The organism is Bacillus sp. SIMBA_005, assembly GCF_046535585.1.
Lineage (GTDB): Bacteria > Bacillota > Bacilli > Bacillales > Bacillaceae > Bacillus > Bacillus pumilus.
Window position 1 is genome coordinate 288,357 of record NZ_JAWRWI010000003.1, and the last position, 57,671, is coordinate 346,027.

A 57,671-nucleotide genomic window follows, 5' to 3' on the forward strand; every position below is an offset into this window, starting at 1 on the left:
GTGTCGCTTTATTTTTAGCCGTGCTAGGAGTGGTTTCAAAGGGCTTACAGATTGACCCAGCGAATCCGCCTGCTTCTGTATTCCAGTTAGCGTCTGGAAATGTTGGCTATAAAATGTTCGGGATCATTATGTGGGCAGCGGCGATTACGTCCGTTATTGGAGCAGCATATACATCCGTTTCCTTCTTTAAAACCTTCTCACCAAAAATTGAGCAAAATCAACGTGGCATTATCATCGGCTTTATTGCCCTCTCGACCATTTGTTTTATTACGATCGGAAGACCTGTGAACATATTGATATTAGTTGGGGCGATCAATGCATTGATCTTACCGCTCGCGCTTGGCACCTTGCTGGTAGCGGCTTATAAGAAAGACATTGTCGGGGATTATCGACATCCATTCTTTTTGACAGTATCAGGCGCATTTGTCGTTGTCATCATGGCAATGATGGGCGGATATACCATCATCAATGAAATTCCAAAACTATGGAGCTGAATCGAATGAATATCTATCAAACATATGAGCCTTCACAGATTAGAGAGTTGATTCGTAAAAAAGAAATCACAGGACCGACGGCAGGCCTGGCAGAGGGATATGCTCAAGCCAATTTAATGATCGTCAAAAAGGAACTTGCTTTTGATTTTCTGTTGTTTTGTCAACGCAATTCGGCTGCATGCCCCTTGCTGGATGTACTGGAGCCAGGTGATCCAGTGCCGAGAAGGTCAGCACCCCAAGCGGATATTCGTACGGACTTTCCTAAATACCGTATTTACAGAAAAGGGATTCTTCAAGAAGAGGTGTCAGATATCTCTACTTATTGGGAAGATGATATGGTTGCCTTTCTCATCGGCTGCAGTTTTACGTTTGAGCATGCGCTCATGCTGAATGATATCCCTGTTCGCCATATTGAAAACGGTCATAACGTTCCGATGTATCAAACGAATATCGCTTGTGAAAGGGCGGGGGTATTTCATGGCCCAATGGTCGTCAGCATGAGACCCATTCCGGCGCATCAGATCACAAGAAGTGTACAAGTGACGTCTAGATTCCCATCAGTTCATGGCGGTCCCATCCATATAGGTGACCCAGCGATGATTGGAATTGCTCATGTGGATCAGCCGGACTTTGGAGAACCATCCGTCATCAAAGAAGGAGAGGTCCCGGTGTTTTGGGCATGTGGTGTGACGCCGCAAGCCATTGTCATGCATACAAAACCAGAGATTGCGATTACCCATGCACCTGGGCATATGTTCATCACAGATCAACGAGATCAACAGCTCGGTGTGCTTTAGAAAGAGAGGGGTCCTCAAGTGGCATTTTCAACGATAAAAGATTCTTTCACCTTCCACCCGCTAGGAGATGCAGCAATCGTGATTCAAGCAGGAACAGACATATGTGAAGAAATTCATGAACGTGTTGTGCAGTTGTTTTCATGTATTGAACAGCATCCATTTGACGGATATGTGGAAGCTGTTCAAGCCTTTACAAACGTGACTGTTTTTTACGAGCCGTATACCGTTTATCAATCGGCGCATCTTCAGCAACTAGACTTATCCCCCTATGAATGGGTGAAAAGCTATATTGAAACACTCCTTGAAGAGAAATGGCAGGAGGGGAATCAGATTCAGCGCCGCACCATCGACATACCGGTCTGCTATGGGGGAGAGCTTGGCCCTGATTTAGAAGAAGTCGCCCGGATCAATCGTTTAACACCAGAGGAAGTCGTGCGTATTCACACTGGCGGAACGTATCTTGTCTATATGATTGGATTTGCACCAGGATTTCCGTTTTTAGGCGGGCTGTCTGAAAGGATCGCAGCCCCGCGAAGGGAAACACCGAGAATGTCCATTCCAAAAGGATCTGTCGGCATTGCGGGAAAGCAGACCGGCGTATACCCGATTTCCACACCTGGCGGCTGGCAGCTCATCGGACAAACCCCGCTGCCACTCTTTCGTCCAGACGAAAAAGTCCCAAGTCTATTAAGAGCAGGAGACGAGGTTAGATTTGTCCAAATGTCTGAAAAGGAATTTTTCAGCATGAAGGAGGCAGAACGTTGAGTATCCATGTCATCAAGTCAGGAATGTTCACAACCATTCAAGATAAAGGACGGAAAGGCTATCAAAAGTATGGCGTCTTAACGAGCGGCGGCATGGACACGCTCTCACTTAGAATTGCCAACATTCTCACAGGCAACGAGGAAAACGAAGCCGTACTGGAAATCACATTAATGGGGCCGGGCCCTGTGCTGACGTGTCAAAAGGATGAGCTTATTGCAGTGACTGGCGCTGATGTGGAGATCGATATTGATGGAGAGCCAGCCCCTTTATGGAAACCACTCTTTGTTCGATCAGGAAGCACGATCACCTTTGGTCCTTGCAAGAGGGGGTGCCGCTCTTACATTGCTGTGGCAGGTGGATTCGATGTGGAGCCGGTCATGGAGAGCAAAAGCACCTATGTGAGAGCAGGAATCGGTGGACTGAACGGACGTCCGCTTGAAAAAGGAGACGTCCTGTCCGTTGGAAAGCCTTCAATCGTAGCGGATCGATTGTCTGATAGACTCAAAAGCAATCTAAAACAGGCGGCGTACAGCGCACCCGATTGGACTGTAAGTCATACGCATTTTTTACCGCTGCGGAAATCGCCCGTGATTCGGGTGCTGTCAGGGAGACACCTTTCTTTTTTTCAAGAATCATCTCAAAGCACCTTTTTTGAGCAGCCTTATCAAATCACGCCTCAATCAGATCGTATGGGCTGTCGTTTGAAGGGGGAGCCGGTTCATTTAAAAGAAAAGCTTGAATTGATTTCAGAGGCGGTTGCCTTTGGTTCTATTCAAATTCCTCCTGACGGTCAGCCGATTATTCTGCTGGCAGATCGGCAAACAACAGGCGGATACCCGCGGATTGGAGAAGTTGCGACGGTCGACCTGCCACTCATTGCTCAAGCGATGCCTGGGGCGAATTTGTATTTTAAGCGAATCGACCATCAGGATGCAGAGCAGGCGCTATTTAAGCAAGAAGCAGAACTGAAGGAGCTGGCTGCCAGAATCAAGCTGGAAGCCTTCGTTTAGAAAAGAGGATGCACATGCAAAACACAAATAAAACCGTCGTGAAATCAATGGAGATTTTGCGGCTGTTTATCACACGTGACCAATTAACATTGAATGAAATGATCGAGCTCTCCGGCATGCCGAAAACGTCTGTGCACCGCATGGCGAGCTCGTTAACCGATATGGGGTTATTAGAAAAGCAAGATTCAGGCGTTTATCGGTTAGGTCTGATGTTTCTAGAATACGGTCAGCTTGTGGCGGACCGCCTTGATATTCGGAGAATTGCAAGACCATTTATGGAAGGCTTGCGGGATGAAGTGGGAGAAGCTGTACAACTCATCGTTCGTGAAGGAGACGAAGCCATTTACGTTGATAAAATTGAAGGGACGCAGCCTGTTCGTCTCTACACCGCCGTCGGCAGGCGCTCTCCTTTATATGCGGGTGCTTGTGCAAGAAGTATTCTCTCCTTTTTGCCAGAGAACGAGAGACTTGCCTATATCGATTCGATTGAGCTAGGAAAAATCGGAATCGGGACCATTACAGATAAAGAGGTTCTTCGAAACATCCTGGAAGAATCAAATGAGCGGGGCTATACGTTAAGTTATTCGGAGCTTGAAAACTATACAGCTGCGGTTGGAGCTCCTATATTCAATCACCTTGGAGAAGTCACAGCAGGTATTAGCATTGCAGGGTTTGAAGCAGGTTATCAAAAGGAACGTCTTCCATACTTAATTGAACAAGTCAAAAAAGCCGCGAGCGGTATCTCCAGAGAATTAGGCTTTCATCTAGATAAATAAAAAGCCAATGACCGTTAAGATCATTGGCTTTTCGCGTTCAGTTAATTAGAAAGTTTTTCCTAAAGCTTTTGCACGTTCGATCGCATCTGCTTTAATTTGCTCTGCTTTCGCAGGTTCAGCATTGTGACCTTCAACGATAAGACCTTCGAAAGAAGGAATGCCGAAGAAGCTCGCAATTGTACCAAGGTAACGGTGGCCTGCTTCAAGTTCAGCAGCAGGACCTTCAGAGTAGTATCCGCCACGTGCTTGGATGTGTAGAGCTTTTTTGTCTGTTAATAATCCAACAGGACCTTGCTCAGTGTATTTGAATGTTTTACCAGCTACAGCAACAGAGTCGATGTATGCTTTAAGAACTGGTGGGAATGAGAAGTTCCAAAGTGGTGAAACAAATACATATTTGTCAGCAGAAACGAATTGATCGCTTAATTCGTTTAGGCGAGCAACTTTTGCTTGCTCTTCAGCTGAAAGTGTATCGAAGCCAGCACCTGATTGCAGCTTGCCCCAGCCAGCGAATACATCTGCATCAATGTGAGGGATGTTTTCTTTGTACAAGTCGATATGTACAACCTCGTCACTTGGGTTTGCTTCCTTATAAGATTCGATAAATGCTTTAGCAGTAGCCATACTGTAAGAAACTGTTTCATCATGCGGATGTGCAGTGATGTATAAAACTTTTGCCATGTTCATTCAATCCTTTCTGTTTCAGTGATTTTTTTAGCGTATCCCAAAGATACACTGAATATGTGGCATCTTTAATCATATTGGAATGCTATGAAAAAGATGTAACAAGCACAGTTACATAAAAACTGATATTTTTATTGTAATCACAATGTAGTTTGAAGTCAAGGTATAAAGTCTCGAAATCAAGATAAAAAGTTTGTAAATTTTTCTGGAACGCATGCAGGTGCAAACTTCATGATCTAAACCTATTCTTATTGAACAAAAAATCAGCCGATCTCGCAAGTGAAGAGTTTGTAAAGACGTCTCATGAAAAAAAGATGAATGTCTCTAAGTCATCTGCTACAAGCATCTGTTCTCCGATTTCGTATATATAAGAGAAGGCAGGAGAGAGTGAGGGATAAGAGTGGGACGATCCTATGTTGCGATTGGAGATTCCTTAACAGTTGGAGTGGGGGCACGTTTATTTGGCGGAGGCTTCGCAGAGCGGTATCAGTGGATGCTTGAAAAAAAGACACATACACCAGTCGAGCTGTCTGTATTTGCAAAGTCAGGGTTAACGACGGATCAGATTTTACAGCTGTTCAAACGATCTGATGTGAGACGTGCTATTGCAGCAGCTGACATCATCACTATCACAGGTTGTGGGAATGACCTTGTTCAAGCGATTCAGCAGTATGAAAAGGGTGAAGATGAAAAGAAACTGCTGCAAGCGACATTGCATTGCCAAGTAAATTTCAACAAAATGATTCAAGAAATCGCTCAGATCAAAAGGGGACAGAAGCAGGCCTATTGCATATATCTCATGAATTTATATAATCCTTTTCCGCAAATACCAATAGCCGGGCGGTGGCTTCAGCAATACAATCATCAGCTTCGCTCGCTTGCTGCAAATCCACATGTAGAGGTCGTGGATGTGTACCGGGCGTTTGAAGGACATGAACATGAGTACTTATCGATTGATCAATTTCATCCAAATCATAAAGGATATGAAGCAATGGCAAAAACATTGTTTCAACAATCCTGCAAACAGCTGTAATCCATTGGGATTGCAGTTTTTTTCATCCTTTTAAATGAAGGAGTGTTTCGATATGATAAAAGAAACGAAGGTGAAAGAGGTGTTCAGGCATGGAGGAAATCAGTGCATATTTTCAAGAAATGACAGGAACCGCTTATGAAGTGGGAAAGCAGCAGGCTGTCTGGATGAAGAAGAAGCAAGGGCTACAGACACAATACATTCGAACAGAACCGCTTGAAAAAGAGGCTGTGAAAGAAACGAAGCAGCTGATGCGCCCATATCTTCCCCAGTTAGAAGAAGAGATTGCTGGATTTTGTGATGAACTGCAATTGGATGAGCGTTATTTGACCTTTTACTATTCATCTCATCTAAAGCCAGGCTGTTCCCACTGTGTGAGGCAGGGAAATATGGGGGCAGGTCAACAAACGATCATGCTGCGAAACTATGATTTTTCCCCGATATTTGATGATATGCGTCTTGTGACGACACATGTGGAGGGCTTGGCATATCATACAGGCTCGTCGCTGCTCTTGTTTGGCAGATCTGATGGGATGAATGAGCATGGTCTTTCTGTCACATTCTCTGCATGTGGTCCGCCGGTTGGAAATGAACCAGGTTTAAAGCCTCCGGCAGTTGCCGGCTTGCAAGTGTATCATGTGATACGGTCTGTTCTGGAAACCTGTAGAACGGTTGAGGAAGCCATTTTCTCTATTCAGGAAATGCCTGTTGCCTCTAATGTTCACCTTATGCTTGCCGATCGAAAAGGAGAAGCGGCTGTGATTGAAATCATTGATGGCCTGAAAATGGTGAGAAGACCGGAGGCAGGTTATATTGCAGCCACAAACCATCCGCTTGCTGATCAAACGGCAAAAGGAATGACGAAACATCATTCTGTTGTCAGATACGACATGTTACTGGAGGCTTTAGAACAACGACGATCAAGTGATTCTCTTACTAAGCTGTTTCAGACAGAATATCCTGATGGTCTAGCTGTGCACAATTATGAGGAGCTGTTTGGAACAATGCGAACCGTCATCTTTCGCCCGGAAGAAGGAACGATGGATTATTGCTTTGGCTCTCCAGTATACAATCCGACGTATTCTTTAAAAGCTGGGGGTTCACTGCCTTTTCATGAACAGAAGGTTCAATTTCATCAAAAGGATTATGGACCGTCATTTTGGAGAAATGTATGATCAGACGTTGTATTTAATTTTGTCACAGCTGATGTGCCAAAGTCAGATCAACTTAAGATTGCATCGTTTGTTGAAAGCGTTTTATATTAAGGTGTGACAATAGACCTATTTTTGCAGAGGGAGGCATTTCATGTACATAACGGCACGAGAACAGAAGATCATCAAATACATCATTCAGCAAAATCGTTATGTCACCATTCGTGAGATAGCCGATTCTGTTCAGGTGAGTACAAGAACGATTCATAGAGAACTAAAATCGATTAAACCCATATTAAAGAATTATGACCTTTCACTAGATAAACAGCCGGGGAAAGGCTTGAAGGCAGTCGGTGAACAGGAGGATAAACAGCGGCTTCTTGCTCATATGTCAAATGAGGATCAAATTGAATATAGCTCTGACGAACGGAAGCTCTTAATCCTATGTGCGCTGCTTGAAGCAAAGGAACCGGTGAAATTATATACACTCGCTGCCGATTTGCAGGTCACAAATGCGACCATCAGCTATGACTTAGATGAACTGACGGAGTGGATCGCGCCTTACGGTTTGCAACTGATCCGAAAACGCGGGTATGGCATTGAATTAAAAGGACCGGAGGAAGCGAAACGAAAGATTGTCGGCAACCTCATTGTCGACCGGCTCGATATTCAATTATTTTTAGAAACAATTGAAATGAATATCAAGCATCGAACGAAAGCGACGGAAAAGGTGTTTGGCGTTGTCAGCAGAGGGCAGCTGCTTAAGGTAGAAAGACTGCTCTTTCATTTAAAAAATAGACTGTCACTCTCTTTATCTGATAGCGCCTATATTGCGCTTGTCGTTCACTTAACCTATGCCATTGAACGGATTCAGCTTGGCGAAACCATTCGCATGGAAGAGGAAGAGCTACTTGAACTAAAGCGGACGAAAGAATTTGAATCATCACTGCGAATCGCAAGAGCGCTTGAACGCATGTTTAATGTCGAGATCCCAGAAGCGGAAGTTGGATATATGACCATCCATCTGCGCAGTGCAAACCGCAGCTTTGGGGCAGAATACCGTATTGATGAAATCGAGCTGGATATCGCAATTAGAACGAAGAAGCTCATTGATTTTATTTCAAATAAAACCGGCTACCATTTAAATGAGAATGATTCATTGTATGAGGGACTCGTGTCTCATCTCGAACCTGCCATGAACCGTTTAAAGGAAAAGATGAGAATCTATAATCCACTTACACAACAAATTAAAAAGGACTACTTTTTGCTTTTCATGGCAATTGAAGAAGGAGTCGAGCGTTTCTTTCCAGAGATCGAATTTCCAGAGGATGAAATCGCCTTTATTGTGCTTCACTTTGGTTCAGTGCTTGAAATCAAAAAAGAAGAAACGAACATTCATGCATTGGTCGTGTGCTCAAGCGGCATCGGTTCGTCGAAAATGCTCGCATCTCGTTTAAAAAAAGAATTGCCGGAGATCGCCGAATTTGATCTGTCTTCCTTGATGGAACTAAAAGAAATCGATGCATCAAGCTATGACATGATTGTCTCGACCGTCCCTATCCCATATGAGCATATCGATTACATCATGGTCAGTCCGCTCTTAAACGAGGATGATGCTATGCGTGTGAAGGCTCATATTAAACGAAAGATTCCTTATATGATCGAGAAAAAAAGGATGAAAGAAGCTGCCAAAGAACCGGTACAAGAATCCGTTAATATGATGGCGGTTGCAGAGCAGGTGACGAATTACATGTCTGTTATTCGCAGCATCCTGTCCCATTTTACCATCGAAAATAGAAAGGCAATGCCGCAGCATGAGGCTACAATCAGGCAGCTGCTTCGTCAGCTTGAAGATGAAGGGTTTATCACACATGCGGATGAGGTAGCAAGCGGTTTACTAGAACGTGAACAGCAAGGCGGTTTAGGAATTCCAGGTACAGAATTTGCTCTTTTTCATTTAAAGCATGCATTCATCAAGGAACCAATCTTTCATATGTATGATCTTGATCAGGCATACGAGGTGAAAAGCATGGACGGCGGGCAGCAGCAGATGTCACGAATGCTCATGATGCTGGCGCCGCAAGAGCTAGGCAAGGAAGGGTCAGAAATGTTTAGTCTGATCAGTTCATCTATCATTGAAAGTGAGGAAAGCATGACGCTTTATGGTCATGGATCAAAGGAAGACATTGAACAGAAATTGCATCAGCTGTTCTATCAATTTGTAAAAGAAGCAAAATGGTAAGAAAAAAAGCCGAGAGCTTATTCGTTTCTCGGCTTTTTGGCTGTGACACAGACAGCAAGCGTTGGACGAATTTCCTCATACTCAACAGAAAAATGGTCAAACCCTGCAAACTGTAGATCATTCAATATATGTTCACCCATCTCTTTTGTCCGGCTCGCATCAGCACCTTTTTCTCTTGGCTGCATCACAATGACGAGCTTTCCGCCGGGTTTCAACGTGTGATAAAGGTTGAGCAGGCCAGTCTTTGGATCATCCCAAATCGTAAAGTTGTTCACAGACAGCACTTTGTCATACTGCTCTCCCGGCAAACGTGTTTTCTCAATTTTTCCTACATACAGTCGGACTTGTTTGTCCTTTGACCGTTTGCTGACGCGGGACTGTGCTTGCTCCTGCATGGTCGAGGAAGCATCTAGCCCATCTATATGAAGATCTTTATAATGCTTAAGCATATGCTTGATGCTGTAGCCGGGCCCATAGCCGATTTCCAAAATGTTTTCACCATCTGTCAGATCTAAGTGCTGGATCGCCCACTGATTCAACGCTTTATTTTCTTTTGCCATAATGAAGCCTGCGATGCTTCCGAGCCAGCCTTTTGGTTTGCTAAAGGTTTTCGAAATGGTTGACAGCATTTGAGACGCTCCTTTTTATTGATCATGTAACCGATTTTATCCATCTTGAAACATGCCGATTTTCAAAACGCATCTGTGCCGCATAGGGATGTTTGAGTGAAAAAATGAGGTGGTAATGAAAGGATACATCAACAAATCAAGGAGGAGCTTACTCATGGATTTACGTGAATATTTAACAAATGGCATTCCGCGCCAAACGCAGAATCAGCAGCCAGGCAGTGAAAGGGAAATGAACCCTGCGCCGATCTTTGAGGATGAATCATATCAAGGGTCTGGCAAGCTTAAAGGGAAAGTTGCATTGATTACAGGCGGAGATAGTGGAATTGGACGTGCTGTATCTGTTGCCTATGCAAAAGAAGGGGCACACGTCGCCATTGTGTACTTAAATGAACATGAGGATGCAAAGGATACGCAAAAGCGCGTAGAACAGGAAGGCGTCAAATGTTTAACGATTGCAGGAGATGTCGGTGACGAAGCATTTTGCGAGAAAGCGGTAGAAAAAACAGTTGAAGCCTTTGGGCAATTAGATATTTTAGTGAATAATGCGGCTGAACAGCACCCGAAAGAACGGATTCAGGATATTTCTAGTGAACAGCTTCACCAAACCTTTAGAACCAACTTCTATTCTTATTTTTATTTTACGAAGAAAGCACTGGATTACTTAAAACCAGGAAGTTCAATTATTAATACAACTTCCATTAACCCATATCGAGGCAACAAAGTGCTGATTGATTATACGGCGACAAAAGGGGCCATCAACGGCTTTACGCGTTCTATGGCACAGTCGCTTGTGAAAGATGGAATTCGGGTGAACGGTGTAGCGCCAGGTCCAATTTGGACGCCGCTTATTCCATCTACATTTGATGAGGATAGTGTGGAAAGCTTCGGGGCAGAAACCCCAATGGGAAGACCAGGACAGCCTGTAGAGCATGTTGGCTGCTATGTACTGCTTGCTTCTGACGAATCGTCTTATATGACAGGACAAACACTACACGTCAACGGCGGTTCCTTTATGAATACATGATCAATAGCGCACCGCCCACCTGATTGGGCGGTGTCTTTAGTATTTCTTGCGATTCTTCTGCACAGATGAGACAGACCATACGATAATGCCCACAACAACTGCCGCAATGACAAGTGAACTTAAATGGAACATCGTTTCATGATGCATGTTCAACTTCTCCCTTCATTGAGCCTGTTTTCTATAGCATCAGCCAGAAGCTCTCTTTTTATGAAAAACACATTTCTTTGTTTAATGAATGGATTGTCGTGGAAACCTAAGAGTACGGATGAAATTTGAAGGAGTGAAACGATATGTCACAAGAAGAATTAAAACAAAAGGTATTAAGCCTATTAGATGAACAAAAGGTCGGAACACTGGCGACTGTTGAACAGGATAAACCGCATACCCGCTACATGACTTTTTTCCATGAGGGACTGACATTATATACACCAACAAGCAAAGAAACACATAAAGCAGATGAAATTGAAAAAAATCCGAACGTCCATATTCTCATTGGTTATTCAGGTGAAGGATTCGGTGATACGTATGCAGAAATCGAAGGCACCGCCACATTAACCGACGATCCAGAACTAATCGACCGCCTTTGGTCTGAGGAAATGGAGAAATGGTTTAAAGGAAAAGATGATCCGAACCTAGTGATTCTGAAGATTGATCCAACCTCCATTCGTTACATGAATGAAGGAAGCCGTACACCAGCAGAATTATCACTTTAACACTTGCGTAAGCTGGGGGAACGTGTTATAATATGGTATTAAGTGTTGAAATAAGCAAATAAATAAAGAAAGTAAACTTTCTTTTTTCTATGACATAATGAGAAGCAATAGAGCTTCTACTAGATAAGAACGAGACGCTGTCAAAGCGAGCAAACTTATTCTTTTCCTTCTGCACCCGCCCCCTATAAAAGCGGAAGAGTGGAAAAAAGACGTTTTGATTTACAATTCACACTGGCACGGCTTCGGAGCCGTAAGGACGAATGAGAGGTAGGGCTTTCGTTGTCTTGTTATCCAGAACTTCCATGGCGTTTACTTTCAAACGTAGGTTCATTCGGAACACATATGACACACTGATATGATCGAATCTTAATTCATACACTCCATAACGGAGATTAAACATTGATTATTTATTTGCATGAAAAGAGTAAAGAAAAGGCTGCCATCTATTTGGCAGCCTTTTTCATTGGGTTAAACAATAGGAACCCGAAACCAACAAGCCCAATAAAAGGGAAAATGAAGGTAGAAACCAAACGCATAGCGTCCGCTTCAAAAGGCTTCGACATCAAAAATAGGCCAATGATCGCACAGGTGATAACAGTGAACAAGGCGGGCTTCATGATCACTCACTTCGGCCTTTCTTCTGATACTGCCAAATCCTCCGAATAAAGAAGAACATCACCGCAAACAAAATAGAAAAGATGAACATGTCTAGGAGTGTCACGCCTTTATTTGGGTGCACGATGCCAAACCAAACCCATTGCAGAACAAAAGAGATAGCAAAATAACTGATGGATTCTTTCATGATTTTCCCCATTTCATTTATTTTTTTGACCTTTAAGCCACATCAGCCAAATGATGAAGGAAGCAATCACACATGAGAGCAAAGTGACAGGCGGCAAGGTGTGCCAGCTAGTCAGCCCCTTTACAAAACACATATAAAAAAAGAAAATGGAAATGGATACAAGCACCCATTGCTTGAACCAACGAGGAACACGCAGCCAAGCCGCTAGAATGATCGATGATAGCTTATCCATTGAGATAACATCCTTTTTTCGAATCTGATTGGATTTTATCGCAAACAACCAAGTTTGTAAAATATGGATTTGGAAAGTTGGAATGGTATTCTTCTAGCATGAAACATTCTCGCTGCACTAACGTACAAGATAAAGGAACCTCATGAAAGGAAGCGATCAAGTGAAAAGAATACCAGTGATTTTCCTCAGGTATATTGTCTTCTTTATTCCAGCAATCATTCTTAGTGTCTTGGTGTGGAATCATTACCAAGGTGATTTGTCAGCAGGGAAAGCAACGCAATATGACATCAAACAAATATTTACATTTGATGAAGGGAAACGAGTGGTGAGTGCTGTATCAAAAGACCAGCAGCTCCATTTTGGAATGTATGATCCTCAATCAGGAAAAAGAATCAGTGAATGGACCACGGAAAGCGATACGTTTAATGAAATGCTGCCATCCATTCAAGGGAACAACCTCTTACTTGCTTTAAAAAATAAAGAGGGGCAGCTGTTGATCGAGAAACTAACGCCGAGCGGGGAAAAGAAAGAGCTCGTTAAGCAAAATCTACAGATACCCTCGTTTTTAAAAACGAATACATATCAATGGAATGGGCGGCTTGTGTTTACAGGGGAAATGGAAGGTACCGTTGCGGTCCTTGGTGAGCTAAAGAATGGTCAGTTTCATGTGCACAATCTCAACGAGCTAAAACTGCCAGCAAGACCCGTTTCCATCGATGTCGTCATGAATTCCTTTAGAGGGCAGACGCCTATTCCTATATTTGAATTGACTTTGAAAAATGATCAGAAGGCGTATGTCAGCGGAGTCTCAAACGATAAGAACCAGCTTGGGGTGTATGTCTCCAAAAACGCTGAACCATTTAGCCTCATTGAAGATAAAGTGGAGAAGCAGCTGGAAAAAACGATCGGAACATCCCAAAACTTCGCAGTCGCTGTCGAATCTAACTATCCAAAAAGACCAAGGAAAGTGAATGCAGAGGGAAGGCTTGGGGAAGTCGTCCCAACGCCAAAACCGATTTATCAAACCTTTATCTACCAGCTTAATGAAGAAGAAGTTCTTCTTGCAGGCTCTACAGCAAAGGACGAAGCAAAAGGCAAGCTGACTGGTTATATTTATAACCATCGCACGAATAAGACAACGTCTGTCACCAAGCTTTTTCAGTCGTTTTCATATGAAACTTTACAAAGAGAAGGACTCTCTTTCAATAAAAATGTGAAAAGCGATTGGATCTATTATTCATTCGAAAATCAATTAACGGGTGCATTTGAGACGAAAAGCAAACAGCTAAAGGAATTTCCTTTGCAAAAAGTCATCTCAATCGAAAACGCAAGTCCTGCTCACCAAACGTCTGTTGACACCTTTATGCAATATGTCATGAAAGGCGGACCGCTCATTCTCAACTGGGCGATTTGGCTGTTTATTCCACTGCTGTTATTTGTGCTAGCCATCTTCCTGCCGCCGATTTTGAGACTGGTGAGAAAGAATAAGATCAAGGACAGTGTCACATTAGAAGCCAATATTGTATCTGTCAAAGAAACGGGTACCTACATCAACGAACAGCCGCTTGTCAAAATGCAGCTGCAATTTCAATATGATGGGGAAAACATCGAGAAGACGGCTAAAACGGTTGTATCCTATACGCAGATACCGCAGCCGGGTCAGCGTATTCCCGTTCTCTACAATCCGAAGAAGAAAAAGGCGATGCTCTTAAAAGAGGGGGACTTCTCAAAGACAAGTGAGCCAAAGTTTATCAAAGGAGCTGTTTTAAGAGATGTAGAATCATATGGAACCGTAGGACGAGGCACTGTCTTATCGCTTACATTTGAAGCAGATCAGAAAAGGTATACCCTTCCAATGATTCAAGCCGCTGGTTTTGAATTTAGAACAGGAGAGAAAGCCGATCTCGTCGACATCAGCGGTCAGTTGAAAATGGCAGCCTATGGCCATGAAGTGCGAAATCGATCGGGGAAAGACGTAACATTAACAGGAACCATCCAGCGGGTGAAGCAATATCCAGTCACGATTCATGGTCAGAAGCCGATCATGCTGGATGTGACGGTTTCTAGCGGGAATCAGTCCATCACAAAAACGGTCAGTCAATTCATCCCTGATCATATGGAGGTCGCGCCAGGAACTCAAATCACGATGCAGACAAAACAAGAAGAGCTGGATAAAGAAATCAGCCTCATGCAAGAGAAACAAGGAGGTGCAAAAGTGACCCATGTCGCATTTGCTGGTGTCATCGGCAACCAGCCGCTAGCGATCATTCAGATTGAGAGAGATGGCATCATGTATGAAGTGAAACAGCCAATCGATCCAATCACTAGCGTACTGCCGGGTGATGAATTATGGGTGGCATATCACGAAATGACGCGTCAAGCAGCCATTGTGAAATATGCATCGATTTAAAAAATACTTCAGTGTGTAGACAAACCCTCGCATTCAGTCCTGCGTGCTGGTGCTCACGAATGTCAAATTCGCTCCGCAAAAGTAGCCGTCCTACCTAGGGCTGCAAAGGTTTTCTATCACGCTGAAAAGAAGAAAAAGGGCTAAAACGAATGTCGTTTTAGCCCTTTTTGATTAAGCTTTTGTATCATACTGGCGGAGCACCTTATCATAGGCGAAGTTGCCGAAAGGAATGAAAGCCGCAAAAAAACCAGCGATCGACCATTTCAAATGCCAGCGAACTTTAAAGGTCACATATGCCAAAATAAGCATATAGATGACAAACAATGCGCCATGAAGAGAGCCTACAATGGTGACTGCCATCGGAATATCCGCAAAATATTTCAGAGGCATGGCAATTAAAAGAAGGGTCAAAAGAGACATACCCTCAATAAAACCCGCCTGTCGAAGACGGCTAATACTTGTATGCATATACAAATCCTCCTGTATAAAAGCTAGTTTCTCATCTTCTAATATAAACGAAAGATCGTCAGGACATGCTGAAATCTACGAAAAATTCAAAATATGTTCATGTAATGCTTAAAAAATGGGAAAAAGGAAAAATCACTTAATCCTTCTTTGTTTCAGAGAGTACTTGCTTTAAGTGCATCACATCATGTAACAAATGATTCGTCATCGCTTGAACGGCTTCTGTGGAGCGGCGTTCCTTCATTTCAGAATAAATGGCAGCATGCTCTATTTGAATCGTCTCAGCACGCGCCCCGCCGCTAAAATGAAAGATACGGCAAAAATGAATGAGTGCATTCACATGATTCAATTGTTTATATAAGCGGTGATTGTGGCTCGCTAGAATGATTTTTTGATGAAAGGCTTCATGTAGCTGGACGATGTCTTTAGATGGCAGCTGCTGTTTGATTGCTTCGTCTGCCTGCGTAAGAACCTGCTCAATTTCATCCAGCTCTCTTGGCGCGGCCTCCTTGCATGCAAGCTCTACAGCAAGTGTTTCTAGGGCGATCCGAATTTGATAAAGCTCCTCGACATCTTTTTCTGTTAACGTATAAACAGAGTAGCCCGACCGATGGTCAGCGATCAAGAGCTCATCTTTTTCTAAAAGCCTCATCGCCTCTCTCACCGGTGAACGGCTTACACCAAATTGTTTGGCAAGCTGTGTTTCATTGATGCGTTCGCCTGGCTGAAACTGTCCATCAAAAATCATTTGCTTCAGCTGTTCATAAAATTGCATATGGTATGGTGCTGGTCTTTCCATCTCGAATGAATTCATTCTGTCCTTCCCTCATTTACACATCATCTTTTGTCTCATGTTATCCAAGTTTTTCCCTCTAGGCAAGCCTGCATCGGAAAAGTCAATATCGTACAATGCAAGAGAAAAAGGGTGTGCTACACTAATGATCAGTTCAGTGAAAGAGGGGATCGACATGAAAACACAAGAAGAACGAACGGTACATTTTGATCAGGACTTGCAAATAGAGGCGTATCGCTTTCATGGCATCATGCAAAAGTTCCCGAATCATTTTCATACATACTATGTGATTGGATTTATTGAAGATGGTCAAAGACGTTTGATTTGCCAAAATGAAGAATACATCATTGAAAAGGGAGACATCCTTCTTTTTAATCCATATGACAATCACGCATGCGAGCAGATGGATCACAGGACATTAGATTATCGCTGTTTAAATATAGAAGCAGATGTAATAGAGAAGATATTTCAGTACAAACCACATTTTAAAGCCCCTGTGTTTTCACAAAGTGAACTGACAAAGTCATTATATGATCTTCATCAAATGATTACAGAAGAAGCCCCAGCTTTGAATAAACAGGAAACGTTTTATTTCTTTATGAAGCAGCTGATTGAAGCCTACGCTGATACATCAGAGGAAAAAGCATCAGCAGCGCATGCTGCCGAACAGAAAGTCCAAGACGTACAGCAATATATTGAAACACACCTTACGGAAAATATATCGTTAGACGACTTAGGAGAGCTAGTGTCCATGAACAAATACTCTCTTCTGCGAGCTTTTACAAAGTACAGAGGGATCACACCGTATCGTTATTTACAGACAGTGAGAGTGAATTATGCGAAGGAGCTTCTCTCACGAGGAGTGAAGCCTGTAGATGCGGCAGTCTCCGCCGGTTTTTCTGATCAAAGTCATTTGAGTCATTTTTTTTCAGAATTTATTGGGCTCACACCAGGGCAATATCAGTACATTTTTGCAAAGCAGGTAACAGTAGATGAAAAATAACCAGCTTCTTGGTCATCTAGCGGCCATATTCACCATTTTTCTATGGGGATCGACCTTTATCTCAACCAAAATATTGTTAACGGCTTTTTCACCAACAGAAATATTATTTTTCCGGTTTTTTATTGGATATCTCGCTCTGATGTTGATCTATCCGATCACCATGAAGGTGCAACGTAAAAAGCATGAAGCGATGTTTGCGCTCGCAGGGTTATGTGGTGTGGTCTTATACTATTTTTTAGAAAATGTCGCACTCACCTATACGTTCGCTTCGAATGCAGGTGTCATCAGCTCAGTTGTACCATTCTTCTCATTTTTATTGGCTTATTTTTTATTGAAAGATGAGCCTTTGCATCGCCGGTTTTTCATAGGCTTTTTCATCGCGATGACAGGAATTGTACTGATTAGCTTTAATGGAATGACGACGTTCCAATTGAATCCAATCGGTGATGCGCTAGCATTAACGGCGACCATTGTCTGGGCCTTCTATTCTATTTTATCGAAAATCATTAACCAATATGGATACCATATCATTCAAGTGACGAGACGTGTCTTTTTTTACGGCTTGCTCTGGATGCTTCCCCTAATTTGGCATTTTAAGATTCGTATAGACTGGGAGCGATTGACGACGCCGTCGTTTGCCTTTCACTTATTGTTTTTAGGCCTGTTTGCATCTGCCATTTGTTTTCTCACATGGAGCTTTTCAGTGAAAACGCTCGGTGTGGTGAAAGCGAGTGTGTATATTTATGGCGTTCCTATTATTACGATGGTCATTTCAATGATCGTTCTTCATGAGAGATTGACCCTCATGTCAGCACTCGGAACGGCACTGACCTTAGGCGGACTGCTGCTTTCAGATAAAAAAGGTACGGGGAGGAAGAAGGAGAAACCCTCGAAGCTTTTGCAGGATAAACAGGCGCTTTGATTAAAAAAGCGCCTTTATCCATTGAAAGAACATGTACTCTCTAGTAAACTCAAATTTAAACGGTCGACGGTCGACCGACAATAAAGGGGGAGAAATGAATGAAGCATGTTTCAATTGCGGCGATACCAGGTGACGGGGTTGGGAAGGAAGTTGTACCTGAAGCGATACGAGTTTTGGAAGCGGTATCAGAAGTACATGGCGGTCTGTCGTTTACTTTTCAGGATTTTCCGTGGAGCTGTGAATATTATTTAGAGCATGGCGAGATGCTGCCAAAGGATGGATTACATCAATTGAAAGCCTTTGACAGCATTTTCTTAGGGGCTGTCGGAGATGCCAATTTAGTGCCGGATCACGTATCACTTTGGGGACTGCTTATTAAGATTAGGCGGGAATTTGAGCAAGTGATAAACGTCAGACCTGCAAAACAGCTGAGCGGCATTCGCTCACCGCTTGCTCAGCCAAAGGATTTCGATCTTTTAGTTGTCAGAGAAAACGGTGAAGGTGAATATAGTGAAATTGGAGGCCGTATTTATCAAGGAGAAGATCAGCTTGCTGTTCAAAATGCAGTGTTCTCAAGAAAAGGGACAGAGCGTGCGATGCGTTTTGCCTTTCAATTAGCAGAAAAAAGGCGAAAGCATGTGACGAGTGCAACGAAATCGAATGGGATCGTTCATACCATGCCTTTTTGGGATGAAGTGTTTCAAGACGTAGCAAAGGATTATCCAGAGGTGACAGCAGACTCACAGCACATTGACGCGCTCTCAGCCTTCTTTGTAACAAGACCAGAAAAATTCGATGTGATTGTTGCCAGTAATTTGTTTGGTGATATTTTGACAGACCTTGGGGCAGCCATTATGGGAAGTATTGGCGTAGCGCCTGCCGCCAACATCAATGTAAATGGCAAATACCCATCCATGTTTGAACCTGTACACGGCTCAGCTCCAGACATTGCTGGAAAAGGAATTGCCAACCCGATTGGTCAAATCTGGACCGCTAAATTGATGCTGGATCATTTCGGAGAGGAAGAACTGGGCACCCATCTACTCGAAACCATCGAATCAGTCACAGCAGATGGCTTTTTAACAGCAGACATCGGCGGCGCCTATCAAACGCAAGAAGTCACGAATGAAATCATCAAACGATTGAAGAAATAATCCGTCATTAGAACCGCATCTTCACGTCTGCTATAATAAAAGGATGGATAGAAGAAAGAGATGTGAAATCTAGTGTCAAAAACAGTTGTATTAGCAGAGAAACCTTCGGTTGGACGTGATCTTGCACGTGTGCTGAAGTGTCATAAAAAAGGAAATGGCTTTTTAGAAGGAGATCAATACATTGTGACATGGGCGCTTGGCCATTTGGTCACACTGGCTGATCCTGAAGGCTACGGAAAAGAGTTTCAATCCTGGCGTTTAGAGGATTTACCCATCATTCCCGAACCGCTTAAGCTTGTGGTGATGAAAAAGACAGGCAAACAATTCCAAGCAGTGAAAGCGCAGCTTGCGAGAAAAGATGTCAAAGACATTGTCATCGCAACAGATGCTGGACGTGAAGGGGAGCTTGTCGCACGATGGATTCTTGAAAAAGCGCATGTGAAAAAGCCTTTGAAACGACTATGGATCTCATCTGTCACGGACAAAGCCATTCAAGAAGGCTTCAAACGTTTAAAAGACGGCAAAGAATACGATAACTTGTATCGCTCAGCCGTTGCACGTGCAGAGGCAGACTGGATTGTCGGCATCAACGCAACAAGAGCGCTGACAACGAAGTTCAATGCACAGCTTTCCTGCGGACGGGTGCAAACACCAACGATCGCCATGATCGCCAAACGAGAAGAAGACATTCAACAATTTCAGCCAAAGCCGTTCTATGGATTGACTGCACAAGTAGATGGACTGACTTTGACATGGCAGGATGCCAAAACAAAGCAAAACCGGACATTCCAAGAGAGTGTGATCAAAGAGCGCTTGGCAGCCTGCGAAGGAAAACCAGCAGTGGTTGATGCGTTGAAAAAAACAGCGAAAAAAGCTTTCGCGCCGGGACTGTACGATCTGACTGAATTGCAGCGTGATGCACATAAACGCTATGGCTTCTCAGCCAAAGAAACATTATCTACGCTTCAGCGATTGTATGAGCAGCATAAGCTTGTCACATATCCACGTACAGATTCACGATTTATTTCAGCGGATATCGTTCCTACATTAAAAGATCGTTTAAAAGGAATGAACGTCAGACCATACACGCAGCATGTGAACCGGATTTTACAATCAGGTGTGAAAGCGCACAAAGGCTTCGTCAATGATGCCAAAGTGTCAGATCACCATGCGATTATTCCAACCGAGGAAGAGCTGTACCCAGGAGTATTAAGCGATAAAGAGCGTAAATTATATGACCTCATTGCCAAACGATTCCTTGCTGTACTCATGAATCCTTTTGAGTATGAGGAAACAACGGTGATCACCAAAATAGGCAGTGAAACGTTCACAGCAAAAGGGAAAACCGTGCAAGCTGCTGGCTGGAAAGCCGTGTACGATGATTCATATGAAGAAGAGGAATCAGCCGAGGCAGATCAACATTTGCCGCTGCTTTCAGAAGGACAGTCACTAGACGTACGACAGCTGAAAGAAACAAGAGGAGAAACGAAGCCTCCTGCACGTTTTAATGAAGCGACCCTATTATCTGCTATGGAAAACCCAGCGGCATTTATGCAGAACGAGGAAAAGGACTTAGTGAAAACCCTTGGTGAAACAGGTGGTCTAGGGACAGTAGCAACAAGAGCGGATATTATTGAAAAGCTGTTCAATAGCTTCTTAATCGAGAAAAAGGGCAAAGACATTTTTATCACATCAAAAGGGAAGCAGCTGCTCTCGTTAGTGCCTGAAGACTTAAAGTCACCTGCATTAACAGCGGAATGGGAACAAAAGCTTTCTAAAATCGCCAAAGGGCAATTGAAAGCTTCTCAATTCATGAGTGAAATGAAATCGTATGCCAAACAAGCCGTATCTGAAATCAAACAGACGAACCAAACCTTTAAGCATGACAATGTCACTGGCACCCATTGTCCAGACTGCGGTAAACTCATGCTGAAAGTGAATGGAAAACATGGCACGATGCTCGTCTGTCAGGACCGAGAATGCGGCCATCGTAAAAATGTGGCAAAGAAAACAAATGCACGCTGCCCGAACTGTCATAAAAAGCTCGAACTGCGCGGAGAAGGTGATGGTAAAATCTTTGCTTGTGTATGCGGCCATAGAGAAAAGCTGTCTGTCTTCGAAAAACGCAAATCTCAATCCAATCAAAAGAAAGCCAGTAAGCACGATGTGTCTAAATATATGAAGAAACAAAAGAAAGTGGAAGAACCAATTAATAACGCACTAGCTGAACAATTAAAGAAATTAAAATTAGATCAATAGTTCTATAAAAACCCATGCGGAAACGCATGGGTTTTTCAGTATTATCAAGTATATTGACATGCTGTTTTTCTGAAAATGGGAATGAATATGCGAAAAGACTCGTAATTTGGTATAAAATATTTATTTAAATTTAAGCAAAAACGCTCTATAATAAATCGTTAGATGTTTAGAGAACGGTGAGTTGAAAGGGGACACGAATGCATACACGCATATATCGTACAGCAATTGTTTTAGTCATTGTCATTCTACTAGGCGGATGTACCTGGAGGCAGCAGAAAGAATCAGCTGATCCAGTATCACCACAGCCCGTTTTACCTGGTGAATATTTTATCACTCACCACTTAATGACAGATCAAGGGTTGATTCGTACCTCCTTTGCAGAGGAGCATATTTACTTATCTGAATCACTTGGGCTTTGGATGGATTATCTTGTTCGAAAAAAAGATCAAAATTTATTTGACCAACAGTTGGATGTTCTACAAGATCAATTTTTACTAGACCATCGTCTTCTCAGCTGGCAAATTGAATCTGAACAAAAAAGTAAGGCTAATGCTTTAGTTGATGATTTACGTGTAGTGACGGTACTTCAAAAGGCAAATCGTTTGTGGAAAAAGTCAGCGTATCAAACGACAGCAAAAGAAATCGCTCAAGCGTTAAAAGAAAAAAACATGTTCAAAGGCATATTGTCCGATTATTATGATGCATCAACAAATCGAACTTCGCACACAATCACTCTCTCTTATATAGACCCAAAAGCAATCAAAGAATTGGAATCCCTCCACATATTCACGAAACAAATGACCAGTAACCAATTAGCCATTCTAAAACAAGCACCGAGAAAAAAAGGATTCTTTCCTAAGTCCTATGACATAAAGAAAAAAACCTATTCATTCGATCAAGAAATTAATATGATCGATCAACTTTATACAGCTTTACATGCATACCATGCAAAGGTGAATACGTCCGCGATCATGAAATGGCTGAAAACGTCGTTTAAACAAGAAGGAAAACTGTATGGGAGATATAAGCTGAGCACATTGCAGCCATCTGTCACATATGAATCGCCTTCGGTATATGCACTCGTCATTTTGTATGCCCTTAAACAAAACGAGCTGAAATTCGCAAAGACGGTCTATCACCGTATGAAAGAATTACAAACCCAAGATCCTCTTAAGCCTTATTACGGAGGATACATGAACGAAAAAGAGACTCACTCGTTTGATAACTTATTGCCTCTAATTGCAGAAAGGGAGCTTTTAAATGAATCGGTTGTTCAGTAACACGTATCGCTTGTACTATTCTCTGCTCCTCACGTTTGCAGGCCTTATTTTGTTTATGGGCTACCTCAACGTACAAGATGCGGAGAGCTTTATGATCATCGCACTGACATTTGTCGTGTTAGGCTGCGGTATTTTATTTGGTATCCTACCAGCATTAATTTTCACCTTGCTGATTTTGTTCTTTATAGGAAGCGCCATGTTCTTTACAGAGCTTGGTCATGAAAATGCTCTTTTTTCAAATCAAACATTGCAAGATGTAGTGATTTGGGGCGTAGCACTTCTTTTTTTCGCTATTTCAGCGGGAAGCTTGCATGAACGGATCAATACGCTGCGTCACACCATTGAACAACAAAAGCAGGCCATCAAACAATTTGTGGCGATTGACTCGACAACAGGATTTGACAATGCTGAGCGGATGAAGCTCGAATTATCCGAGGAAATGAAACGGGCAGAACGGTACAAACAGCCATTTGTCTTTATCCTTCTTCATATGAATTACGCAGCGGAATTCAAATCGTTATATGGAGAAAAAGAAATGAAGCACCTATTTCAGCAATTAAGTCTCAAGATCCGCGAAAGCGTAAGAGAAACCGATAAGAAATTTCGGCTATCTGAAGAACGAATGGGCTTGCTGCTAACTCATACACCAGAAGAAAATGTGTCAGTTGTTCTTGAAAAGCTAAAGGATAAACTGCAAACGCATGTCCTATTAAACGGTCGTGAAGTGATCTTGACATTTCATGTCTGTCATTTAACAAGCAGCTCGGATTATCGTTCGCCGGAGCAGTTTTTAGAAGAACTAGAAAAAGAGATGATGATGAATGAGCTTTAATTCTTTGATGAAATGTTGTTTGATGATCACGTTTTTTTCGATTCTTTCGTTTAAACACATTACTTCAGCGGATGCGCTAGTCACGCAGCCAAATACACTGATCGTTTATTCTACACCATCGGGGGAAGTGACTCCGGCCGTTCATATGCTGGATCTACTCGCCGGTCATTTTTCAAAACAGACGACGATTGTATCTGATGAATATTTGGCTGAAAAGAGGGTTAATGAATTTCAGCAAGTCATTTATCTTGGTGAAATAAAGAGAACCTTGTCAAAAGAAACGATTCGTGCGATGAACGAATCACAGCAATTTATCGCCATTGGATACAATGCGGAACAGCTTCGCCCATTCTCTAAGCTTACTTTTCACAAACAAGATCATATCAGTCAAGTGAAACATACACATGATCAGACATATCGTCAGTTAGAGAGAAGTATCAATGTGTTAACGGTTCGAGGGGCAGACTTGAAAAATGAATTTCTAGTGAAGAAACCTCAATCTGATCAACCATTTGTGACTCAAACAAAAGAAGGTGCGGCATATATCGGTATCTTAGATGTTGTGCAGCACAACAAGCTTCTTGCAGAAGTGCTAGAAAAATACATGCCATCTTCTGTGCAAATGACGACAAAATACTTAATGCTCGGGAACATCAGTCCAGCAAGTGACGAGAAAAAGCTGCTTGAACTTGGACAATACGTATCCGCACAGCATATTCCTTATCAGATTGCAGTGACCCCTGCTTGGATAAATCGGGCAACAGGTGATGAAGTCACACTGAGTGACCGCCCGAAACTTGTGAGTGTTTTAAAACAATTGCAAGAAAATGGAGCGAGTATCATTCTTCATGGCTTTAGCCGTACGTATCGAACGGAGGAATCTGGTCAGGGATTTGAGTTCTGGGATGCAAAATATGATCAGCCCATCACGACAAATGAACCCAAAAATGCTGAGAAGAAACAAAGTAAAAGCCAATTCCCAAATGAAAAAGACTTTTATACGTATACCAAATCGTATCAGCAGCAAGAAATCGCCTATACAGAAGAAAAACTGACAAAGGGCATTGAGCTTCTTGCTAGTCAAGGCTTATATCCTCTTGGGTTCGAGGTGCCGCATGATGCGATATCTCAACAAGGGTATGAAGTGATTTCAAAGCATGTGTCCAGTCTATTTGGACAGGTGCAGCTGTCAGACCGCACTTGGAAATCAGTCGGTGCATCGCCGCTCGTGACGTCTCCTGCCATGTTACACGGCATGACCTTATATCCTCAGCGGCAATTTGAGCAAGCGTCTGACCAAAAAAGTTCAAATGTTTTAATAGAACAGACGATTCAATCCGTGCAGCATCTGCAATCAGCCGCAATGGGGCTGTCCTATGACGTGGAGTTGGGGATAGCAGGGTTACAGGATGTAATCACACAGATGGAGGCAATCCCTTCTAGCGATTGGCTGGATATAAAGAAAACAAAACAGACGGTCCAAACTGCACATGTCAAAATTCAAACATCCGGAAATGGACATATTCAAGTAGAGCAATCCAACATCGCCGAAACAAAAACTGTCAAACGAAGTGGTATGGAAAATGTGCTGAGAATTCTCACGGTCGTGGTCATGCTGTTTATTGCGGCATTTGCTTTATACACATTGTATTTAAGACTGACAATGAAAAAACGAATTTTTAAGGAGAGAAAATTAGGTGGCTGATGTCTTATTTTATCTTTCATTAATGCTTATTTGGATCATGCTCCTATACCACATGTTTCTTATGCAGGGCGGCTTTCAGCATTACCTGACCTATGAAAAAGTGCTGCCTAAATGGACGAAACAAGGGAAGGATCTGCCAACCGTCAGTATTCTGATTCCTGCTCATAATGAAGAGGTCGTCATTCGGCAGACATTAAAAGCGATGGTTCAGTTATCTTATCCTAAACACCTCCTTGAAATCATTGTGATTAATGACAATTCCTCTGATCGCACAGGAGAGATTGTGCAATCATTTAGAGAGCAATATGATCATGTTCATATGATTGAAACGAAGCCGCCATTTGCAGGGAAAGGGAAATCCACTGCACTGAATGAAGGCTTGAAGGCTTCAACAGGAGAAGTGATTTGCGTATACGATGCAGATAATATGCCTGAACCAAAGGCTGTCTATTATTTGGTTCTTGGATTATTAAATGACGCAAAAGCAGGCGCTGTTGTCGGGAAATTCAGGGTGATCAATGCAGCCAAAAATTTGCTGACCAAATTTATTAATATTGAGACCATCTGTTTTCAATGGATGGCGCAGGGCGGGAGATGGAAATGGTTTGGGATTGCGACAATACCAGGTACCAACTTCGCCATCCGCCGGCACATTTTAGAAGAGCTCGGCGGCTGGGATGTCCAAGCTTTGGCCGAGGATACCGAATTAACGATCCGTGTGTATAACCTTGGCTATGTGATTCGATTTTTCCCAGCTGCGATCACGTGGGAGCAAGAGCCTGAGACATGGAAGGTCTGGTGGCGGCAAAGAACGCGCTGGGCTAGAGGGAATCAATATGTTGTTCTTAAATTTTTAAGACAGTTTATGAAGCTGAAACGAAAACGAATGATTTTTGATTTGTTTTATTTCTTCTTTACGTATTTCTTATTTTTCTTCGGTGTTCTGCTCTCAAATGGCATCTTTATTGTAAACCTATTTGTTGACCTTCACTTATCTGTAGGGGCTGTCGCACTGATCCTTTGGGGATTAGCCTTCTTCCTCTTTCTAACAGAAGTGATGATTACATTAAGTATTGAGAAAACAGAGCTCACTAAACAAAATATTCTCATAGTGGTTCTCATGTACTTCACTTATTCTCAAGTATGGATTGCGCTTGTCGTGTACTCCTTATGTGTAGAGGTGAAGAGCCGATTATTGAAACAAGAAGTGAAATGGTACAAAACAGAGCGTTACGATCAACAACAAAAGAAAAGCGGGTGACAAATTGAAATCGGTCAAATGGATGTTTTTTATATTAGTGCTATCCCTTGCCATTCAGCCTTTTTTCATGGCAAGTCAAGCAATGGCGCAATCCAATCGAGTACAAGTGAAAGACGATTGGGTTCACTCATCAAAAGGGAATCAAACAGACACGCAGCATCTATCAGAAGATGTGGTAACCTTGTATGGTCAAGAAGACCGCACTGAATTTTCCTATCAAATGGAGAAAGAAAAAGTAGAGTCTAGCACTCTTACATTAAATATAGAGGCTTCACCATTACTCATATCGCCATCGTCTTTCACAGTGATGATTGATGGAGAGATTGAAAAAACGATCCCTGTATCAGGAAAAAATGCAAAAAAATCGATACAAATCAAATTGAATAAAGCGCAATTGAAAAAAGGATCTCATCAAATTCAACTCGCATTTTATGGTGTGTTAAAAGAAGGTGTGTGTATCAATCAAGAGACGCCTGCCAATTGGCTGAAAGTATATCCTGAAAGTGAGCTGGCGTTCAAAGGAGTTCAAACGAAAGACGTGACGTTAGACAGCTTTCCTTCACCATTTATTCCATCAAGTGATCAGGAAGAACAAACAGATATTGTGATTCCGAATAGACCAGAAGCGGCTGAATTAGAAGCGGCCATGAAAGTATATCGTACGTTGAAAAACAAAGACCGCCTAGCAGACCTCAAACTCGTTCAAGAAAAGGACGTCGAGCAAATTGCACATCCAATCATTGCTGTGGGAGCAAAAGGAAGCTGGAATGGACGAATGAAATCGATCGAGCAAGCGGCTGGAATTAAAACAGAAGGCGATCAACTGACGTTAGCGGTGAGAACCCTGACAGCAAAGAAAAAAGAACAACCCATTTTATTTGTCACTGCTGAGCAGCCAAAGACAATTGCTGAAAAAATCAATGTTTTGACTCAGCCAGAACTGACAGGTCAGCTCACTGGAACCGACTTGCTGCTGCAAAAGGTGACAGCTAGTGCTTCTAAGCCATCTCATCATATTCGTTTAATAGATTTTGGCGCAGATGATGTCAGAGTTGGAACCACAAAGACAGCATCTGATCATTACTATTATCCGAAAGCATTAATGGCTCAACAAAAATCAGGTGCAAAACTAAATCTAGCATTTAAAAAATCAGATCCATCGAACAAAGCGGAACGTCTAACAGTGATGATCAATAACGAACCGCACGACGTACCGTTAACAAAACTAGGAAACAAAGATGAGAATGGATTCTATCATGTGTCGATTCCAGTAGATTCACAAGTACTTCAAAAGAATGAATATGTGGACTTACAGTTTGTCACAACAGGTTTTAAAAACATGGAATCTTGTAGACATACGGATGAAGAAGGCTGGATTTACATTGATAAGAACAGCTCTCTTCAAATACCAGAAGGAACATCTACTGATACACCCGACTTAGCTGCATGGCCGCTCCCTTACACTTCGGAAATGCAGCAAGGAAACACATTGATCATTATGCCAGATCAAATTACTCAAGCATCAATCAATCAAATGGCATTGCTGACCGAATCATTTAGTCAACCGGAAGCTGCTCACTATCATTTGGTCGAAGCATCGAATGTGACAGATGAACAATTGAAAAAGAACTCTCTGATTTTCTTCGGGGGCATCCAGACATTCTCTCTTTTAAAAGAAAAAGCAGACGATCTCATCGTTCCAGCGAAAAAGGGTCAATATGATGTATCCTCATTTGGCATGATCAACGAAACAACAGCTCGTATTGTATGGACGCAGCCATCTGTATGGAATAAAGAACAAACCATGACCGTTTTTTCAGGAATGACGGCAGCTGACGCTGATATATCAAATGAAGTGATTCGATTCCTTCAAACAAATACGGAGACCGCTACAGTTGCAATAGAAAGCAAGAACAAAGATATGTTCTCTAACAACCAAACAGTCAGCAATGCAAAAAATGATATGAAAAAAGGTGAAAAGCAAGGCGGCGGTGAGTCTTGGGTTTATTTTGCATGTATCGCTGTACTGATCATTTTTGTCGTTGTGATGATTGTTTATTTCGTACGAAAAAACCGCAAAAAGACTGATTAATAAACGGTCAAAAGACCTCGAAAAAATCTCTTTACTTTGGTGTCAAACGGGAGTATGATCTCTTTTATAAAAGACCAATCGCTGAATCATTTCGATGAGCGGGGGAACCAATTGTGGTGTGAAGCACCACGTGGGGTGAATCCTTTTTAGGTAGGGCAAAGTCTCATGCGCCCGAATCCGTCAGCTAACCTCGTAAGCGTTAAAGAGAGCAAAGACCAACCTGTGATCTAAAGAATAGGCACAGGGGCATTCTATTGCCTCTGTGTCTTTTTGGCGATCCATCTTTTGCAACTTAAATCGTTTGACACTAAAGGAGCGGGCATCACATGTACAGTTTGATGAAGCGTATTTTAATTGGTAAACCATTAAAATCACAGGCAGCAGGAGAACAAAAACTATCAAAAATCAAAGCATTGGCATTATTGTCATCAGACGCATTGTCATCAGTTGCATATGGTACAGAACAAATCTTAATTGTTCTTTCTGTCGTTAGTGCAGCAGCATTTTGGTACTCACTCCCGATTGCAGGTTGTGTATTAATTCTTTTAATGGCGTTAATTCTATCTTACCGCCAGATCATTTATGCTTATCCAGAAGGCGGCGGGGCATATGTCGTCTCTAGCAGAAACCTAGGTGAAAAACCAGGATTGATCGCTGGTGGATCATTGCTTGTAGACTATATTTTGACTGTAGCGGTGAGCATATCAGCTGGTACTGATGCCATCACATCAGCTTTTCCAGCACTATATCCATATCATGTCTTGATCTCAATTGTGTTGGTCATTGTGATTATGGTGCTCAATCTTCGTGGATTGACAGAATCGGCATCTATTCTGGCTTATCCTGTATACTTGTTTGTATTTTCACTCCTTATCTTAATTGGAGTAGGCGGCTTTAAATTATTAACAGGAGGCGTACCACCAGCACCTGAGCATACAGCAGTAGGCACACACGTACAAGGCATTACATTATTTCTTTTATTAAAAGCTTTTTCATCTGGCTGTTCTGCTCTGACTGGAGTAGAAGCCATTTCAAATACCATTCCATCCTTTAAAAAACCGGCTGCTCAAAATGCAGCAAGAACATTATTGATGATGGGTGGATTACTAGCTGTTTTATTTGTGGGAGTCACATTGCTTGCGTTTGGTTTCGGCATCTCGCCAAAGCCAGAAGAAACGGTTGTATCACAAATTGCATCAGACACTTTTGGACGTACGTTTTTCTATTACGTCATTCAGGCAGTCACAGCGCTAATCCTAATATTAGCGGCAAATACCGGCTTTTCAGCCTTTCCGTTATTGGCTGTGAATTTAGCAAAGGATAAGTATATGCCGCGTATGTTTACTGTAAGAGGAGACCGGCTTGGTTACTCTAACGGCATTATCTTTCTAGGCGTAGCCTCTATGCTGCTCATCTGGTTGTTTGATGGAAAAACAGAACATCTTATCCCGCTATATGCTGTAGGTGTGTTTATTCCATTTACCCTGTCGCAGACCGGCATGTGTGTGAAGTGGATTCGTGAAAAACCGCAGGGCTGGAAAACGAAAATGCCAATCAATATCGTCGGAGCATTGATTTCCTTTACAGTTTTCATGATTCTCATTTTGACCAAGTTCCATCTCGTATGGCCAGTATTTGTTTTCCTGCCTATCGTACTATTTATCTTCCATTCCATTAAAAAGCATTACCTGTCTGTTGGGGAACAATTGCGTTTAATGAATGAAACAGAGCCTGTTGAGATTAAAGGAAATGTGGTCATCGTACCTATAGCGGGTGTGACGCGTGTTGTCGAACAATCTGTTCAATATGCAAAGTCTTTGTCAGAGCAAGTCATAGCGGTTCATGTATCCTTTGATAAAGAGAAGGATAAGAAAATTGAAGAGGATTGGGAAAAACTTAATAGCGGTGTACGACTTGTGTTGCTTCATTCGTCCTATCGAAGCCTCATACACCCGCTTGATAAATTTCTTGAAACCATTGAGGCAAAAGCAAATGCGCATCTATACAAAGTGATGGTGCTTGTACCTCAATTTATCCCGAAAAAAAGATGGCACACCATTTTGCATAATCAATCTGCCTTTTTATTAAGATTCCGCCTATTATGGAAGCGGGATATTGTGGTGGCAACCCTGCCTTATCATTTTAAAAAGTAGCAGGAGCAAGTTGAAACGTTTGATCAAAAGGATGCGGTGGTATGGAGTAAGAAAAAAGGAGTTTTCTCACATGCCGCAAAGAACCGCAGGAAAAGAAGTAACAGCGCTACTGGAAGAGTGGGGCGTGAAACATATTTATGGAATGCCCGGTGACAGCATAAACGAATTGATTGAAGAACTTAGGCATGAATCAAGCCAAATAAAATTTATTCAAACGAGACATGAAGAAGTGGCAGCACTTTCAGCGGCAGCTGATGCGAAACTAACAGGTAAACTCGGTGTCTGCTTATCTATCGCTGGGCCGGGTGCTGTCCACTTATTAAATGGACTGTATGATGCAAAAGCAGATGGTGCACCAGTTTTAGCAATTGCAGGGCAGGTTGCTTCAGCCGAAGTAGGCAGAGATGCATTCCAAGAAATCAAATTGGAGCGGATGTTTGACGATGTCGCTGTTTTTAATCAGCAGGTACAGACAGCAGAGGCGCTGCCTGACTTATTGAATCAAGCCATCAAAGCAGCTTATACCCATAAAGGTGTGGCAGTTCTCACCGTATCGGATGACTTATTTTCTCAAAAAATAAAGCGTAAACCCGTTTATACATCCCCTCTTTATGTGGAGGGAGAAGTACGGCCGAAGAAAGATCAACTGCTAAAAGCAGCTCAGCTAATTAATAATGCGAAGAAGCCGGTCATCTTAGCAGGTAAAGGATTAAGACATGCAAAAGAAGAGCTTCTTTCATTTGCAGAAAAGGCAGCGGCTCCTATCGTCATCACACTCCCTGCAAAAGGGGTTGTGCCAGACAGACATCCATACTTTCTAGGTAATCTAGGTCAAATTGGAACGAAGCCGGCATATGAAGCGATGGAAGAATGTGATCTCTTAATTATGCTTGGTACCTCCTTTCCATATAGAGACTACTTACCAGAGGACACGCCAGCCATTCAACTGGATATTAAACCAGATCAAATCGGTAAAAGATATCCAGTAGATGTGGGAATCGTGAGCGACAGCAAGAGTGGTTTGCATGAACTGACTTCCTACATTGAATATAAAGAGCAGCGTGGCTTTCTTGAAGCTTGTACAGAGCATATGATGAAGTGGCGACAAGAAATGGATAAAGAAAAATCTGTTGCTACTTCACCGATTAAACCACAGCAAGTCATTGCTAGACTAGAAGAAGCAGTCGAGACCGACGCTATTCTTTCAGTTGATGTTGGTAATGTGACGGTATGGATGGCACGTCATTTTGAAATGAAACAGCAGGATTTCATTATCTCCAGCTGGCTTGCCACAATGGGGTGTGGTTTACCTGGTGCGATTTCAGCTAAATTGAATGAACCGAACCGACAAGCCATTGCCGTATGTGGTGATGGGGGCTTCACAATGGTCATGCAAGACTTTGTGACAGCTGTAAAATATAAGCTGCCGATCGTTGTCGTGATTTTAAACAACAACAATTTAGGAATGATTGAATATGAGCAACAGGTAAAAGGAAACATGAATTATGGTATAGAGCTGGAGGATATTGATTTTGCTAAGTTTGCAGAGGCATGTGGCGGCAAAGGAATCTCCGTGTCATCACATGAAGAATTAGCCCCAGCCTTTGATACAGCCCTTCAATCCGATAAGCCAGTCATTATTGATGTCGCTGTAGACAATGAACCTCCGTTACCTGGGAAAATTACTTACACTCAAGCAGCAGGCTTCAGTAAATATTTATTGAAAAAATTCTTTGAAAAAGGTGAGCTGGATATCCCTCCACTCAAGAAAAGCCTCAAACGCTTTTTTTAAACAAAAGGTAGTCGGTCTTCTGAAAAGAAGGCTGACTTTTTTTGTGAGGATTAGGAAAATCATTTCAATTGTCACTTGCCTTCATCTCTATTAAAATATTCGAAAATTATTTTTGTAACTTAAAGCCTATTTTTCCAATTCGATGAGAAAGATAAAATAGACTTTATGATCAATAATGGAGGGAGTGACTTCTTCTGGGCAAGATACTTGATGCAAAAGCACTAACAAGTGCTATGGACGCAAGAGCAAAACACTACCAGGAACTCCGCGAACAAATGGTAGATTTAAAAAAAGCATTACAAGGTGTTTCTAATCTCGGTGACGACTTCACAGGGAAAGGTGCCGATAACATTAAAAGCTTCTACAAAGAGCTCGCCGGAAATGTGGACATGTTTATTAGCTTCATCGATAAGCAAAAAGCCTTTCATGAAGGTGTTTCTGGGACACTAGATGATACAAACTTTGGCGGCGGTACCTTTGTAGAAGAACACTTTTTAGACAACGCTGTACATATGGGCATCAAAAATGCCAAAAGCATTGTAAAGGATCAAAAAAAGGCACTTAAAACGATTTTTCAAGACATCGACGACCTCATTTCTCTAGAAGTATTTGATAGCCAAACCTTTGATGAAAAGATTGCAGATGCGGAAGACGAGCGAAAAAAGACAGTGAAAGACCTAAGAGAGCTTGATCAAAATTTAAAAGATGAATATGCTTTGTCAGAAACGGAGCAGCAAGCTACAATGGCATTGTACGCAGAAATGATGAATGCGACAAATGACGGAAAAGCCATTTCACCTATGAATTTTGACAAGAAAGCGTATCATAATAGCGAAATCTACAAGGCAAAAAGCGATATTGAGAAGCAAACTGCCGAATATCTCAACATTAAAAAAGAACAACAGGAAGCCCGCGAAATCGCAAAGGAACAAGAAGCACTCGCCAACCGTCCTTGGTATGAAAAAGCACTCGATTATGGCGGGAATATTGTGAATGAACTAACTGGCGTGAACGATGCAAAACGCGCCGCAACGGGCGTTGACCCGATCACAGGCGAAGAACTTACCGCAGGACAGCGCGTCGCCGCAGGCGGCATGGCAGCAGCGGGATATATCCCTATCGTCGGCTGGGCAGGGCGCATTTTCAAAGGCGGAAAAGCCGTCTATAAAACGACCCAAGCCACCTCAGCCGCAGTCAGGGCAGTCGACATCTACAAGACATCGCAAAAATCTTTTGACGCCTTAAAAACATCTCAAAAAGGTTTATATGGTCTCACTGCTACAAACGGCTTCAGCGAAGCAATTACAGGTAGAGACATGTTTGGGAATAAGATCTCGAAAGAACAACAGGAAGCGAGTATGAATGCGGCGCTGGGAATGCTTTTACCGTTTGGGGCGAAAGGGTTTCATGGGAAGATGGGGATTAAAGAGACTGAGAAAAGGCGCATCGACTATTTGAGAAATAAATATGGGAAGATTGATTCCAAAGAATTAAATGAAAGAATTAATTTACGTGGAGAAACGATAAAAGAACTTAATAAATTAAAAGATAGTGGTATTAGCAAAAAGAAAATGGGACCCGCCTTTGCTGGAGTTTATGATAAACAGACTGGGAAATACTCATATGCAATAAATGATTATGATGGAAAGTTACCAGAGTTACACCCCTTAATAAATGCCAAATATGATAAAATGCCAAAAGAGGTTATAGATTCATATACATTTACAAAAGGTGCTGGGTCACATGCAGAGGTGATCGCATTGAATAATGCCTTAAAGGCTAACCCAGGCGCTAGTTTGGATAATTTTATATTGAATGTTGTTCGAACTGGTCAAAGTAGAGTAAAACCGGCGGGAATGATGTTTCCAAGGTGCCCTCATTGTGCTTACCTTACAGATGGGTCTAAAATTATCACGGAGGTTCCCAAAAATGTTAAATGATATATTGCAAAAAGATTTTATTTTAGAAAACGGCACTGAGTTTGAAGAATGCTTAGAATATGGAGGACCTTACGAACTAGCAATAGTGAGATACACTGAGGATGGTAAAGAAGAACTGTTTACGGGGTTAGCCTATGATATATATGAAAACGGGAATATTGAGAGTTACTTCTATGTAGAACAAGGAGTTAAACAAGGGAAGTATGTTGAATTCTATCCGAACGGAAATGTTAAGAAAATAGGACATCTCAGTAGAAATGCCGCAGATGGATATCAAGTTGAGTTTTTTGAGAATGGAAATAAAAAGTATGAATCTGAATGTGTTGCCGGTCGAGAAATGACTTATATAAAGTATGACGAGAATGGAAATGTTTTAGAGGAAAAAGCAGAACCTAATGAATCTGACTTGAAATATGCTGAAAAATTCAACAATTTATAATGTGTGTTTGTATGAATAGTGGAAAAATGAATGAGTTATTAGAAAAATTTAAAAGTGAACAAAACGCTCTGTTGCCTAAAGTGCAATTGAAAAATAGTTTTCAGCTAGAGAACATAAGGTATATTGCAGGGGTAGATGTAGCTTATTTTGATATTAAAGGGAAAACAAATGGTGTTTGTTGTATCGTCGTCTTTGATTTGATAGAAAAACAAGTGATAGAAAAAGTGCATAGCCATGGAGAAATAATGGTTCCATATATAGCAGGTTTTCTTGCTTTTCGTGAAATACCATTAATCAAAGATGCAGTAAAAAAGCTGACGAAACAAGTGGATGTCTACATGTTTGATGGAAATGGTTATTTACATTATAGACACATGGGTATTGCTACCCAAGCCTCTTTTTTCTTAAATAAGCCTACCATCGGTGTGGCAAAAAGTTACTTGAAGATTAATGGAATAAATTTTACGATGCCTCAAAATAAAGAAAATGATTACACAGATATTGTTATAAATAATGAAATATATGGGAGAGTCCTCAGAACTAGAGTGAATGTTAAGCCTATTTTTATTTCATGTGGTAACTGGATCGACTTAGATACAACTACAGAAATTGTTATGAAACTGATTAATAAGAACAGCCGATTGCCAATCCCTGTGAGATTTGCGGATATTGAGACTCATGCTATTCGAAAAGAATTATTAGCAAAAGAATAGAGAAATTGTGAAAATACACATTCTATAGCTTTATTGAAAAGGTACCAAAGACACCAACCACCACAAAAAAGGAGAAAAAACCATGCTATGGATCCTCACACAAAACCAGCAAACTCTAATTCATGTACAAGAAGTCTCAGTAAGCGGCAAAAAAATTGAAGGGATGATCTTGGGAAGTACTTCTTGGGCAAAGATGCTCGGCAAGTATGACTCAAATGATCGCGCAGCCGAGATCCTTCAAGACATAATGAAGACGATTGAAGAACATCCAAATGCCACAATGACTTACCGAATGCCGCTTCAATAAAAAAGAAACCACCTTTCCATCGCGAAAAGGTGGTTTTTGTTTAGGATGGTGTTTTTCCAAAGGCTAAGAATAAGGGGATGCCTGTGCCAACTAGTGTGGTGGCAAATAGGAACATACCGCAAATAAATAGAAAATGGCTGGCTGAAAAGACGAGTGCCAGAATGAGAAAAACGATGCTGAGTCCTATCATGCTATAGGATGGGACAAAGCGGCGTTTGTAGGTGGCTTTCTTTGTTAGGAATGAGAAGAAAATACCAAATACTAAAGGGACAATCCATAAGTAAAATAAAATAATAAGAGACATACATCATACCTCGATTTTTCCTTCTATTTTATCAGATGCCGATCACAACGGATACTACAAAGCTTCACTTTGTAAAATAATTCATGCAATCGACACAATTAAGTGGGCTGATTCATCGAATGCTTTTTTTGTTTCATATATTCAGGCTGTAAAAGGGCGTACACACAATGATCGGTAAAGCGATTGCCCAGCCATTCACATTGCCGTAAAATTCCCTCAAGCGAAAAGGATAATCGCTCTGGGATGCGTCTGCTTTTCTGGTTATCGACAGCAGCCCTAATCTCAATACGGTGCAGCCCGCATTCTTCAAATAAATAGCGAATGACGGCTTGGCATGCTTTTGTCATGATGCCTTTTCCTTGATAGCCTTCTCCGAGCCAATAGCCGATTGAAACGGTTCTATTGATCCAATGAATTTGATGGGTGCCAATGATGCCGACAAGTTCTCCATGTGACCAGATGCCCGCTTGAAAACCGTTGTTCTGCATCGCTTGCTGCATCGCACCTTGGATAAACGCCATACTGTCTTCTTCTGTCTGTGTGGAATCCACCCAAAGCATCCATTCACGTAAATGCTCTCTCGACCGCTGGATGAGCAAATACAGACTTCTTGCGTCTCTTGGCTCAAGCAGCCGCATAGATATCTCTTGATCCTGATAAACAAACATGAACCCACATCCTCTCAGGGGAATTCTACCATAACCAAATGGAAAGAAAAAGACAGCTCAACACTGTCTTTTACATAAACGTATCTACAATTAAGAAGAGATTAAGTGCTACAACAAGAGCTGCTATCACCCAAGATATTCCTGTCACCCAGCGGGCATTCGTTAATTCTCCCATAATTCGTTTTTTACTTGTAAATAAAATGAGTGGAATTAAAGCAAAGGCAATCCCAAACGATAAAACGACCTGACTCATCACAAGCGCGGAGGTCGGATTCACTCCAGATGCAATAATCGCAATCGGAGGAATGATGGTAATCAGCCGGCGAACATACAGCGGAATCCGGTATTGAATAAAGCCCTGCATAATGATATCGCCTGACAATGTACCGACAGAAGAGCTGGAGAGTCCGGCTACAAGCAGACCTACACCAAATAAGATGGCTGATACAGGCCCTGCGAGTGTACCAAAATGCTGAAACGCAACATCCAAATCCTCAACAAAGAGACCATTTTTATAAAATAAAGCGGCAGCCACAATCAACATGCTGGCATTGATGGCCCCAGCGACGATCATTGCGATGAGGATATCTAAAAACTCGAAGCGGAAAATCTGCTTTTTCTCCTTTTCCGTTCTGCCGACAACTCTTCTTTGGGTTAAAGCTGAATGTAAGTAGATTGCGTGAGGCATCACAGTGGCACCTAATATGCCAGCTGCAAGCAGCACGCTGTCTGCGCCATCAAATTTTGGAATGAACAGCCCGCCAGCGACACTTGCGATATCTGGTTTGGCGACAAAGGTTTGTACAGCGAAAGCGATCACGACAACGAACAGCATGCCGGTGATGCCGGCTTCTAATGCGCGATATCCTCGTCTTTGCAATTCTAAAATCGCAAATGATCCGATGGCTGCAATAATGGATGCTTCAAGCAGCGGGATCCGAAAGAGCAAGTATAAACCAAGTGCTGCCCCGATAAACTCGGCTAAATCTGTTGCAATAATGACGAGTTCGCCCTGAATCCATAAACCGATCGAAACGGGCTTTGGAAATTCTTCACGAGCGATTTCAGGTAAGTTTTTACCTGTCGCAATTCCAAGCTTTGCGGATAAGGACTGAATGAGCAAAGCCATAAGATTTGATATGAGAATGACCCATAAAAGAAGATATCCATATTTGGAGCCAGCCGCAATGTTGGTGGCGAAATTTCCTGGATCAATATACGCAATGGCTGCGATAAAAGCAGGACCGAGAAAAGGAAGGAGTCTTCTAAATCCTTTGACTTTTCCTTCAAGTGCACGCTCAGCTGCCTCTGACATGTGTGCCTGTGCCTCGATGTATTTGTTTGTCATATGTCATCACCTAGATTCTACAAAGTTTTGCTTGGGCACAAAAAGTTTCCTTGATGCAATTTTTAATCATCATATGCCCATCTTTATGAAAAGTCAACTATCTGAACTAATAGGTTTGTTTATCATATGTAAGTGAAAAAAATAGATACCTTGTCAATCCAACACATAAAAAACACCGCCTTTTAGACGGTGTCCCTACTGTTTCCTCTGTTATTTGTTTTTTTAAGATACCCTTGATCCCACACTACGGAAGATCAGGCTTAAGATGATGACAAAGATCGCTGCGCCTAAGATGGCTGGAATGATCGCAAAGCCTGCCAAACTAGGACCCCACGTTCCAAGTAATCCATGACCAATCCAAGCACCTGCAAGTCCTGCAATCATTGAACCGATCCATCCTCCTGGTACACTACCTCCAGCGAGTGCACTGCCAATAAGGCCGATGACAATCGCCACAACTAATGAAATCAGAAATCCTAACATGTTGATCACTCCTCTTTTTGTTTGTGTATTAAGCAATAACCGTTTTGAAAAAGTTTCAAACCTTTCGAAACCGATTCAATGTTCTATACGTATGATGGAAAAGGATTGTGTATAATAACAACCAAATACTTTAGCAGCATCTAAGGAGGAAAAAGGCATGGAGGAAAGAGAGTGGCTAAAAGCACAATTAAAGCAGATTGAACAGTGGGAGAAAGATCAGCAAAAGGTATGGTTTTGGGAGAAACTCAGCCGCCTGCCATTTCAAATGCTGGACAAGCTGACGCCTGCCTTTATCCAGAAAAAAATCGGTGTGCTGCTAGATGAAATGGGGCATTACATTCAATCAGGAGGTGCCTATTTGACATCAGAAAAAGGCATCATCCATCAATTTCAAAAGAAATGTGCCGATGATTCCATTCAGCATATAGAAGATATTGAAAAAGCACCAATTGAAATCATGGATGCCATTAGTGAACAAATGGGGAAAAATAGGACAAATCTCGCCACGGTACAAGGGGCGACAACGGGTGTCGGTGGTATGTTTACACTGGCTGCAGATATTCCTGCGGTACTTGGTCTCTCCCTTAAAACATTACAGGATATTGCCGTCACCTATGGCTATGATCCTAAAAACAAGGAAGAACGGGTCTTCATCATAAAATGCTTACAGCTGACCTCTGCTGATGTGGTTGGGAAGAAATCGATATTAAAAGAGCTCAGAAGCTATCATGCTTCCGAAGGGAAACATGAAAACATGTTCTCGCAAATCCAAGGATGGCGTGAGGTAGTCTATAATTACCGAGATTCATTTGGCTGGAAGAAACTGTTTCAGCTTGTTCCCGTAGCAGGGATTTTATTTGGCGCAGTTTCCAACCGCTCACAACTAAAAAGTATTGCTGAAACAGGCATGATGCAATACCGAAAGCGAAGAATTGCTTCAAGATTAGAAGAGCTCACGCAGCAAGAACAGAGTGAATCTGGTGCATAACGCGGCGTGTAGACAATCCCTCGCATTCGTTGTCAGTCCTGCGCGCTGGTGCTCACGAATGTCAAATTCGCTCCTTCCTAGGGCTGCAAAGGTTTTCTAACACGCTGAAAAGAAGACAAAGGGCTAAAATCAAGATCATTTTAGCCCTTTGTCAACAATCCGAAAATCCCCTTACTCAAAGGGATTTTTTTATTTGGTTTTTTCCTCTTCTTGAAAAGCATGGATCGGAGAATGTTCATAACGCGCACGCAGCTCACGAATCTGTTTGATTAGGGTAGAACCAATGGTTTTTTCGGCTTCCTCATACAAAGGATCGAGGGCTTTCACCCAATTTTGTCTTTCTGCTGGTGTCAATTCATGAATGGCAATTGGTGATTCCCGTTTAATGTCCTCCAGTTGATCCTTGTTCATCTGTTCCGCATGTTTTTCATTCCAAGCTGTTGTTTCTTCCATCGCTTCAAGTAAAATTCGTTTCGTTTCAGGTGTCTGGCGATCAAAGAAGGATTGATCTGTTAAGACCACATAGCCCAAATACCCGTGATTACTGATCGTCATATAGTCTTGTATATGATAGAATTTTTTTGAATAAATATTTGAAATGGTATTTTCTTCACCATCTACTTTTTTTGTTTCTAGTAGCTGGAACGTCGAATTAAACGACTCCTGATAGGGCTTTGCGCCAAGAAGTTTGAATTGTTTTTCAATCATGTCGCTTTGCATAATGCGGAGAGATTGGTTTTTTAAATCACTAGGCTGTTTGATTGGCCCTTTATTAGAGGTGATTTGTTTAAAGCCATTTGTCCAATACGCCATTCCTTTTAGCCTGTCTTTTTGCAGGGTGCCAAACAATTTTTGTCCAATTGCACCGTGCAAGCCTTCTTGAACCGCATCATAATTAGAAAATGCAAAGGGAAGGTCAAGTGCCAGCCACTCAGGGGATAGCATGCCGAGCTTCGAGGTAGATGGTGCGATAAATTGAACTTGATTCTCTTTGAGTGCATTAATTTCTTCTATATCAGAATAAAGGCTTCCGTTGGAGAAAATTTGAATGGTGATCTTGCCCTCGGATTTTTCGTGCACAAGCTCAGCAAATTTCTTTGCGGCAAGCCCTTTTGGTGTATTATCTGCCACGACATGGCTAAATTTGAACACAAGCTGCTCCTTCAGCCCTGTCTGTTCATCGTCAAAGGTCGTCGCTGCTTTTGGCATCATATGATAAAAACCAAAGTATAAAGCGGTTACAAAACCGATCAAGAGCAATAGTGTATAGGCGAGTAAATTCTTCATGCGTCCGATCCCCCTTATGTCAAGCATACTTGACCGAGGAAGAATTCGTAAAGATACAGGTGAAAAAAATGTTGAGAAATCGATTGAAATTACAACAATTATCTATTAGATGGAAGCTCACCATCCTCACATATTTCGTTGTCATTTTTGCCCTTTTAATCGGAGGAATTGTCCTTGTTGGGGGAATCCAGCAAACAGAGGAACGAGAGCTTCGAAAAAGGCTCATGAACACAGCGAGAACAGTGGCTGAGATGAATGAGGTAAAGCAGGCATTAGCCGATCAAACAAAAGAACGTGATCGATTACAGCGCGCCATCGAAGAGATTCGGATTATTCAAGACGCTGACTACATTGTCGTCATGGATATGAATCATGTGAGATTAACGCACCCAGTGAAAACAAGGATTGGCCAGCGCTCGGAGGGGACAGATGAAGAGCCTGCTTTTGCCGAGCACATTTATTTCTCAGAAGCAGAGGGAGAGCTTGGGACAGCCATCAGAGCCTTTTATCCAGTGAAGGATGACCAATTTAATCAAACTGGGGTCGTCCTTGTAGGGAGAACACTGCCAAGTATGGTAGATATATTAGGAGAAATGAAGCGGGATATCCTCATGATTCTTTTGCTGACGCTCAGCTTTGGGCTTGTAGGTTCATTTTTGCTTGCTCGTCATATTAAACAGCAAATGTTTAAGCTGGAGCCGCATGAGATTGTCAGAATGCTAGAGGAGCGCACCGCAACCTTTCACTCTATTAATGAAGGGGTTATCGCCATTGATAATCAGCACATGATCACCATTTTTAATGAAAAGGCGAAGCAAATATTTAGCGTGACAGGGGATGTCGTAGGCAGGAATATTTGGGATGTGCTTTCTGACACAAGGCTCCCAGAGATTATTGATCGCGCTGAGCCCGTCTATAATGAGGAAATTCATATGAGCGGAAAGCGGATTATGAGCAGCAGGATTCCAATTGTCATGAAAAAGAAAATTATCGGAGCGGTCGCCATTTTTCAGGACCGGACAGAAGCGGCAAAATTGGCAGAGGAGCTAACCGGAGTTAAGAACTTTGTTGACGGTCTGCGGGTACAAAATCATGAGCATATGAACAAGCTTCATACGATTGCTGGGCTGATTCAGCTTGGTAAACCCGATCAGGCACTTGATTTAGCCTTTCAAACGACGGAAGAGCAAGAACATGTGCTGGACTTTCTTCACCGCGTTATTCAGCATGATGCCGTTGCGGGATTATTGATGAGTAAAATCAGAAGGGGCAAGGAGCTAGGTATAAAGGTCGAAGTAGACGAACATAGCTGTCTGTGTGATTTCCCTGAGCGGCTGGATCAGCATGATATGACAAAGCTGCTTGGCAACCTGATCGAGAATGCTTTTGCCTCTTATGATACTGTAGAAAGAGACACAAAACGCATGTCTATTAGTATTGATCAAACCGAGGATGTCCTCGCGATTTTAATTGAAGACAATGGCTCCGGGATTGAAGAGGAAATGATTCCTTATATTTTCGATAAAGGTTTCACACACGGCAAAGAAGGCGGAACAGGCTACGGTCTGTATATTGTAAAAACGATTATCGACAAAGGGATGGGAAATGTAGAAGTCACATCAAGCATCGGCATTGGTACCACCTTCTCAATCGAATTCCCAATGATCATAGAGGAGAGAGACAGATGACTCAGATTAAGGTGCTATTAATTGAAGATGATCCGATGGTGCAAGAAGTGAATAAGGAGTTCATTAAGAGTGTTCCTGGCTTTCAAGTGGCGGCAATCGCAGGTAATGGGGAGCAGGGCATCCAGCTCATCAAAGAAATTCGTCCAGACCTTGTTGTCCTCGATGTATATATGCCAAAAAAAGATGGCGTAAAGACGCTTCAAGACATTAGAAAGCAAAAGATACAGGTGGACGTGATCGTTATTTCTGCTGCAAAAGACAAAGAGACGATTGGCACCATGCTTCAAAATGGTGCGCGAGATTATATCATCAAGCCATTTAAGTTCGAACGTATGAAAGAATCACTTGAAAGCTTTAAAGCGTTTAAATCTAAAATTCGCACAGCAGCAGAATTTTCTCAGGAGATGCTGGATGATATCATACGAAAGCCGGCTGTAAAGCAGGAAGATACCTGGCTCCCCAAGGGGCTGAATGTGCATACGATGAATGAAATTAAAGCCTATATGAGCTTACAGGAAGGACCGCAGTCTGCGGAGGAAGTTGCCAATGCACTTGGCATTGCACGTGTCACGGCGCGCCGGTATTTAGACTTCTTAGTGAAAGAAGGCGAGCTGAAATTAGATATGCAATATGGCGGGGTTGGCCGGCCTGTTAATAAATATATCGTACATTCTGACTAAGAGACCAAAAAGACCAAAATGTACGATATGTTCATAAGCTTCACAGCCTTTGTTGAAATCGCTATCATTTAGCTACAGATAACAGTTAAGCGTTTACATCAAAGGGTGAGGGAGTTGATTTTTTATGAAGAGGCTTTTGAAGAACCTGACATTTCAGGTGGTTGCAGCTGTCATTATCGGAATCATTGTAGGGATGGTCTGGCCAAACGTCGGAAAAGAAATGAAGCCGCTTGGTGACACCTTTATCAATGCCGTTAAAATGGTCATTGCACCAATCATTTTCTTAACCATTGTTCTTGGTATTGCCAAAATGGGGGATATGAAAAAGGTTGGAAAAGTTGGGGGAAAAGCATTTATTTATTTTGAAGTCGTCACGACGCTTGCCTTGGTCATCGGACTTTTTGTTGTCAATATCATGAAGCCAGGTGCAGGGCTTGACTATAGTAAGCTTGAAAAAGGGGATGTTTCGCAGTATACCCAAAACGGGGGACAGGGTATCGACTGGATGGAATTTGTCACACACATCGTACCATCTAATATGGTAGATGCCTTTGCTAAGGGGGATATTTTACAGGTCTTATTCTTCTCTATTTTATTCGGTGTTGCGCTTGCTGCACTTGGCGAGAAGGGGAAAGGAATCATTGAGTGGCTTGATAAGCTGTCACTTGTTTTCTTTAAAATCATTGGATATATCATGCGTGCAGCGCCGCTCGGTGCATTTGGGGCAATGGCGTATACGATCGGACACTTTGGTTTGGCATCAATTAAACCGCTCGCAAGTCTGATGCTCTCCGTTTATTTGACGATGTTCCTGTTCATCTTCGTTGTGCTGAACATCATTTGTAAAATGTATGGCTTCAGTCTGCTTGGTTACCTGCGATTTATCAAGGATGAAATTTTAATTGTTCTTGGCACAAGCTCATCAGAATCCGTGCTGCCAAGAATGATGGATAAAATGGAACGCTACGGGTGTTCTAAGTCTGTTGTGGGACTCGTCATTCCAACAGGGTATTCCTTTAACTTAGACGGAACCTCGATCTATTTATCGATGGCTGTGGTCTTCTTAGCGCAAGTGTTTGGTGTAGACCTATCTATCGGTCAGCAGATCACCATTATCCTTGTTCTGATGCTCACATCAAAAGGAGCGGCTGGGGTGACAGGAAGCGGATTTATCGTGCTGGCTTCTACACTCGCTGCACTACAGGTCATCCCGCTAGAGGGGCTTGCACTGCTGCTTGGAGTCGATCGATTCATGAGCGAAGGAAGAGCCATCACAAACCTCATTGGAAATGGAATCGCGACAATTGTTGTGGCGAAAAGTGAAGGTGAATTTGACGAAGCGAAGAGCAAAACAGCCCTTCAAGAAATGCGTAATATAAAGCAAGCTGTATAGTATAAAAACAACCAAAAACCGAAACCTTATGTTCTACATAGGGTTCGGTTTTTTCTTGTGTTGAAAAGAAAAAACATTAAAGCTTGATAAATTTAGGTCGAATCGTAAGACCTCATTGACCTTTTGTTATATAATTTACAGAAAGATCCGATATAATGTATATCAGATCCAATGAAAAATAGACTTTAGTCCTGGCAGGTGTGTAACGTAATGGCAGCATTTTTAAAATTGTTCGAAAAACCTGGTGTTAAGCGGTTTTCTGTATTTGTAGTATTAGCCACAGCCTTATATCTATTAAGAGGAATGATGAATTTAATTCTCTTGACCTTCATATTCACCTTTTTGATGAATCGGTTAGAAGAGGTCATTAGAGGCTTTTTAAGTCACTTCCTGAAAATAGGGCAGAAATCGGTTATTACCATTTTGTATATTCTTTTGGCTGGTGGATTGACGTTTGGCGGATTTGTGTTTGTGCCAATCATCGCCAAACAGGTGGAGCAACTATTTCATTTAGGAAAGAAAATTGCAGATCATCCACAAAATTTACCCTTCTTTGATGTCATCACCAACGTATTCGGAGATTTTAAAATATCAGCTTACTTTGAGAAAGGGTTTAATTTCCTCTATACATACTTAACAGATTTCAGTACGTTCAGTATCCAGGTCATTATGTCCTTAATATTAAGCATGTTCTTCCTGTTCGAAAAAGAACGCCTCATTCAATTCATGAACAAGTTCAAAACGAGTAAAATCTCTGTGTTCTACCATGAAATCGCCTTCTTTGGACGTAAATTCTCCAGAACGTTTGGAAAGGTTCTCGAAGCACAGTTTATTATTGCAACTGTTAATTGTGTCTTAACAACCATTGCCCTAGGCATTATGGGATTCCCGCAATTATTTGGATTAGCAGTTATGGTCTTTTTGCTAGGCTTAATCCCAGTGGCAGGTGTGGTCATCTCACTTATTCCACTCAGCATCATTGCGTATACGCTTGGGGGCGGCATGTATGTCCTGTATATCGTGCTTGTGATCGTCATCATCCATGCGATTGAAGCCTATTTCTTAAACCCAAAGCTCATGTCAGCAAAAACAGAACTCCCTATTTTCTTCACATTTGTTGTGCTGATCTTCTCTGAACACTACATCGGGATATGGGGTCTCATTATTGGTATACCAATCTTTGTGTTTATCCTAGATATTTTGGAGGTCACCAACAAGGAGGAAAGTAGTTAAAAAGTTCATTTGAACCTGTTTACAATTTTCTAAAAATAAGGTATAAATAGTATGAAAATATCATAATAACCACACGCTTAATCCTTCTAAAGGAATGGGGGACCCATGTTTTTGGGGTGAATTTTTCTCTGTTGAGAAAAAAGGACATCTCTTCGTCCTAACCCGTCAGCTAACCTCATCGGCGTGAAGAGAGTAAACGGTGGTACGTGTATGGAAACAAAGACCCACGAGAAAACTCTCTTGTGGGTCTTTTTTGATGAGGAAGGGGAGATTTTATTGAAGCTAGCGACGAAAATTATTATTGCCTTGTTTGTAGGTGCAATCACAGGACTATTGCTTAACATTTTTGCTCCAAATGTATTTAAAGTGTTAGACCCTTATCTATTTACGCCTCTAGGTCAAATCTTCTTAAACTTGATTAAAATGTTAGTGGTGCCGATCGTATTCTTTTCCATCACACTAGGTGTAGCAGGTCTAGGTGATCCGAAAAAGCTTGGCAGAATCGGCGCAAAAACCATTACTTATTTTCTACTTACTACTACTTTTGCCATCATCATTGGCATTTCATTAGCCTTATTGATCAAGCCGGGAGCATTCGGTCATTTTGATACGAAAGCGGCTGATTATTCCGCAGAGGAAGCCCCATCAATGGCAGAAACACTACTCAACATCATTCCAACCAATCCAGTCCAATCTTTAGTTGAAGGAAACATGCTCCAAATTATCGTCTTTTGTGTATTTTTAGGTCTTGGCATTGCCATGCTCGGGAAGAAGACAGAAGGTTTGCTGAAGCTGTTTGAACAAGGAAATGAATTAATGATGTACCTTGTCGGCATCGTGATGAAGTTCGCACCGTACGGGACATTTGGTTTGATCGCAACTGCCATTGGCAGTCAGGGATTTGATGCGATGAAAGCGATGGGCCTCTACTTCTCGGTCGTGTTAGTTGCGCTCGTGCTGCATTTCTTCCTGACTTATGGGTCAACTGTCGCCATTTTAGCGAAACGAAATCCGTTGGCATTTTTCAAAGGATTTTCTCCAGCAATGGTTGTTGCATTTAGTACGTCTAGCAGTAACGCAGTCCTCCCAGTCTCGATGGAAACAGCCCAGAAACGTTTGAAGGTGCCAGAGCCGATTTCAAGCTTTGTACAGCCGCTGGGTGCAACCATTAATATGGATGGCACAGCGATTATGCAAGGGGTCGCGACTATTTTTATCGCGCAAGTGTATGGGGTTGAACTGACGCTTGTCCAAATGCTGACGGTTGTCTTAACAGCTGTCTTAGCAAGTATCGGTACAGCGGGTGTGCCAGGAGTTGGGCTCATCATGCTCGCTATGGTACTGAACTCTGTGAATCTGCCTGTTGAAGGCATTGCGCTCATCCTTGGCATAGACCGCTTATTAGATATGGCAAGAACCGTTGTCAATATTACAGGTGACGCCGCATGCGCGGTGATTGTGACAGAAACGGAGAAAAAACACGAGAAAGACGAAGCATCACCGAATCTATCCATGTAATGTAAAAGAAGGGCTGACTCGATCAGCCCTTTTTTTCATGGAGTTCCTTGTCTTGCGTGATATACTTTTAACAGAATGAGCGGCCTTATTTGCCGCCAAAGGTTTTACATCAGAAGGAGGAACCACATTGGAGTCTACTGTTTTAAAAGTAGAGAAAGTCGATAAACGAATTGGCCGGAAAATGATCTTACAAGATATATCGATCGAAATAGGGAAGGGGGAAATCGTCGGCTTACTAGGGCCAAATGGCTCTGGAAAAACAACCTTGATTCGTTTGATCGTTGGCTTGATGAAAAAAAACAACGGCCGCATCATGATCAATGGATATTCACAGGATGAGGATTTCTTACGCGCAATGTCATCTGTTGGTGCAATCATAGAAAATCCCGAATTTTATTCTTATTTAACAGGCTTTGAAAACCTTGAACTATATGCGGCGATGCAAGATGGAGTGACGGAGGAACGAATGCAGGAAGTGGTCAAAAGAGTTCGTCTGGAGCACGCCATTCATCAGAAGGTGAAGACATATTCACTGGGAATGAAACAAAGGCTTGGGATTGCACAAGCCATATTACATCAGCCGAACCTCCTCATTTTAGACGAACCGACAAATGGACTTGATCCTGCCGGTATGAAGGAATTCAGGGAGCACTTGCAATCGTTAGTACGAGAAGAAGGAACGTCCGTCTTATTTGCTACACATTTATTGCATGAGGTAGAAGAGCTATGTGACCGCATGATCATCATTCAAAAAGGACAGATCAAAGCCAGTGCCATGCTTCGGGACATAGAGGGAAAAGAACAGATGCTCATGAATATTCAGCCAGTGGAAAAGGCGGCTGCGTGGCTCGAGACACATGACTATACATATGAACGAAATGGATCGCATGTTTTACTTCAATTGAACAAAGAGCAAGTGCCTGAGCTGAACAAACAGCTTGTTCTGGCTGGATTTGATGTACTTGAAATGACGCCTCAAAAGCCATCAATTGAAGAGGCATTTATGAAATGGACGGAAGGCGGGACGGCAGATGCTTCAACTCATCCAGAATGAGCATAAGAAAATGATAAGGAAAAAGATCACGTTCATTGCACTTGGATTGATCGTTGTGTTTCAATTGGCGATGGCTCTAGCATTGAAACGAGTCATTTCCAGCTTTGGTGGACAAGACACTGTCGCCAACTATTTTGCTTATTCCACAAACGTCGTATTTATTTTACAGGTGCTTGCAGTTGTCATTGGCGCGACCTTGATCTCAACAGAATTTCAAAAAAGAACGATCAAGTTTTTATTGATACGGCCCAAAACTAGGCTGCAAATTTTCCTGTCAAAATACATCACACTTGTGCTGACGGTCATCTATTTGTTTGTTTTTTATTATGCAGTTGCTTTCCTATTTGGCTTTATTTTCTTTGGTACTGCATTTGACGAAAGTACGGGACGATTATTTCAGCATACGTTTGCTGTGATCGGATCTCAGTGGGTGGAAGTGTTGATGATGGCAAGCTTCGCTTTTATGTGTTCCAGCTTGTTTAGGAACAGCCTCGTTGCGCTTGTGACCTCGTTTTTTGTTTTATATGCGGCTAAATCACTTGTGCCTATTATGTCTCTTTTAGAAAATCAGTGGGGGAAAATCCTGCTTTTTGCTAATACGGACTTTACTCAGTACAGCTTTCAAGGACCGCCGCCCTTCCATGGCATGAGCCCTTTGTTTTCTCTATTTATGGTAGGGGCGCATTTTGTTTTCTTTGTTGGAACGGCTTGGGTTCTTTTTTGGAAGCGCGATGTAAATGTGTAAAAATTGTGTCAAATAACAAGAAAAATTCGTGACATCTTTGTGAAAACGAGTCTGCATTTCACGATAACCGGCTGATTTTGTCTTATAATAAGAGGGAGTCTTGGAGGTGGCACTATCGTGAAAAATTTCATTACGGCTTTACCTATTTTGTTGCTGCTGTCGTTTTCGTTCGTGTCTTTTGCCTTCCAGTTTGATCATCTTATTTATTTCAGACTAGCGCTGGGAATTTTTTCGTTAGCGGGTCTTTTCTTTCTGTATACACTGAAAAGAAACATGAAATGGTTCATGGTTTATTTATATGCGAGCTGGATCATTCTTGCTGCTGTCACAACATTTGAGGAGCCTGTCTTTTCTCAGTTCTTCTTCGGTGGTTTAACAATGACAATGGGTTATCTCACATATATGCTCATTTATTTAGGAATGAAGCAGGACCGTGTAGCGAAATCACATTAAAACAAAAGCCGATAAAATCAAAGCATTGATTTTATCGGCTTTTTTTGTTGGAAAAGACAAAAGAGAGGAGCAGCCAGCTTTGACTGCTCCCCCTTATGTTTATGATTCGCGTCCAGCAGCTGCAAGCTGCTTCTGATGCTTTTTGTCGATGGTTTCGTATATACTTTCCATCATTTTAGGATCGCGCATGATGGCTTTCTTGTTCTCTTCAATCAATTGCTGATACGTTTTGATTTTCTTCTTAGACATGTGACTCATCGCTCCTTTATAAGAATAGACGTCTATAGGATTCCACATAGATGAAATTGATAATCATTTTCAATTAGCAACTCTATTATACAAAGCGCAATGCCGGAAGTAAAGATTATATTCAGAAAATTCACGCAATCGACAAATTCGAAGCCTAATCGACGCTCATTCTTTCCCAGGAAATAATTCCTGTCATTTCTTGTCTTAAGAGAAGCATCTATCTAAAACATTCTTTCGCTCGTTGAAACGTTTTGATTGATCAAATCGTCTTATGAGGAGATTTGATGTAAGGGATGGAGAAAAAAAGACACCAGCAAGTGTTAGCTGATGTCCTTCGTTTCACGATTTAAGAAACGTGCCCTTGAAGAAACTCTGTCACTTCTTCAGGTGATTTTGCGTTTGCGCTGTGTAAATGACCTGTTTTTTCGCCATTTTTGAAAATTAACAGGCTTGGAATACCCATGACCTGATACGTTTCTGCTAATTCAGGGAAATCATCTTTGTTTATTTCAAACCATTCATGGTGAGCATATGCCTCTAAGATGTCTGGAATGAACATGTCCATTCTTGTACAGTCAGGACACCATGTTGCAAAGAATTTAACGATAACTTCTTTGTCAGATTGAATGATTTCATTGAATTGTTCAGTACTTGTGATTTTTTTCAATTTGTCACAACTCCTTTTCAATGTCATTTTAATATAAAATAAAGGCGAATGACATACAAATGCTCGGGAGGCGCTTACAACTTTACAAATCATTTCAATTCCGTAACAACAAAAATTAATTAGAGCATTTTTGCTTGAAAGTGATAAGATAGTAAAGATGAATTTTAGTGGGGGGAGTATCCATTGAAAATAAGTTTAGGATTGATTTACGGCGGAAAGTCAGCCGAACATAATGTATCACTGCAAACAGCCCTTGCAGTTACAAAAGCACTTAACACTGAGAAGTTCGATATACATCCAATTTATATTACAGAAGAGGGCGAATGGCTAAGAGGAGAAAAACTCACTGAACCAGTATCAAACGTCAGAATGCTTCAATTTGAACAGAATGCTAAGACGTTTTTACCAACTTCTTTAAATGAGAGCATGTTTCCACAGCCTGCATCCGCTGATGAGAAGATTGATGTTGTCTTCCCATTATTGCACGGGCCAAATGGTGAAGATGGAACGATGCAAGGATTACTTGAACTGCTAAATATCCCATATGTCGGCAACGGCGTTCTTGCTTCTGCCGCGGGTATGGATAAAGTCATGATGAAAGATGTTTTTGCTCAAGCAGGACTTGCACAAGCGAAGCACCTTTCCTTCAATAAAAAAGACTATGAGAAAGCCACACCAGACAGCTTAGAACAGGTAGAACAAGTACTTGGCTATCCATGCTTTGTAAAACCTGCCAACATGGGATCAAGTGTTGGAATAAGCAAATGCCGCAGCAAAGAAGAGCTGCAAACCGCATTCGACTTAGCTTTCCAATATGATCGTCGTGTGGTGGTAGAAGAAGGCGTCGTAGGAAGAGAAATCGAGATTGGTGTATTAGGAAATGACGAGCCGAAATGCTCTGTCGTTGGTGAAATTGCACCTAAAACAGATTTTTATGACTACAAAGCAAAATATGAAGATGGAGATACAGATTTGATCATTCCTGCAAGTGTGTCAGAGGATGAATACAAGACGATTCATGATATGGCGATTAAGGCATTTAAATCCCTAGATGGTTCTGGTCTTGTACGTGCAGACTTCTTCCTCACAGAAAAAGGCGAAGTGTTGATCAATGAAGTGAATACAATGCCTGGATTCACACCATTCAGTATGTTCCCGCTGCTTTGGAAGCACACTGGTGTAGAGTATCCAGAGCTCATTGAAAAGCTAGTGTCACTTGCAATTGAACGCCATCAAGAAAAACAAACCATTAAAACGACTTTTTAATGTGAGCAACTAGCAGACACTATCCTTAGGTAGTGTCTCTTTTCCTTCAAACGTGAAATGAGAAAGAGAGGCGAAAAATCATGATCAAACGTACAGTGAAACAAATCGCCCAAATGGCTGGTGGGACACTATCTAATCAAGCTTTTGGCGAAGAGCAAATTCACGGAGTGACAACAGATACACGAAAAGTATCAAAAGGTGCATTGTTTATCCCCCTAATTGGAGAACATTTTAACGGTCACACATTTGCTTCTAAAGCAGTGGAGCTTGGAGCCGCAGCTGTTTTTTGGAATCAAAAAGAAACCAATCCACCGGAAGGCGTACCTGTCATTCTTGTCGATGATACTCTGGCAGCACTTCAGCAATTGGCAAAATCGTATTTAAAAGAAGAAAACCCTCGTGTTGTCGGTATTACAGGAAGTAACGGGAAAACGACAACGAAAGATATGATTCATTCCGTCTTACAAACAACGTATCAAGTTCATAAAACAGACGGTAACTTTAATAATCATATCGGTCTTCCGCTCACCATTCTTGCGATGCCAGAAGGTACAGAGATAGCTGTATTAGAGATGGGCATGAGTGCAAAAGGAGAGATCGAGTTCTTGTCAAACCTAGCTGAGCCTGATGCAGCAGTCATCACCAATATCGGAGAATCTCATATGCAAGATTTAGGATCAAGAGAAGCCATTGCTGATGCAAAATATGAGATCACAAAAGGGCTTAAAAAGGATGGCACCTTTTATTATTTAGGTGATGAACCCTTGATCCGCGAGAGAGCGACTGTACTTTCGCAGCAAGTGAAAACCTTTGGAGAAGCAGAGGACTGTGATATCAAGGTAACGCATATCAACCAGCTTGCAGAAGGAACTGAATTTCAGGTCGAAGGGTATGCCCAGGGGTTTCTCATTCCTGTATTAGGGAAACATAATGTGAAGAATGCCCTTGCTGCCATTGCCATAGGTCAGCATTTCGGACTGAATGAAAGACAAATTGCCCAAGGACTCATGCAAACAAAATTAACAGGAATGCGTCTTGAACTGTTTAAAACAGAAAAAGGAATCACTGTTATCAATGATGCATATAATGCAAGCCCTACTTCCATGAAAGCTGCCATTGATCTTGTAGGAGATATGGACGGCTTCGCAAATCGCATTCTTGTCCTTGGAGACATGCTAGAGATGGGTAGCGAAGAAGAAACGTATCATTATGAACTAGGCCGCTACATCAAGCCCGAATTTATTGATCATGTGATGACATATGGCCGCCTAGGTGCATTCATCGCTGAAGGAGCAAAGAAATCATTCGGTGATGCGCGTGTGTTCTCATTTATGGACAAAGAGGAACTGAAGAAAAAACTTGCTGACGTAGCAGGTCCTGACGATGTTGTTCTCGTCAAAGCCTCACGCGGCATGAGATTAGAAGAAATCATTACTGCACTATAAAAAGAGAGCGGCAAAGAAGGTGACAGAATGATTGGCTGTCTCTGTATACATGGATTTACTGGCGCCCCCTATGAAGTGGAACCGCTAGCGCAATATTTAAGGCAGAAGACAGATTGGAACGTTCAGTCTGTCACGCTTCCGGGGCATGGAGATGAACTTCAGCTAAAAGGTATTCTCTATCAAGAATGGATTGCGACAGCTGAATTAGAACTTCTTTCTCTTTACCGAACATGTGATACCATTTTTTTGATCGGGTTTTCTATGGGAGGAATGATTGCTGCTTATCTTGCAGCGAAGTATCCAGTTGCTCGTCTCGTCCTTTTAAGTGCTGCGGCGAAATATGTGAATCCAAAACAAATGATTCAAGACACAAGGCAGATGGTGAAAGAATCATTGTCTGGGCTGATTGATACGAACCCTTTGTATGATAGATACCGTCATAAGCTAACGAGCACACCGCTGTCAGCCGCTGTTGAATTTATGAAGCTGGTGAAGCAAACGAAGAGCTCTCTTGAGAAACTTCACCTCCCTGTGTTAATTGTTCAAGGGGAAAGCGATGGGATTGTGCCAGCTTCTAGTGCACAATTTATTGATCATAAAATCCCGTCCCGTCAGAAAGAAATGTTTTATTTACCTGATTGTAAACATCATGTTTGTCACGAGCCATGTGCACAGCAATTGTTTGAAAAAGTAGAGGAATTTCTTAAAAAAACAATTTAATCTATAGAAAAGCGAAAATGTGGCTAAACTAATATAAATTGAATCCCACTTGTTAAAAATTACATCATTTTTGTCGAATGAGTGACAAGCCTATGGTACAATAGGAAAGAAAAGGTGGTTGATTCGGTTGTTTCAATATGACGGAAAAACCTTTGTCCCGCAGTCTAATTCGAGTAACGGAGAAGTATCGGTAGGCACCGTATTTCAATATCGTCAGGACGGGAATATATTAACGGGCACGTATCAAGGCGGCAGTATTGTATCTGGTGTACTTGTAGGAACTGTAAATGAGGATGGAACACTTCATTTTAGGTACCACCATGTCAGCAAAGACGGCAGCATGAGAAGCGGGTCTTGCAATTCTACACCTAATCAGTTGGATAACGGAAAAATTCAACTGTTCGAAAAGTGGAAATGGATGGATGGCGATCAAAGTGATGGTGAATCTGTCATTGTGGAACAGTAGATATATCCATTTCTGTCTTGTTGAAAAACAAATAGTGTAATGGTAAGATATAAGGTAGGGTAATTCGGGCTTTGTATATAATGGACCTGTCCTTTCAGAAAAGGGCAGTTTTTAATGATCATTCACGAGATTACTGAAACAGCAATTAGAAGGAGTTTGAATAATTTGACTATAACGTTTCAAGATTTTCAATTAAGCGAAAGTCTCATGAAAGCTATTAACCGCATGGGATTTGAAGAAGCAACACCGATTCAAGCGGAAACAATTCCTCTCGGTCTTCAGAATAAAGATGTCATTGGACAAGCACAAACAGGAACAGGAAAAACTGCAGCGTTTGGTATTCCTCTTGTAGAAAAAATCGACCCAGCGTCTCCAAATATCCAAGCGATTATCATTGCGCCAACAAGAGAATTAGCGATTCAAGTATCTGAAGAGCTATACAAAATTGGCCAAGACAAGCGTGCGCGCGTACTTCCGATTTACGGTGGACAAGATATCGGCCGTCAAATCCGTTCGCTCAAGAAAAATCCTCATATCATCGTAGGGACTCCAGGACGTTTACTCGATCACATTAACCGTCGTACAATGCGTCTTCAAAATGTTGAAACTGTTGTGCTTGATGAAGCAGACGAAATGCTAAACATGGGTTTCATCGAAGACATTGAATCGATCCTTTCAAATGTACCAAGTGAACACCAAACACTTTTATTCTCTGCGACAATGCCTGCACCAATTAAGCGCATTGCAGAACGTTTCATGACAAACCCAGAACACGTAAAAGTAAAAGCAAAAGAAATGACTGTCTCTAACATCCAACAGTTCTACTTGGATATCCACGAGCGTAAGAAATTTGACACATTGACTCGTCTTCTTGACATTCAATCACCTGAGCTTTCAATTGTCTTCGGCCGTACAAAACGCCGCGTTGACGAATTGACTGAAGCACTTAACCTTAGAGGTTATACAGCTGAAGGAATTCATGGTGACTTGACTCAAGCGAAACGTATGGTTGCGCTTCGTAAATTCAAAGAAGGTTCAATCGATGTGCTTGTAGCAACAGACGTTGCAGCACGTGGACTTGATATCTCAGGCGTAACACACGTGTATAACTTTGACGTACCACAAGATCCAGAAAGCTACGTACACCGTATTGGACGTACTGGACGTGCTGGACGTACAGGTATGGCGGTGACATTCATCACACCGCGTGAAAAAGATATGCTTCGTGCGATTGAGCAAACGACTAAACGTAAAATGGAACGTATGAAAGAACCAACTCTAGATGAAGCAATTGAAGGTCAACAGCAAGTAACTATTGATCGTCTGCGCACCATCATCAGTGAAAACAACTTAAACTTCTACATGACAGCTGCTGCTGAATTGCTAGAAGATCATGATTCTGTCACAGTGGTTGCGGCTGCCATCAAAATGATGACAAAAGAACCGGATGCAACGCCTGTTCGTTTGACAGATGAAGCACCAATGGTTTCAAAACGCAATCGTAACAACCGCAGCTCTTCTAAACGTAGAGAGAGTGGCGGCGGAGGCGGCGGCTATCGCGGGAAAAGCCGTTCATCTTACGGTGATAAAAAGCGTTCTTCAAATGACCGCAATCGTTCTTCTAGCGATCGCCGTCAAAAGAAATCTTATAACAACTAATTCAAAAGCGAATCCTTTGCAGGGTTCGCTTTTTTTAACAGGTTTACTGAAACTTTTTAGGCTTTCTTTCGTAATATATTGATAGAAAAGTAAGAGAATGGGGGAAGAATGTGAGAAAACAGCCGCAACGTCAAATTAGTTTAAATGGTTTAAAGGTATGGCGTCTTCAAAATGGAATTATCTCATTGATTTTCTTACTCATCATCATTGGGGTATTTGTTGCTAGTTATTATCTTCAATGGCCATATTGGATTGGCGCCATCCTCGCCGGTTTATGGGTCTTACAGGTCATTTTTGGCATTTGGCTTATACCGAAAATCCGTCATCGCATCTGGCGCTACGAAGTATTCGAAAATGAAATTGAAATTCAGCATGGGCTCATTCGTGTCACACGTGTGATTGTACCGATGGTGCGTGTCCAGCATGTCGATACATCACAAGGGCCGCTTTTAAGGCGCTACCGTTTGGCATCTGTTCAAATATCGACTGCTGCCACAGTTCATGATATACCGGCGCTAGAATTAGAAGAAGCAGATGAGCTTCGTGATTACATATCTCGTTTAGCAAGGGTGACGGAAGATGATGTCTGAACCAAAACGTGTACATCCAATCTCGATGTTCATTGATTTTATCTCAGATGCCGTATCCATGATCAAAAACTTCATTATCCCTTTTTTCGTGCTTATTTTTGTGAACTCGAATTCGAGCATTCGTTTTTATGCATTTATCATTCTTGGTGTGCTTCTTTTATGGAAAGCTGTTTTAACTGTTTTAGCATGGAGGCGCTTCACCTACCGAATGGAAGATGATGAATTTCGCGTGGAATCGGGCGTCATCACAAAAAAGAAAAAATATATTTCGTTAGAACGAATTCAAACGGTGAATACAAGTGAAGGTATCTTCCAGCGGATTTTTGGTTTGGTGAGGGTTCAAATCGAAACAGCTGGAGGAACAGACGGTCCAGAAGTGAGTCTGACGGCGATTACAAAAGCAGAAGCGGAACAATTAAAGCAATCGATTTTCAATCGGAAGAAAAGCTTGCAGCAAGAAGAAATGGTGGATGAAAATGGAGCTGTCCCGCATGATCCTCTGACAGCGCAGCAACCTGTAGAAAAAGAAATCAATGTTTCCTACCGGATGGGTATACCAGAGCTGCTTTTGGCTGCGACCACTTCAAGCGGGATCGGAGTCATTATTTCTGGGTGTCTCGCCATTTACACACAAATAGATGAAATTCTTCCTTTGGACGGATTCGTCAAGCGGTTTTCTTTTTTAAGTCATGCGAGTATTGAGATTTATGCGATTCTCATATTTATCGCCGTATTGATTGCGTGGATTCTTAGTGTTGGGGTAACAGCCCTTCAATATGCGAATTTTAACGCAAAACGAAAAGGGAAAGACATCATCATCACAAGAGGGCTCATCGAAAGGCATCAAATGACCATTCCGCTTGCGAGAATTCAAGCAGTGAAAATCAAAGAAAATATT

The 57,671-nt window shown here is 42.0% G+C and carries 55 protein-coding genes and 2 riboswitches (2 of these 57 cut by a window edge); of the genes, 42 read left to right on the forward strand and 13 right to left on the reverse strand.

Annotated features, from left to right (window positions below; translation table 11 throughout):
• The 5 genes in view from SB660_RS06450 to SB660_RS06470 are tightly spaced (at most 18 nt apart) and all read left to right on the forward strand, a layout consistent with a single transcriptional unit that may run on beyond the window.
• Nucleotides 1-494, forward strand: the final stretch of a protein-coding gene (locus SB660_RS06450) for an NRAMP family divalent metal transporter (protein ID WP_180309561.1). It extends 724 nt beyond the left edge of the window; 494 of the gene's 1,218 nt are visible here — the last part of the coding sequence; its start codon lies beyond the left edge, outside the window; the stop codon is at nucleotides 492-494.
• Nucleotides 495-499: 5 nt separating this feature from the next.
• Nucleotides 500-1,291, forward strand: coding sequence for a putative hydro-lyase (locus tag SB660_RS06455; protein WP_268497214.1), 792 nt, complete (start codon nucleotides 500-502; stop codon nucleotides 1,289-1,291).
• A gap of 18 nt (nucleotides 1,292-1,309) precedes the next feature.
• On the forward strand, nucleotides 1,310-2,056 hold the full coding sequence (pxpB, locus tag SB660_RS06460) for a 5-oxoprolinase subunit PxpB (RefSeq protein WP_339164944.1): 747 nt from the start codon (nucleotides 1,310-1,312) through the stop codon (nucleotides 2,054-2,056).
• The gene (locus SB660_RS06465) at nucleotides 2,053-3,066 is read left to right on the forward strand and encodes a 5-oxoprolinase subunit C family protein (protein ID WP_410581828.1); all 1,014 of its coding nucleotides are present in this window, start codon (nucleotides 2,053-2,055) and stop codon (nucleotides 3,064-3,066) included. Before pxpB ends, SB660_RS06465 begins: the two co-directional genes overlap by 4 nt.
• A gap of 14 nt (nucleotides 3,067-3,080) precedes the next feature.
• Nucleotides 3,081-3,842 carry an IclR family transcriptional regulator gene (locus SB660_RS06470; RefSeq protein WP_058015348.1) on the forward strand — a complete coding sequence of 254 codons (762 nt, stop codon included), beginning with the start codon at nucleotides 3,081-3,083 and terminating at the stop codon, nucleotides 3,840-3,842.
• 45 nt (nucleotides 3,843-3,887) lie between these two features.
• Here SB660_RS06470 and SB660_RS06475 read toward each other — a convergent pair whose 3' ends face one another.
• Nucleotides 3,888-4,523, reverse strand: a complete 636-nt coding sequence (locus SB660_RS06475; protein WP_034283819.1) for an FMN-dependent NADH-azoreductase — start codon at nucleotides 4,521-4,523, stop codon at nucleotides 3,888-3,890.
• Nucleotides 4,524-4,926: 403 nt separating this feature from the next.
• Here SB660_RS06475 and SB660_RS06480 point away from each other — a divergent pair, with 403 nt between their 5' ends.
• From SB660_RS06480 to SB660_RS06490, 3 genes are all read left to right on the forward strand, one after another.
• Nucleotides 4,927-5,559, forward strand: a complete 633-nt coding sequence (locus SB660_RS06480) for a GDSL-type esterase/lipase family protein (protein ID WP_339164949.1) — start codon at nucleotides 4,927-4,929, stop codon at nucleotides 5,557-5,559.
• 89 nt (nucleotides 5,560-5,648) lie between these two features.
• The gene (locus SB660_RS06485) at nucleotides 5,649-6,731 is read left to right on the forward strand and encodes a C45 family autoproteolytic acyltransferase/hydrolase (protein ID WP_339164951.1); all 1,083 of its coding nucleotides are present in this window, start codon (nucleotides 5,649-5,651) and stop codon (nucleotides 6,729-6,731) included.
• A 130-nt stretch (nucleotides 6,732-6,861) separates the two neighbouring features.
• Complete coding sequence (locus SB660_RS06490) at nucleotides 6,862-8,949, forward strand: BglG family transcription antiterminator (protein WP_339164953.1); 2,088 nt, start codon at nucleotides 6,862-6,864, stop codon at nucleotides 8,947-8,949.
• Between the two features lie 17 nt (nucleotides 8,950-8,966).
• Here SB660_RS06490 and SB660_RS06495 read toward each other — a convergent pair whose 3' ends face one another.
• Nucleotides 8,967-9,578: a class I SAM-dependent methyltransferase gene (locus SB660_RS06495; RefSeq protein ID WP_058015352.1), complete on the reverse strand. Its 612-nt coding sequence runs from the start codon at nucleotides 9,576-9,578 to the stop codon at nucleotides 8,967-8,969.
• A gap of 154 nt (nucleotides 9,579-9,732) precedes the next feature.
• Here SB660_RS06495 and SB660_RS06500 point away from each other — a divergent pair, with 154 nt between their 5' ends.
• Nucleotides 9,733-10,602 carry an SDR family oxidoreductase gene (locus SB660_RS06500; protein WP_058015353.1) on the forward strand — a complete coding sequence of 290 codons (870 nt, stop codon included), beginning with the start codon at nucleotides 9,733-9,735 and terminating at the stop codon, nucleotides 10,600-10,602.
• 290 nt (nucleotides 10,603-10,892) lie between these two features.
• Complete coding sequence (locus tag SB660_RS06505; RefSeq protein WP_180309555.1) at nucleotides 10,893-11,315, forward strand: pyridoxamine 5'-phosphate oxidase family protein; 423 nt, start codon at nucleotides 10,893-10,895, stop codon at nucleotides 11,313-11,315.
• A gap of 619 nt (nucleotides 11,316-11,934) precedes the next feature.
• Here SB660_RS06505 and SB660_RS06510 read toward each other — a convergent pair.
• Both SB660_RS06510 and SB660_RS06515 read right to left on the reverse strand, forming a co-directional pair.
• The gene (locus SB660_RS06510; RefSeq protein WP_061406788.1) at nucleotides 11,935-12,117 is read right to left on the reverse strand and encodes a FeoB-associated Cys-rich membrane protein; all 183 of its coding nucleotides are present in this window, start codon (nucleotides 12,115-12,117) and stop codon (nucleotides 11,935-11,937) included.
• Between the two features lie 13 nt (nucleotides 12,118-12,130).
• The gene (locus SB660_RS06515) at nucleotides 12,131-12,349 is read right to left on the reverse strand and encodes a hypothetical protein (protein WP_058015356.1); all 219 of its coding nucleotides are present in this window, start codon (nucleotides 12,347-12,349) and stop codon (nucleotides 12,131-12,133) included.
• 160 nt (nucleotides 12,350-12,509) lie between these two features.
• Between SB660_RS06515 and SB660_RS06520 the strand changes: the two genes are divergently transcribed.
• Nucleotides 12,510-14,759, forward strand: a complete 2,250-nt coding sequence (locus SB660_RS06520) for a DUF3592 domain-containing protein (RefSeq protein ID WP_339164958.1) — start codon at nucleotides 12,510-12,512, stop codon at nucleotides 14,757-14,759.
• Between the two features lie 171 nt (nucleotides 14,760-14,930).
• Here SB660_RS06520 and SB660_RS06525 read toward each other — a convergent pair whose 3' ends face one another.
• Nucleotides 14,931-15,227, reverse strand: a complete 297-nt coding sequence (locus SB660_RS06525; protein WP_008347156.1) for a DUF3817 domain-containing protein — start codon at nucleotides 15,225-15,227, stop codon at nucleotides 14,931-14,933.
• A 136-nt stretch (nucleotides 15,228-15,363) separates the two neighbouring features.
• Nucleotides 15,364-16,038 carry a GntR family transcriptional regulator gene (locus tag SB660_RS06530; RefSeq protein ID WP_339164960.1) on the reverse strand — a complete coding sequence of 225 codons (675 nt, stop codon included), beginning with the start codon at nucleotides 16,036-16,038 and terminating at the stop codon, nucleotides 15,364-15,366.
• Between the two features lie 154 nt (nucleotides 16,039-16,192).
• Here SB660_RS06530 and SB660_RS06535 point away from each other — a divergent pair, with 154 nt between their 5' ends.
• The 15 genes from SB660_RS06535 (at nucleotide 16,193) to SB660_RS06605 (ending at nucleotide 35,869) form a co-directional block, all read left to right on the forward strand.
• Nucleotides 16,193-17,020 carry an AraC family transcriptional regulator gene (locus SB660_RS06535; protein ID WP_306011741.1) on the forward strand — a complete coding sequence of 276 codons (828 nt, stop codon included), beginning with the start codon at nucleotides 16,193-16,195 and terminating at the stop codon, nucleotides 17,018-17,020.
• On the forward strand, nucleotides 17,010-17,942 hold the full coding sequence (locus tag SB660_RS06540; RefSeq protein ID WP_169057602.1) for a DMT family transporter: 933 nt from the start codon (nucleotides 17,010-17,012) through the stop codon (nucleotides 17,940-17,942). The genes SB660_RS06535 and SB660_RS06540 overlap by 11 nt, the downstream gene beginning before the upstream one ends.
• A gap of 98 nt (nucleotides 17,943-18,040) precedes the next feature.
• Entirely contained in the window at nucleotides 18,041-19,096 is a 1,056-nt protein-coding gene (locus tag SB660_RS06545) for a tartrate dehydrogenase (RefSeq protein ID WP_339164964.1), read from the forward strand.
• Between the two features lie 72 nt (nucleotides 19,097-19,168).
• The gene (locus tag SB660_RS06550; RefSeq protein ID WP_058015361.1) at nucleotides 19,169-21,355 is read left to right on the forward strand and encodes a DNA topoisomerase III; all 2,187 of its coding nucleotides are present in this window, start codon (nucleotides 19,169-19,171) and stop codon (nucleotides 21,353-21,355) included.
• Between the two features lie 197 nt (nucleotides 21,356-21,552).
• On the forward strand, nucleotides 21,553-22,635 hold the full coding sequence (locus SB660_RS06555; protein WP_268497199.1) for a glycosyl hydrolase family 8: 1,083 nt from the start codon (nucleotides 21,553-21,555) through the stop codon (nucleotides 22,633-22,635).
• The gene (locus SB660_RS06560; RefSeq protein ID WP_410581836.1) at nucleotides 22,616-23,467 is read left to right on the forward strand and encodes a GGDEF domain-containing protein; all 852 of its coding nucleotides are present in this window, start codon (nucleotides 22,616-22,618) and stop codon (nucleotides 23,465-23,467) included. Before SB660_RS06555 ends, SB660_RS06560 begins: the two co-directional genes overlap by 20 nt.
• Nucleotides 23,457-25,172 carry a DUF2334 domain-containing protein gene (locus tag SB660_RS06565; RefSeq protein WP_410581838.1) on the forward strand — a complete coding sequence of 572 codons (1,716 nt, stop codon included), beginning with the start codon at nucleotides 23,457-23,459 and terminating at the stop codon, nucleotides 25,170-25,172. The genes SB660_RS06560 and SB660_RS06565 overlap by 11 nt, the downstream gene beginning before the upstream one ends.
• A gap of 22 nt (nucleotides 25,173-25,194) precedes the next feature.
• Complete coding sequence (locus SB660_RS06570) at nucleotides 25,195-26,433, forward strand: glycosyltransferase family 2 protein (protein WP_410581947.1); 1,239 nt, start codon at nucleotides 25,195-25,197, stop codon at nucleotides 26,431-26,433.
• 4 nt (nucleotides 26,434-26,437) lie between these two features.
• On the forward strand, nucleotides 26,438-28,525 hold the full coding sequence (locus SB660_RS06575) for a cellulose biosynthesis cyclic di-GMP-binding regulatory protein BcsB (protein WP_410581840.1): 2,088 nt from the start codon (nucleotides 26,438-26,440) through the stop codon (nucleotides 28,523-28,525).
• Between the two features lie 69 nt (nucleotides 28,526-28,594).
• Nucleotides 28,595-28,739: riboswitch (cyclic di-AMP (ydaO/yuaA leader) on the forward strand.
• A gap of 112 nt (nucleotides 28,740-28,851) precedes the next feature.
• Complete coding sequence (locus SB660_RS06580) at nucleotides 28,852-30,678, forward strand: APC family permease (protein ID WP_410581842.1); 1,827 nt, start codon at nucleotides 28,852-28,854, stop codon at nucleotides 30,676-30,678.
• Between the two features lie 70 nt (nucleotides 30,679-30,748).
• Complete coding sequence (locus SB660_RS06585; RefSeq protein ID WP_180309539.1) at nucleotides 30,749-32,470, forward strand: pyruvate oxidase; 1,722 nt, start codon at nucleotides 30,749-30,751, stop codon at nucleotides 32,468-32,470.
• 233 nt (nucleotides 32,471-32,703) lie between these two features.
• Entirely contained in the window at nucleotides 32,704-34,410 is a 1,707-nt protein-coding gene (locus SB660_RS06590) for a T7SS effector LXG polymorphic toxin (RefSeq protein ID WP_410581845.1), read from the forward strand.
• Entirely contained in the window at nucleotides 34,400-34,849 is a 450-nt protein-coding gene (locus tag SB660_RS06595) for a toxin-antitoxin system YwqK family antitoxin (RefSeq protein ID WP_306011745.1), read from the forward strand. Before SB660_RS06590 ends, SB660_RS06595 begins: the two co-directional genes overlap by 11 nt.
• An 11-nt stretch (nucleotides 34,850-34,860) precedes the next feature.
• On the forward strand, nucleotides 34,861-35,562 hold the full coding sequence (locus SB660_RS06600; RefSeq protein ID WP_410581847.1) for an endonuclease V: 702 nt from the start codon (nucleotides 34,861-34,863) through the stop codon (nucleotides 35,560-35,562).
• A gap of 82 nt (nucleotides 35,563-35,644) precedes the next feature.
• Nucleotides 35,645-35,869 carry a hypothetical protein gene (locus tag SB660_RS06605; RefSeq protein ID WP_410581849.1) on the forward strand — a complete coding sequence of 75 codons (225 nt, stop codon included), beginning with the start codon at nucleotides 35,645-35,647 and terminating at the stop codon, nucleotides 35,867-35,869.
• Nucleotides 35,870-35,909: 40 nt separating this feature from the next.
• Here the strand turns inward: SB660_RS06605 and SB660_RS06610 are convergent, their stop codons facing one another.
• From SB660_RS06610 to SB660_RS06625, 4 genes are all read right to left on the reverse strand, one after another.
• Nucleotides 35,910-36,173: a hypothetical protein gene (locus tag SB660_RS06610; protein WP_012008971.1), complete on the reverse strand. Its 264-nt coding sequence runs from the start codon at nucleotides 36,171-36,173 to the stop codon at nucleotides 35,910-35,912.
• Nucleotides 36,174-36,271: 98 nt separating this feature from the next.
• Nucleotides 36,272-36,841 (reverse strand): GNAT family N-acetyltransferase, encoded by a 570-nt coding sequence (locus SB660_RS06615; RefSeq protein WP_169057590.1) that lies wholly within the window; start codon nucleotides 36,839-36,841, stop codon nucleotides 36,272-36,274.
• Nucleotides 36,842-36,911: 70 nt separating this feature from the next.
• Nucleotides 36,912-38,189, reverse strand: coding sequence for an Nramp family divalent metal transporter (locus SB660_RS06620; RefSeq protein ID WP_003214137.1), 1,278 nt, complete (start codon nucleotides 38,187-38,189; stop codon nucleotides 36,912-36,914).
• Between the two features lie 222 nt (nucleotides 38,190-38,411).
• Nucleotides 38,412-38,672 (reverse strand): GlsB/YeaQ/YmgE family stress response membrane protein, encoded by a 261-nt coding sequence (locus tag SB660_RS06625; protein WP_003214275.1) that lies wholly within the window; start codon nucleotides 38,670-38,672, stop codon nucleotides 38,412-38,414.
• A gap of 157 nt (nucleotides 38,673-38,829) precedes the next feature.
• On the opposite strand from SB660_RS06625, the gene SB660_RS06630 reads away from it, so the two are divergent.
• Nucleotides 38,830-39,660 (forward strand): EcsC family protein, encoded by an 831-nt coding sequence (locus tag SB660_RS06630; protein ID WP_410581853.1) that lies wholly within the window; start codon nucleotides 38,830-38,832, stop codon nucleotides 39,658-39,660.
• 189 nt (nucleotides 39,661-39,849) lie between these two features.
• Here the strand turns inward: SB660_RS06630 and SB660_RS06635 are convergent, their stop codons facing one another.
• Nucleotides 39,850-40,947, reverse strand: coding sequence for a DctP family TRAP transporter solute-binding subunit (locus SB660_RS06635; RefSeq protein WP_410581855.1), 1,098 nt, complete (start codon nucleotides 40,945-40,947; stop codon nucleotides 39,850-39,852).
• Between the two features lie 68 nt (nucleotides 40,948-41,015).
• On the opposite strand from SB660_RS06635, the gene SB660_RS06640 reads away from it, so the two are divergent.
• From SB660_RS06640 to SB660_RS06675, 8 genes are all read left to right on the forward strand, one after another.
• On the forward strand, nucleotides 41,016-42,635 hold the full coding sequence (locus tag SB660_RS06640; RefSeq protein WP_410581857.1) for an ATP-binding protein: 1,620 nt from the start codon (nucleotides 41,016-41,018) through the stop codon (nucleotides 42,633-42,635).
• The gene (locus SB660_RS06645; RefSeq protein ID WP_410581859.1) at nucleotides 42,632-43,315 is read left to right on the forward strand and encodes a response regulator; all 684 of its coding nucleotides are present in this window, start codon (nucleotides 42,632-42,634) and stop codon (nucleotides 43,313-43,315) included. The genes SB660_RS06640 and SB660_RS06645 overlap by 4 nt, the downstream gene beginning before the upstream one ends.
• Before the next feature lie 124 nt (nucleotides 43,316-43,439).
• Nucleotides 43,440-44,708, forward strand: coding sequence for a C4-dicarboxylate transporter DctP (gene dctP, locus SB660_RS06650; protein ID WP_058015378.1), 1,269 nt, complete (start codon nucleotides 43,440-43,442; stop codon nucleotides 44,706-44,708).
• A gap of 210 nt (nucleotides 44,709-44,918) precedes the next feature.
• On the forward strand, nucleotides 44,919-45,941 hold the full coding sequence (locus tag SB660_RS06655) for an AI-2E family transporter (protein WP_058015379.1): 1,023 nt from the start codon (nucleotides 44,919-44,921) through the stop codon (nucleotides 45,939-45,941).
• 64 nt (nucleotides 45,942-46,005) lie between these two features.
• A riboswitch (cyclic di-AMP (ydaO/yuaA leader) is annotated at nucleotides 46,006-46,139 on the forward strand.
• A gap of 78 nt (nucleotides 46,140-46,217) precedes the next feature.
• Nucleotides 46,218-47,459, forward strand: coding sequence for a dicarboxylate/amino acid:cation symporter (locus tag SB660_RS06660; protein WP_410581949.1), 1,242 nt, complete (start codon nucleotides 46,218-46,220; stop codon nucleotides 47,457-47,459).
• Between the two features lie 127 nt (nucleotides 47,460-47,586).
• Nucleotides 47,587-48,513, forward strand: coding sequence for an ABC transporter ATP-binding protein (locus SB660_RS06665; protein WP_410581862.1), 927 nt, complete (start codon nucleotides 47,587-47,589; stop codon nucleotides 48,511-48,513).
• The gene (locus SB660_RS06670; RefSeq protein ID WP_410581864.1) at nucleotides 48,491-49,258 is read left to right on the forward strand and encodes an ABC transporter permease; all 768 of its coding nucleotides are present in this window, start codon (nucleotides 48,491-48,493) and stop codon (nucleotides 49,256-49,258) included. The genes SB660_RS06665 and SB660_RS06670 overlap by 23 nt, the downstream gene beginning before the upstream one ends.
• Nucleotides 49,259-49,375: 117 nt before the next feature.
• Nucleotides 49,376-49,711: a hypothetical protein gene (locus tag SB660_RS06675; RefSeq protein ID WP_003214381.1), complete on the forward strand. Its 336-nt coding sequence runs from the start codon at nucleotides 49,376-49,378 to the stop codon at nucleotides 49,709-49,711.
• Nucleotides 49,712-49,810: 99 nt separating this feature from the next.
• Here SB660_RS06675 and fbpB read toward each other — a convergent pair whose 3' ends face one another.
• A complete protein-coding gene (fbpB, locus tag SB660_RS06680) occupies nucleotides 49,811-49,960 on the reverse strand; it encodes a Fur-regulated basic protein FbpB (RefSeq protein ID WP_003214266.1) in 150 nt (49 codons plus the stop codon).
• Between the two features lie 346 nt (nucleotides 49,961-50,306).
• Entirely contained in the window at nucleotides 50,307-50,627 is a 321-nt protein-coding gene (locus SB660_RS06685; RefSeq protein ID WP_034663973.1) for a thioredoxin family protein, read from the reverse strand.
• Nucleotides 50,628-50,810: 183 nt separating this feature from the next.
• Here SB660_RS06685 and SB660_RS06690 point away from each other — a divergent pair, with 183 nt between their 5' ends.
• From SB660_RS06690 to SB660_RS06720, 7 genes are all read left to right on the forward strand, one after another.
• Nucleotides 50,811-51,893, forward strand: coding sequence for a D-alanine--D-alanine ligase (locus SB660_RS06690; RefSeq protein ID WP_144457001.1), 1,083 nt, complete (start codon nucleotides 50,811-50,813; stop codon nucleotides 51,891-51,893).
• An 80-nt stretch (nucleotides 51,894-51,973) separates the two neighbouring features.
• Nucleotides 51,974-53,338 (forward strand): UDP-N-acetylmuramoyl-tripeptide--D-alanyl-D-alanine ligase, encoded by a 1,365-nt coding sequence (locus SB660_RS06695; RefSeq protein ID WP_061406816.1) that lies wholly within the window; start codon nucleotides 51,974-51,976, stop codon nucleotides 53,336-53,338.
• Nucleotides 53,339-53,365: 27 nt separating this feature from the next.
• A complete protein-coding gene (locus SB660_RS06700) occupies nucleotides 53,366-54,058 on the forward strand; it encodes an alpha/beta hydrolase (RefSeq protein WP_180309527.1) in 693 nt (230 codons plus the stop codon).
• 127 nt (nucleotides 54,059-54,185) lie between these two features.
• Entirely contained in the window at nucleotides 54,186-54,524 is a 339-nt protein-coding gene (locus SB660_RS06705; RefSeq protein WP_058015387.1) for an avidin-fold protein, read from the forward strand.
• 165 nt (nucleotides 54,525-54,689) lie between these two features.
• A complete protein-coding gene (gene cshA, locus SB660_RS06710; protein WP_058015388.1) occupies nucleotides 54,690-56,183 on the forward strand; it encodes a degradosome RNA helicase CshA in 1,494 nt (497 codons plus the stop codon).
• 110 nt (nucleotides 56,184-56,293) lie between these two features.
• Entirely contained in the window at nucleotides 56,294-56,773 is a 480-nt protein-coding gene (locus tag SB660_RS06715; protein WP_003214135.1) for a PH domain-containing protein, read from the forward strand.
• Nucleotides 56,763-57,671: the 5' portion of a PH domain-containing protein gene (locus tag SB660_RS06720; RefSeq protein ID WP_058015389.1), read on the forward strand. 591 nt of this gene lie beyond the right edge of the window; the window shows 909 of its 1,500 coding nt (coding positions 1-909); it begins with the start codon at nucleotides 56,763-56,765; its stop codon lies beyond the right edge, outside the window. The genes SB660_RS06715 and SB660_RS06720 overlap by 11 nt, the downstream gene beginning before the upstream one ends.

Excerpts from the sequence above, each read along its gene's own strand:
- SB660_RS06455 (WP_268497214.1), top strand. The coding sequence starts at position 500 with ATGAATATCTATCAAACATATGAGCCTTCACAGATTAGAGAGTTGATT.
- SB660_RS06470 (WP_058015348.1), top strand. The coding sequence starts at position 3,081 with ATGCAAAACACAAATAAAACCGTCGTGAAATCAATGGAGATTTTGCGG.
- SB660_RS06475 (WP_034283819.1), bottom strand. The coding sequence starts at position 4,523 with ATGGCAAAAGTTTTATACATCACTGCACATCCGCATGATGAAACAGTT.
- SB660_RS06485 (WP_339164951.1), top strand. The coding sequence starts at position 5,649 with ATGGAGGAAATCAGTGCATATTTTCAAGAAATGACAGGAACCGCTTAT.
- SB660_RS06490 (WP_339164953.1), top strand. The coding sequence starts at position 6,862 with ATGTACATAACGGCACGAGAACAGAAGATCATCAAATACATCATTCAG.
- SB660_RS06495 (WP_058015352.1), bottom strand. The coding sequence starts at position 9,578 with ATGCTGTCAACCATTTCGAAAACCTTTAGCAAACCAAAAGGCTGGCTC.
- SB660_RS06500 (WP_058015353.1), top strand. The coding sequence starts at position 9,733 with ATGGATTTACGTGAATATTTAACAAATGGCATTCCGCGCCAAACGCAG.
- SB660_RS06505 (WP_180309555.1), top strand. The coding sequence starts at position 10,893 with ATGTCACAAGAAGAATTAAAACAAAAGGTATTAAGCCTATTAGATGAA.
- SB660_RS06510 (WP_061406788.1), bottom strand. The coding sequence starts at position 12,117 with ATGAAAGAATCCATCAGTTATTTTGCTATCTCTTTTGTTCTGCAATGG.
- SB660_RS06515 (WP_058015356.1), bottom strand. The coding sequence starts at position 12,349 with ATGGATAAGCTATCATCGATCATTCTAGCGGCTTGGCTGCGTGTTCCT.
- SB660_RS06525 (WP_008347156.1), bottom strand. The coding sequence starts at position 15,227 with ATGCATACAAGTATTAGCCGTCTTCGACAGGCGGGTTTTATTGAGGGT.
- SB660_RS06530 (WP_339164960.1), bottom strand. The coding sequence starts at position 16,038 with ATGAATTCATTCGAGATGGAAAGACCAGCACCATACCATATGCAATTT.
- SB660_RS06535 (WP_306011741.1), top strand. The coding sequence starts at position 16,193 with ATGAAAACACAAGAAGAACGAACGGTACATTTTGATCAGGACTTGCAA.
- SB660_RS06540 (WP_169057602.1), top strand. The coding sequence starts at position 17,010 with ATGAAAAATAACCAGCTTCTTGGTCATCTAGCGGCCATATTCACCATT.
- SB660_RS06545 (WP_339164964.1), top strand. The coding sequence starts at position 18,041 with ATGAAGCATGTTTCAATTGCGGCGATACCAGGTGACGGGGTTGGGAAG.
- SB660_RS06555 (WP_268497199.1), top strand. The coding sequence starts at position 21,553 with ATGCATACACGCATATATCGTACAGCAATTGTTTTAGTCATTGTCATT.
- SB660_RS06560 (WP_410581836.1), top strand. The coding sequence starts at position 22,616 with ATGAATCGGTTGTTCAGTAACACGTATCGCTTGTACTATTCTCTGCTC.
- SB660_RS06565 (WP_410581838.1), top strand. The coding sequence starts at position 23,457 with ATGAGCTTTAATTCTTTGATGAAATGTTGTTTGATGATCACGTTTTTT.
- SB660_RS06570 (WP_410581947.1), top strand. The coding sequence starts at position 25,195 with ATGCTTATTTGGATCATGCTCCTATACCACATGTTTCTTATGCAGGGC.
- SB660_RS06580 (WP_410581842.1), top strand. The coding sequence starts at position 28,852 with ATGTACAGTTTGATGAAGCGTATTTTAATTGGTAAACCATTAAAATCA.
- SB660_RS06585 (WP_180309539.1), top strand. The coding sequence starts at position 30,749 with ATGCCGCAAAGAACCGCAGGAAAAGAAGTAACAGCGCTACTGGAAGAG.
- SB660_RS06590 (WP_410581845.1), top strand. The coding sequence starts at position 32,704 with ATGGACGCAAGAGCAAAACACTACCAGGAACTCCGCGAACAAATGGTA.
- SB660_RS06595 (WP_306011745.1), top strand. The coding sequence starts at position 34,400 with ATGTTAAATGATATATTGCAAAAAGATTTTATTTTAGAAAACGGCACT.
- SB660_RS06600 (WP_410581847.1), top strand. The coding sequence starts at position 34,861 with ATGAATAGTGGAAAAATGAATGAGTTATTAGAAAAATTTAAAAGTGAA.
- SB660_RS06605 (WP_410581849.1), top strand. The coding sequence starts at position 35,645 with ATGCTATGGATCCTCACACAAAACCAGCAAACTCTAATTCATGTACAA.
- SB660_RS06610 (WP_012008971.1), bottom strand. The coding sequence starts at position 36,173 with ATGTCTCTTATTATTTTATTTTACTTATGGATTGTCCCTTTAGTATTT.
- SB660_RS06615 (WP_169057590.1), bottom strand. The coding sequence starts at position 36,841 with ATGTTTGTTTATCAGGATCAAGAGATATCTATGCGGCTGCTTGAGCCA.
- SB660_RS06620 (WP_003214137.1), bottom strand. The coding sequence starts at position 38,189 with ATGACAAACAAATACATCGAGGCACAGGCACACATGTCAGAGGCAGCT.
- SB660_RS06625 (WP_003214275.1), bottom strand. The coding sequence starts at position 38,672 with ATGTTAGGATTTCTGATTTCATTAGTTGTGGCGATTGTCATCGGCCTT.
- SB660_RS06630 (WP_410581853.1), top strand. The coding sequence starts at position 38,830 with ATGGAGGAAAGAGAGTGGCTAAAAGCACAATTAAAGCAGATTGAACAG.
- SB660_RS06635 (WP_410581855.1), bottom strand. The coding sequence starts at position 40,947 with ATGAAGAATTTACTCGCCTATACACTATTGCTCTTGATCGGTTTTGTA.
- SB660_RS06640 (WP_410581857.1), top strand. The coding sequence starts at position 41,016 with ATGTTGAGAAATCGATTGAAATTACAACAATTATCTATTAGATGGAAG.
- SB660_RS06645 (WP_410581859.1), top strand. The coding sequence starts at position 42,632 with ATGACTCAGATTAAGGTGCTATTAATTGAAGATGATCCGATGGTGCAA.
- dctP (WP_058015378.1), top strand. The coding sequence starts at position 43,440 with ATGAAGAGGCTTTTGAAGAACCTGACATTTCAGGTGGTTGCAGCTGTC.
- SB660_RS06655 (WP_058015379.1), top strand. The coding sequence starts at position 44,919 with ATGGCAGCATTTTTAAAATTGTTCGAAAAACCTGGTGTTAAGCGGTTT.
- SB660_RS06670 (WP_410581864.1), top strand. The coding sequence starts at position 48,491 with ATGCTTCAACTCATCCAGAATGAGCATAAGAAAATGATAAGGAAAAAG.
- fbpB (WP_003214266.1), bottom strand. The coding sequence starts at position 49,960 with ATGTCTAAGAAGAAAATCAAAACGTATCAGCAATTGATTGAAGAGAAC.
- SB660_RS06695 (WP_061406816.1), top strand. The coding sequence starts at position 51,974 with ATGATCAAACGTACAGTGAAACAAATCGCCCAAATGGCTGGTGGGACA.
- SB660_RS06700 (WP_180309527.1), top strand. The coding sequence starts at position 53,366 with ATGATTGGCTGTCTCTGTATACATGGATTTACTGGCGCCCCCTATGAA.